Here is a 57,671-nt window from a genome sequence, read left to right as displayed (position 1 = left end):
TGAGCGACTAGTATAGAACGGTTCAATGTTTCCTCTATGTTATTAAAGTGACTATTTTTCTCTTCTAATTCTGAGACTTTGTCCTCTAAAGATTTTTTCTCACGCATAACCTTCTCAAAATCTTTAATAACTTGATCTAAAAATTCATTTACCTCATCTTCATCATAACCACGAAAACCTCTTGTAAATTCCTTATTATGAATATCTAATGGAGTTAATCCCATTATTTTACCCCCTTTATTGTACTCAAACGTCGCTAGATTATTGTTAATATTCGACAACAACTCTTTAAATCCTTCATTTTTTTACTTTAATTTCGCAACACGTATTAAATATTTTTGTTTTTTCGTTTCACCCAAAATGTCGATAACTTTACTACGACCTTTCTTTCTTAATGATATTAAATCACCAGGTTCAACAACAAAAGAAGGATCACTAACAACTCTATAATTGACCTTAACTGCTTCTTTCTTTATAAACTCTTGAGCTTTTTGTCGCCCCATTTGGTAAATCTCTTTTATGACGACATCAAGTCTTGTCGAAGAAACCGTTGTATCTTTCTCTTCCCAATCATGCTCAGTTTTTCTTATTGATGTAAACGGTTCTTCCTTTAGTTGTATACTTGTATTTTTTATTTTAGTTAACTGCATCTGAACAAATACTGAAATCTCTTTAGCTAAAATAATTTGAAATATACCATCTTTTAAAATTAAATCTCCAATTTTCTTTCTTTGAATCCCTAATGACATTAAGGTTCCTAGAACATCACGGTGACTTAATGAGACAAATTTTTGATGATAAGCCCCTTCTAAAACTGTCATATTATAAGAATCTTCATCAACTTGCTCATAAAAAGGAGCTAGGATTGCTTGTTTACGTTCTGCTTGATCATATCCACCAAAAAAGTGCAACTGTAAGTCACTCTGTTTTCCTATAATTGACTGAAAAATTGTTTGCTCACGTGGATTTAAGAAGTCCGTTACAACCATTTTATAATGTGTTTCAACTTGCTCTTTCCAGTCAAGTGCTTGATCAATAAATGCTTGCTCTTCTGCCCTAAAATGCTGATATATACTCATATATTTCCTTTCCTTAGCCTAATTACTGACCATTAGAGTAAAAAGTTATAGAATAATACTCTTGCACCATTTGATGCTAGGTGTAAAACGATTATGGCTACGATTGGAGAAATATCAATCATACCTAATGGTGGAATGATTTTTCTAAATGGTTCTAAAAACGGTTCACAGATTTTTGCAAGAAATTGTCCAATCGATGAGTCACGTGCACCTGGAAACCAAGACATTAATATATAAGCAATTAATGCAAATGAATAAATCTCTAAACCTAAAATAACAATATTAGCTAAAAACAACATACCCTTTTACCCTACTTTCTATTAAATTGTTCATCTTCACCAAATAATTCACTAATACTTCCAGAGATATTGACATGCTCAGGTGTACACAGAAATGTCTGTTGACCCAGTCTTTGAATATTCCCATTCAAAGCGTACACAGTACCGCTTAAAAAATCAACGACTCTACGGGCTGTCTGTTGGTCTAGTCGTTGTAAATTCACGACAATCGATTGACGTTTTTTTAAGTAATCGGCCAATTCTTGCGTTTCATCATAGTCCTTAGGTTCACATAAAACCATCTTTGCATCCTGTTGAATTGATGTCAGACTTACAATGTTATCTCTGGATTTAGAAGAAGCTTGTTGTTCATTGTCCTGTTGTTCTGAATGTTGTTTACGAACAGGTTCGTCCACCTCTTCATATTCTTCAAATTCAAAGAAAGACTTTATTTTGTCTTTGAAACTCATGGTTGAACCTCCTCTATTTTCTCTCGTTGCCTACTAAACTAGAACCAACTCTTATATGAGTAGCACCTTCTTCAATTGCAATTTCAAAATCATTGCTCATCCCCATGGATAAATATGTACATGGTGCGTGGTCAAATTTCAAATCACTTATTTGATCTCTTAAAACTCGTAATTGTTTAAAGCAAGACCTTATAAAGTCTTCATTATCTGTCAGTGGCGCCATAGTCATTAGGCCAACAACCTTAATATTTTCATATTGTTTTACCTGTTCTATAAAAGAATCTAATTCATCGGGTTCTAGACCATGTTTTGACTCTTCTCCACTAGTATTAACTTGTACAAAACATGGTACTACTCGATCACTACGTTTGTTAATTTCTTTCGCTAATGACAACCGATCTAATGAATGGATATAATCAACATCATTGATAATGTTTTTTACTTTTCTTGATTGCAATGTGCCGATAAAATGCCAATTAACAGTCTCTCCAATAGCTTGATGTTTTTCATGAAATCCTTCTAGTCGGTTTTCACCCAAATGTTTAACTCCAGCGTCTACAGCTTCTTGAGCTGTTTCAATAGAGACATATTTGGTTACAGCTATAACATTTATGTCAGATTGAGATCTTCCTGACCGTTCACAGGCATGTGATATACGTTTCTTTATTTGTTCGTAATTAGCTTGAATCGACATTGACATCCCCTCTTGTACATCTTTTAGTCTATTCTTTATAAATATAAGCCATCATACGTCCGGTTTTACCTTGATCACGTCTATGTGAAAATAACAGTTCCTCATCATCATACGTACAGTAAGTGGTAGTATAAATGTTTTCTTCACTAACACCATTGTCGACTAAATATTGAGAATTTAGTCGTTTTAAATCTAATAAATAATGACCTTTAGTTGTTGGTGTTAATACTTCTTCGTGATATTTAGATGGAATATTGTCAATTACACGTTGATCTACTTCATAATTCTTCTTGGAAATACAAGGTCCAATTACCACTTCAACTTCTTGTGGCTTTATGCCTTTATCTTTAAATAATTCAATCATATTTGGACCAATTTTTTGTACTGTACCTTTCCAACCCGCGTGTGCAATTCCAATCCAGTTGGCTTCTTTTGACATAAATAAAAGTGGAACACAATCAGCATAAAATGCCGTTAACACATGGTCTTTTTGATTAGTTATAAGACCATCCGCTTCCATCCTTGGATGATGATGATTAAACTTTTCTTGATCAGTATAGTCGGTTAAATCAATAATAACGTTACTATGTACTTGATTTAAAGATTTCCATGTTGTTAGATCAGTGCCAATTTGCTCACTAAACATTTTTCTATTCTTTAGAACATGTTCTTCATGATCATTGACATGAATGCCTAAATTCATAGAGTCATAGGGCTTTTCACTGACTCCATCTTTTCTAGTTGAGAAACCAGCACGTACACCTCGATCGTTCCAAGGTGCAACTTCTAATACATTGCTTTCATTTAGTTTTAGTATTTCCATAGAATATCGCTCCTTGTGATATCCCCATTCTACCATAGATTATAGCAATTTTCTTCTATCTTTTAAGACTCAATTTGACGATTTCCGCTTGGTAATCGAACGAGAATGACATCTTCTCCGATGGTATCAATATTTGACCAACGAATGAGTAATTCTTCATCTTGCCCAAACAAGCCGAACATTTTGCTGCGCGTCGTCACAACTAAAGCCAATACAACACCTACCGTCACATCTATTTCTAAATCATTGATAAAGCCGATTTTCTGACCGTTCTCGACATTAATGATGTCTTTAGTTTGTAAATCGGATAACAACATCATAATCACCCCTTTGTCATACTTATATGAGATGACGAGTAAAAATAGCCCCGAAATTCAAATGAGAGTTCTATTGTATATCGCACAATAGACCAATAGTCCATAAATACACAAAAACACACGCGAACTTTTTAAAAATTCGCGTGTGTTAAATACTTTTAATTTTCTAAAACATTTTTGTTCATTTCTTTTATCGCAGACTTCTCTAACCTTGAAACTTGTGCTTGAGAGATTCCAATTTCCTCTGCGACTTCCATTTGCGTTTTGCCTTCAAAGAATCTTTGGTTAATAATTAATTTCTCTCGATCATTTAAACCTTTAATTCCTTCGCGGATTGCTAAATCGTTAATCCAAGATGAATCTTTTTGTTTTTCATCTTTAAGCTGATCCAACACAAATATCGGATCACTTCCATCGTTGTAAATTGGTTCGAATAAAGAAACTGGATCTTGAATTGCATCTAATGCGAACACAACATCCTCTTGAGGCACGTCCATTTCCCGCGCAATTTCTTGTGTCGTTGGCTCGGTAGATGTTTTACTCATTAACTGTTCTTTTACTTGTAAAGCTTTGTATGCTATATCTCTTAATGACCTTGACACTCTAATCGGGTTATTATCTCTTAAGTATCTTCTTATCTCTCCAATAATCATCGGAACTGCATAAGTTGAAAATTTTACGTTTTGTCCTAGATCAAAGTTATCAATGGATTTCATTAAACCGATACAACCCACTTGGAACAAATCGTCTACATTTTCGCCTCTGTGGTTAAATCGCTTAATAACGCTTAATACTAATCTTAAGTTTCCATTCACTAGTTCTTCTCGTGCTTCCACTTCTCCTGACTGCATTCTCCTAAATAATTCTCGCATTTCTTCATTCGTTAAGACTGGTAGCTTCGATGTATCAACACCGCATATTTCCACTTTATGTCTCGACATATATGCCCCTCCCGCATGGAGATGATGTTCAGTTTAAAGTTTCTCCATATCGGAAGTTTTTATGCGGTAGGAATTATTTTCATAATATTATATGAGATGTGTACAATTTCAAAAGTAAGGATATTACTAACACTTCAGCTAATAGTGTTATATAAATTTCTTATATTGCTTATCATACGTATAATAAATGAATTCATACAAAATATAGTTCACAACTGATCTAATTAAAAGAAGCCAAATATTAAATGTAAAATTACACTTAATATTTGACTTCTCCTTTTTTGTTGCGTCAAGAAAAATTCGTTTTTTAATCGGACTATGTTGTCACAACATCTTATAACCACATTAAACCATTTTATTAAACTCTTTTTTCAGACGACGAATGATTTTCTTCTCTAACCTTGAAATATAAGATTGAGAAATTCCTAACTGCTCGGCAACGTCTTTTTGAGTTTGTTCTTGGTGACCACTTAACCCGAAACGCATTTCCATGATTTGTTTTTCTCGCCCGTTTAACTTTGATAAGGCATTTTTCAATAAATTTTTATCAACAGATAAGTCCAAATCCTTCGTAATAATGTTCTCATCTGTTCCGAGAACATCAGATAATAATAACTCATTGCCATCCCAATCTACATTTAATGGTTCATCGAAAGAGATCTCGGTCTTACGCTTGTTATTTCTTCGTAGGTACATAAGTATTTCGTTCTCTATACACCTAGATGCATACGTTGCTAATTTAATATTTTTCTCAGGGTTAAATGTATTAACGGCTTTGATTAATCCAATGGAACCAATACTAATCAAATCTTCAATATGAATGCCTGTGTTCTCGAATTTCTTAGCAATATAAACAACAAGTCGTAAATTATGCTCAATCAATTTAGACTTAGCCTCATTATCACCATTAGAAACACGATCAAGCATTTCTCTTTCTTCTTCTTTTGATAATGGTGGCGGCAATGCCTCGCTACCACCTATATAATATACCTCATCTGGCTTACGTTTAATTTTTAATATAATCGATAAGAAGAATAATTTAATTCGATACCATACTCGTTTCATTAGATTACTCCTTTCACATGTTGAACCTTAGTATTTTTCGATTGAAATAGTAATGGATGTAACAAACAGTTATATGTCATGCTATTTGAAAACTCACCAAAATGTATACCAATATAAACTCGATTTGATGAGTGTAAGTAGTCATTCACTTTAATGGATATTTGACGAACTTGAAAGACAGGGATGTATCCAACATCACCACCAGCCTTCTTTAAAGGAATATATTCAAATGGTGTTTCAAAGTCAGGCTGGTCAAATGGTTTTGACTTCAACTGAAGAACCTTCTTTTCCCCAAACAAAGTATGAGCAGTTGATTCATCTATTAGCATAATAGGTTTGTTCATCAATGGATGGGTTAGTTGGTTGCCTGTATCATAGAAACCTTTAAGGTAAAACTTACGATGTTGGTCAATATGTACAATAACATCGTAAATTTGCTCATGTTGCAATTTAACTATGGCTAACTTCTGTAATCGATCTTTCGTAAAATAAACAAATACAGGAAAAAAGATTAAAACGAATACCCAGCTCACCATATTTCCATAAGCTACGTGACCTAACCAGGGCAAATCAATTTGTTGGGACTGCAAGACGTAATGTAATGCAAATAATCCACCTCCTATTGAAAAATTTATAAAGTAAAAGCTGAAAATATAAATGACAAAACGGCGAATCGAGTGGAACGGAAAAGCAATTAAGATGATTCCAATCGAATATATTAACTTTACTAGTGGCCAATTAAGCCAGTCCAAGTTTGAGATAAATGACAGTGGAACTATTAATGAAGCGTAAAAGCTAGCTAAAAATAAACGCAAATGAGAAAACGGCTGCCGCACAGCCCATGCAACAACTAGTAAAACTAACCAATCAAATATGAGATTGAGCATCCAAATTAAATCCAAGTAGATTTGCACAGTCATTCATCCTAGTTAATTTAGTGAAGGTCTATTTATATAAAAGTATAAAAAAGAGAGCCGAAAAATCATGTCAATTTTTCGGCTCTTTTATCATCTAATTTTGAAAGCTTTTGTCTATATAAGTTTTATTGTAAATATATCCATAAACAACCTTACAATTAATACGGTTCTATTTCAAATGTGGTGGTGTAAAATTTACACCATCCACTTTTTATCCTTTTAATGATTATATTTAACATCGCTCCATCAAAATGCTTCGCTTTCCGCGGGCACGGCTCGAGCCTCGTGCTGTTCCCGCAGGAGTCTACGCATTTTGATTCCGCTTAGTGCTTACGTTCATGTAATACGAGCCAAGTTGAAATCGTTGTAATAGATTTATCAAAAGCATTTAATTATCGCAGACCGTTTTCATTATATGCGACATGTGTATTGGGCACTTGATGACATAAGCATGATGTAGATAATAACACGCGTAAGAAGATGAAGCGTGGTAAGAAGTTGTTAGAATGTGACGAGCGATAGGCGGCGACGCCAGTGGGAACAGCACGAGCTGAAGATCCACTGGGGAAAGCGTATTTCTTTCCCCAGTTAGCTGAAGCCGTGCCCACGGCAAGCGTCCGCCGATAGTGAGTCACAAACCAACGGTTCAATCATCAATCTCTCAACATAATTGTTGTGACAATAGACACCACCACATTTGGTATAGAGCCAGAAAAACCTTTACCCCAACAAATATTAGAGCCTAAAAAACGAACACTACTCATTGATGAATAGTGTTCGTTAATATATGTTATCGATCGCGATTGCGATTTCTTAGGAATGTAGGGATGTCTAGTGTATCCTCTTCAAAAGATGGCCTACGACTAGTAGACTCTTGTCTTGAAGTTTGTTGTTGTGGCTGTCCACCTATTGAAGGTGAGCTTTGAACTGGCTTTTGTTGATAACTTGGACCTTGACTAGGTTCCTCTTGTTTCGTCTCATCAAAACCAGTTGCAATAACAGTTACAACAATTTCATCTTTAAGATTTTCATTAATGACTGAACCAAAAATCACATTAACTTCTTGGTCTGCAGCTGATGTAACGATCTCAGCGGCTTCTTGTACTTCAAAAAGACTTAGATTAGCTCCACCAGAAATATTCATAAGAACTCCGTGAGCACCATCAATGGATGTCTCTAGTAAAGGAGAAGAAATAGCTTTTTTAGCTGCTTCCGTCGCACGATTTTCACCAGTTGCAACTCCAATACCCATTAAAGCTGATCCCTTGTCTGCCATAATTGTTTTAACGTCAGCAAAGTCCACGTTGATTAGACCAGGTACTGCAATTAAATCTGAAATACCTTGAACGCCTTGACGTAATACATTATCCGCCTCTCGGAATGCTTCTAACATCGGTGTGTTTTTATCAACAATTTCTAATAAGCGATCATTTGGAATAACGATTAATGTATCCACATTTGCTTTAAGTGAATCGACACCTGTTGTAGCTTGAGTTGAACGTTTACGTCCTTCAAATAAGAACGGGCGAGTTACAACTCCTACTGTTAGAGCTCCTAGTTCTTTTGCAATTTGTGCTATTACTGGTGCAGCACCTGTACCGGTGCCGCCACCCATACCTGCTGTGACGAATACCATATCAGCACCTGCTAAAGCTTCTTCAATTAATTCTTTGCTTTCTTCAGCAGCCTTCTTACCAACTTCTGGATTCGCACCTGCTCCAAGTCCTCGTGTTAATTTCTCACCAATTTGTAGTTTAGTTTCTGCTTTTGATAGATTAAGAGCTTGGGCATCCGTATTAACGGCAATAAACTCTACGCCTTGTACACCATGTTCGATCATACGGTTTACAGCGTTACTTCCACCACCACCGCAACCGATTACTTTTATTTTTGCTAATTGGTCAACATTTGATTCAAAATCCAACATCACTTGTTCCTCCTATTGTTTCAATATTCCAATCAGTGACTTTATGAAGGAATCACTAGTATTAATCAAAGAAGTAGTTTTGTAGTTTTTTCACAAGACTTTCTTTGTTTTCTTTATCTTTATTTTTACTTCTAACTTTTTCGGGATCGTGCTTTTCTTTCTTTTCAGCTTTTGGTTTAGAAGATTGATTAGACTCATTTCCCTCTAACCTTACACCTGAAACATAATCTTTACCTTGTATTTTCGCATTACGGTAAGCAAATTGCAAGGTTCCTAAGCCAACGGTAAAATGTGGTTCTCGTACACCAATATGAGTTGGTACTGAAATTCTGACATTGGTTTGGAAAATATCTCTTGCTAGTAAATCTGCACCCGGAAGACTCATGACTCCACCAGTTAATACATACCCACCAGGAAGGTCACGATAACCCATTCTTCTGTATTCTTGCATGATAAAATGGAAAATCTCTCCCAACCTTGCCTCAATAATTTCAGTGATTTGGACCTGACTGAAGGTCTGCTTTTCATTACTTCCAATAGTTGTCACATTAAAAGTATTATCTTCCAAAGCTTCTTTCAGATAAGCATGTCCATATTCTTGTTTAATAATTTCTGCTTCTTCAGTAGTGGTCTTTAACCCTATTGAAAGGTCTTTAGTAATGTTGTCTCCTCCAAGTGGCATAACAAACGTTTGCACTAGGTTTCCGTCAGCGAAAACAGAAACTGTTGTGCTACCTGCACCAATGTTGACAAGGCCTACTCCTAGACTCTTCTCATCTCTTGAAAGAGCAACTTCACCTGAAGCTAATGGCTGCAAGCAAATATCCTGTACTTCTAAACCTGCTCTTTCAACACATTTTAAAATGTTATGTAAATTTGTTCGACCACAAGTAACTAAAGTCCCTTGCATCTCAAGACGTACACCAATCATTCCTCTTGGATCAGTAATTTCGTCTTGGCCATCAACTATGAATTGTTTAGGGTAGACATCAACAATCTCTCTCTCTGGAGGAATCGACATGACTTGTGAAGCTTCAATTACACGTTCGATATCTTCATCAGATATTTCTCGTGTTTCACTAGATACTGCAACTACTCCATGACAATCTTGAAGGTCAATATGGCTACCATTGATGCTTACAATAACACGTTGGATTTCCATATCCACCATGCGTTCTGCTTGATCTACTGCATTTTGTATTGAATGAACAGTTTGATCGATATCTACAATCGCACCTTTTTTCATTCCTTTTGATTCAGCTACTCCAACTCCAATTACATTCATCGTATCTTTAGAAACTTCACCGATAATGACTTTGACTTTGGAAGTACCGATATCTAGACTGACTAAAATTTCACTACGATTCAACGTTCGCACCTCCGACTACGGCTCATATCATGTTCTATTCCTTATTCTTTTAATTCAATGTTTTAAAGCTAATACCTTCTAGATTCTTCAAAAAAATAACAAATACATAAATGACATTAATTTTCCTGGGACTCTGCTTCTATTTCTACTTCATCACTAGTATCATATGGTTTAAAGTAAGCACCAACATCTATGTATAATACACCTTCCAAATCAGGTGCCACTTGAGATGCTATTGAAGGATATAAACTCATCTTTTCTTCAAAATTATGAATAGAGGCAATCACTTCTTGTCCATCCGTTGTGTATAGCCTAATGCGGTCCTGATTTGTTTCTGTTGGATCCGAATATACTTCAGAGATGAGTGATACAACTGCCGAATCTAAATTAGCTAGTTGTTGTGTTAAACGAGTTAAAAGTTTATCCTCATTCGAAAACCCATGTAATACTGGGGCATCCCCTTTTGGAACTTTTAATTCTGTATCTTTTAACACTTGACCATTCTCCAAAATCGGATTAAATAGATTGCTAGTTTTAACATAACCAACACGAGTAAATTCATTTACTTGTAAAGTAACTTTATTGTACCAGCTACGTTTCATGGTAACGTCACTTATTTCTTGGTGTGATTCTACACTACTGATTACTTCATCTCGATTAATAGACCAAAAAGATTGATTAGTTGATAAACCACTTAGTTCAACAACTTCATCATCAGATATGACTCTGTTATTTTGGACTTCAATATTGCTTATATGGCTTAATGGTGATTGCAAATAAACAATAACTAGAATTAAAAGTATAATCAACGTTAAATAAGTAAAGAACCGTCGATTAGCTTTTCTTTTTCTAAGTTGTTTGAGTTGAGGAATTCGATCTTCAATCGAAACGACTTTTTTCTCTGCCATTCAAAAAGCTTCCCCTTAATAAAAATAGATTCTATTTCATTATTATAGCATAATTCAACGGTATAATAATAAGGTATTTTTGCTTAATTTACAATATTTCAACTTCTGTAACCATTTCTATATTATATTTTTCTTTAACTTGGTCTTTAATTAACTGAATAAGAGCCATGACATCATGATAAGATGCATCTTCTTCATTAACTATAAAGTTCCCGTGCATTTCAGAGATTTTAGCTCCACCAATTTGATGTCCTTTTAAGCCCAATTCCTCCACTAATTGTCCAGCGTGTCGTGGAAGTGGATTTCTAAAAATACTTCCTGCACACGGGTGATCCCAAGGTTGAGTATCTCTTCGATAATCTTTATGTTTTTTCAATTCAGCTAATATATCTTGTTTATTACTTTTTTCAAGTTGGAATACAGCTTCAATACAAAAACCTTTCTTCTCATCTTGTAAAACTGATTTACGATAATCAAACTTCATTTCTTCATTCGTAAGCCATTCAGTTGTACCATCTTCATAAAGAACATGTGCTTTTACTAGAATTTTAGAAATATCCGAACCATGAGCACCGGCATTCATAAAGACTGCTCCACCAATACTACCAGGTATTCCACCAGCAAATTCAAACCCACTCAATTCATCACGGCTAATAATGGCTGCCAACCTAACTAATGGATAACCGCCTCCAACTAAAATCTGGTCACCGTCCACTTCGAGATGATCAAGACCTTTTCCAAATTGAATGACTGCACCACGAATTCCTTCATCAGGAATTAATAAGTTAGAACCACGACCTATGACACTAATTGGAATATTGTTTTCCTTTAGTACGTTAAGTGCTTCTTTTAATCCATCGATTGATTTTGGTTGAATAAATAGATCAGCTGGGCCACCAATCTTAATTGTTGTATGTTTTTTTAAAGGTTCGTTAAGAAGAACCTTTCCAACTTCTTTTTCGTTTAATTTATCTACAATTTGTTGCATAATTAATCCATCCTTTAAAATCTTCTACTTTAAGGGTGTATACTACTTTATTGTCGCATAACGACTGATATTTAACAATATACCAATTGACACCAATGTTAAGGTCAATGATGAGCCTCCATAACTTAATAAAGGTAATGTAATCCCTGTAACCGGAATCAGTCCAATAACAACGCTAATATTAATCATAACTTGAATCATAATCATTGAAGTAATCCCAAAAGCTACAAGAGAAGCTGACATATCCTGTGAATGAACTGCAATTAGAATTCCTCGCCAAACCACAATAAAGAACAAGAACAAGATAAATGCGCCCCCAATTAGGCCGAGTTCTTCTGCCATCACAGCAAATATAAAATCTGTTTGTGGTTCTGGTAAATAGAAATACTTCTGCATACTATTCCCAAATCCCAATCCCATTAAACCACCTGGGCCAATCGCATATAATGACTGGATAATTTGAAATCCATCACCTAATGGATCTTCCCATGGATTTAGGAAAGCTTGGATCCGACTAATACGATAAGGTGCAGAAATAATTAATCCTGCAAGACCTACTAATCCCATTACGGCTAATCCAACGAAATGACTTATTTTTGCACCTGAAATAAAAAGCATTAGCATGCCTGTTAGAACTAATACTAATCCGGTTCCTAAATCCGGTTGTAGCATAATCAATCCAAATGGGAGTAAGATTAAACCTAGCATTGGGAAAAAACCTTTAAATAAAAATGGAAGGTCATGTTGCTTTTTGGGTAAAAGCTTTGCAAATAATAGAATCAATCCTAGCTTCATAAATTCACTAGGCTGTATACTGAATGCACCGACACCAATCCAACTGTTTGCACCACCTCGTACCATTCCTATTCCTGGAATGAACAAAGCAATTAATAACAAAATACATGCAATATAAATCGTAATGGCCCAATTAATATACTTAAAATATGGAATTTTAATTACAATCCAAATTCCAACTAATCCAATCACAGCAAATAGCAATTGTCGTTTTAAATAAAAAAAGGAGTCACCAAATTTATAATCAGACCATACTGAAGATGAACTATAAACCATTAACACACCAATTAGCAATAGAATTAATACAGCTGTTAATAAAACGTAATCAATATGTGATTCTACTTTTTTGTTCACAAAAAAACACCCCTACTCCTTTGTTGAAGTTGGGGCTATTGGTAGACAAGCCCCTAATAAAGCTTATGCACCAATTGAATAAACATGTCTCCACGTTCTTCAAATGATTTGAATTGATCCCAACTAGCACAAGCAGGAGAAAATAATAGAATATCCCCTTTTTCACTAGCTTCATAAGCTTTAAAAGTTGCTTCTTGTAAATTGTCTACCGTTATTATTGATTGATAATGGTTGCGCTCGGCAGCTTCTCTTATCTTACTCGCAGATTGGCCATAGGCAACACAATACTTTACATATTCAAAAGATTGTATTAATTGGTCGAATTCCACTCCACGATCTAGACCACCAACAATTAATACGATAGGTTTGTTAAATGCTTGAATGGCCATAAGAGTTGCAGAAATGTTTGTTGCTTTAGAATCGTTAAATACTTGTCTTCCATTAACCGATTCAACAAATTGCAAACGATGCTTAACACCTGTGAATGTTTTTAACACAGATTTAATATCCTCATTAGCTACATTAAACAGTTTTGCTACCGCAATACCAACTAAGACGTTCTCTAAATTATGATCGCCAGGTAAGGCAATCTCTTTTCTATTTATAATAGGTTCATGTTGAAAGAAAACAATATCATCATCTACATACAACCCTTTACGTTCAAGTCCTGAGACAGAGAAAGGAATAATCTTAGCTTTTGGATTTGCAATACCATTTCTCAAATATTGATCATCTGCATTATAAATTAGTGTATCCTCTTCATTTTGATTCTTCGTAATGTTTAATTTTGAACCTACATAATCTTCCATAGTCTTATGATAGTCTAAGTGTGCTTCCGTGATATTAATCAGAACACTAATATCTGGTTTGAAATTTTCAATCGCCTTCAATTGAAAAGATGATAATTCCATTACAACAGGTTGATTTGATTTTTGTTGTCTTGCGACAGTGGTAGCTACCTTACCTATATTACCTGCTATTAATGGATCTAACCCACCTGCTTTTAATAGCTCGTAAGTTAAAGAAGTTGTGGTTGTTTTCCCATTTGAACCTGTAATCGCAATTATTGGACCATCAATCAAGTAGTAAGATAATTCAACTTCTGTAATCACAGGAACATCTCTATCAATAGCTTCTTTAACGATTTCATGATGATAAGGTATTCCAGGGTTTTTTACGACTAAGTCAATACCATCTAGAACGGATATTGGATGCTCTCCTGTTATAACTTCTACACCTAGCTTGTCAAACCGTTGAGCAATATCATTTTCATCCAACTTTGTTAAATCATTAATTCTAAATGGAATTTGACTATCATATAATAACTGTGCTGCAGCCTCGCCACTCTTCGCTAGACCTAGCACTAAAACATTTTGATAAGGAAAATCTGTCAAAGTCTTCACTACATCCACACCTCAATAACTAAGCCTAAACCTGCACATATTAAACCAACGAACCAGAACGTCACAACTACTCGCCACTCCGACCAACCTGTTAGCTCAAAGTGATGGTGTAATGGACTCATTTTAAAGATTCGTTTTCCACCTGTTAGTTTAAAATAAGTAACTTGAATCATAACTGATAACGTCTCTACTACAAAGACACCACCTATAATAACTAGTAACAATTCAAGTTTCATTAGAATTGCAATTGTAGCTAAAATCGCACCAATTGATAATGAACCTGTATCTCCCATAAACACTTTTGCTGGGTGACTATTAAAAACTAAAAACCCTAGTAATGCACCAACTACTGAAAGAGAGAATATGGTAATCTCAGGTTCTACATGATGATAAGTTCCTATAATTGCAAAAGCTGCAAAAGCAATTGACGCCGTACCTGCTACTAGACCATCTAATCCGTCTGTTAGATTAACAGCGTTAGATGCACCGACTAACATGATTAATAGAAACACGCTGTAGAACCAACCAAAGTCAACCGAAAAGTCGGTTCCTGGTACAGAAACAGCCGTATTATATCCGTGATTATGTAACACGATATAAACGACAACAGCAATAAATATTTGTGCTAACATTTTTTGTTTAGAGGTTAAACCAAGGTTTCGTTTCTTTAAAATTTTAATAAAATCATCTAAAAATCCTATTAATCCATAACCAATTAAAACAAATAATAGAATAAAAAATTCACTTGAGAACTGAGTGCCTTCATATCTCCAAATCATGAATAATGATGTGAAAATAACTGAAAAGATAATTAGAACACCGCCCATTGTTGGTGTTCCTGATTTAGCTTGGTGGGATTGCGGACCTTCTTCTCTAATACTTTGACCAAACTTTAATCGCTTTAAGAAAGGGATTAAAACTGGGGATATTAGTACAGAGAACAGAAACGCAATACCAATTGTAATAAGTAATACTGATTGTGGTAACATGTTTTCCCTTCCCTTCAAAACCCATTAAATTAACTGATTAACGACCTCTTCTAACTTGATTCCTCTTGATGCTTTAAATAACACAACTGTATCTGAATCTAACTGTGCTTTAAGATCATGAGCCAAATCGTCAGGGTTGTTATAATGTTGACTTTGACCTTTAATTTCATCACTCAAGCCCTCTAATATATAGCGACTTTCGCTACCATACGTTAGAACTAAGTCTATTGATGAATCAATTGAATCGCCAACCCTCATGTGATCATCTTTAGAGTATTCACCTAATTCAAGAATATCTCCTAGAACTACAATTTTCTTATTATAATTCATGTTCTTTAACACATCAATAGAAGCAACCATAGATGTAGCTGATGCATTGTAGGCGTCATTAATAATTGTTGCACCGTTAATCGCTTCTACTTTCTCAAAACGCATCGATGGCAATTCAAGCTGATAAAGTTGATTCTTTACTTTTGAAAGGTCCACATCTAGTTCATCACATAATGCATATGCAAACGAAACATTTTTTGCCTGATGTTTCCCTAATAATGGAATGCTCAACTCCTGACCATTAATTGAGAAGCTAGTAAAGTCATTATGTTGCTTAACATGATCTATTACATAATTGAGATCTTCTGAAAAGCCACACGTTAACTCTTTAAAAGACCTTGGAGTCTTTGGTTCTAGTAAAGGTTCATCGCCATCATAAATAAATACACTTTCTTGTTTAAAACCTGATGTAATTTCTAACTTCGCTTTAGCAATCCCCTCACGACTTCCTAAATGCTCAATATGGGATTCTCCGATATTAGTTATAATCCCAAAATCTGGCTCCACAATATGTGACAGTAGCTCAATTTCGCCAAAACCACTCATCCCCATTTCAGCTACCAGCACTTCTGTATTAGGTTCCATATCTAAAACAGTCAAAGGAAGACCAATATGATTGTTTAAGTTCCCTTTGGTCTTCCAAACTTTATATTTCGAAGCTAAACAACTAGCGACGATCTCTTTAGTTGTCGTTTTACCATTTGAACCTGTTACACCTACAACAATAGGCTTAATAAGATGACGATAACTATTTGCTAAGGTTTGCAGTGCTTTCACAGTATCATCAACATAGAAGATTGTGATGTCATCAGGTACATCTTTTAGGTTCTTTTGGCTTGATAATATAGCCGTAGCACCATTTTGAATGGCTTGCGGGATAAATTCATGCCCGTCAAAACGCTCACCAACAATCGGTACAAATAAACTATTACTTAATTGCTCGCGACTATCACGAAAAACATAATATATGTCTTTATTTTCATACTCAGTATGGTTTGGAAAGATGTTTGCTAAAAAGTCTAAGTCAAATTTCTTCATAGTAATCTAGGACTCCTTATTCCGTTCTTCGATAAATTGCATTGCAACCTCACGGTCATCGAAATGTTGTTTTTTTCCGTTGATTTCTTGGTATGCTTCATGTCCTTTACCTGCAATAAGTATAATATCACCTTTCTTAGCTGTCCAAATCGCTTCTTTAATAGCCTCTTTGCGATCAATAATGACTTTAAATTCATCACCTGATAAGTGCCCTGTCATATCTTTTAAGATATGTTTAGGGTCTTCAGTTCTTGGGTTATCGGAAGTAAATAATGACACTTGACTATATTTAATTGACGCATCAGCCATTTTAGGGCGCTTCGTTCGATCACGATCCCCACCGCATCCTATTACCGTAATAATTCTATTCTCTTTAATTTCATTAAGAGTTTGTAAAACATTTTCTAAAGAGTCTGGTGTGTGCGCAAAATCAACTATGACAGTATAATCTTGGCCGCAATCAACTTTCTCTAAACGTCCCGGAACTCCACCAATACCCATTAAAGCTCTTTTGATTTGTTCAACTGGTATTTTATATTGATAGGCAACTGAAATGGCTGCCAATATGTTATAAATATTAAATTTACCAGTTAATGTGGTTTGAACTTCAAAATCATCTTTTGGCGTCTCAACTACGAAAGTCATCGAATCTGCTTGTAAATGAATGTTTTTAGCCCTAATAAACGCATTCTCAGACAGACCATAAGGAATATACGGAAAAGGTGTTGCTTGCGTCATTACCTCTGAATAGTGATCATCAGCATTAATGACTGCTGTTTTATTTTGAGTATAATCATTACCTAGTTGTGAAAAGAGTAACGATTTTGCATAGGCATAATCATTCATATTTAGGTGATAATCTAAATGATCTTGAGTAAGGTTAGTAAATACAACTGAATCAAACTGCACTCCATGCACACGTCCTTGATGTAAAGCATGAGAAGATGCTTCCATAATGACTGTGTCCACATCACGCTCTTTCATTAAGCGCAAATGTTTGTGCAAGAACAAACTATCTGGTGTCGTATTATTTAATGGGTAGGTTTCTTCTCCTATTTTCATGTCAATGGTTCCAATAATTGCTGTCTTATGACCATTTTCTTTAAAAATTTCATCCAATAAATAAGACGTCGTTGTTTTTCCATTCGTACCTGTAATCCCGATAATATTTAAATCTTTACTTGGAGTACCGTAAAAATAATTAGCTAGTATGGATAATGCTTTTACAGTACTAGGAACTAAAATTACTGGTAACTTAGTTTCTACATGCCTTTCAGCTACAATAGCACAAGCACCGTTGGCTTCTGCGTCCTTCACAAACTCATGTCCATCCACTTGTGAGCCTTTTATACAAACAAACAATGTATTAGTATCTACTTTTCGAGAGTCCATTTCAACTTTCGAGACTTCTATATCAATTAGATTATGTTCATCAGTTTTATAAATTTTGAGATTTTCTAATAGTTCATTTAATTGCATAGGATCTCCTGCCTTTAGTGTTAATAAATTACAACATTATTATAGCAAACTTGAGCTCGTATAACGATAAAAGGTTAGAGAATTAATTAGAGTCACCTAGAAAAACACGTATTGTTGACCCTGATTCAACTTTTTCTCCAGGGCTAGGTGATTGTGAAATAACTGTATTCCCTTCACCATGAACATCTAACCTTAAGTCGTATAAGAAATTTCTAATGTCTTTTACTTCTTCTCCTACTAAGCCAGGAACTTCAACTTTTGGTGCATCTGGCCATTGGTACTCTTTATCAAGTCCACCTTCTCGTTTTTCAATACCCTTAACATTTAAGATGTCTTCTAACACTCTTCCTCCAATTGGACTTGATACAACGCCACCAAACTGAATGGTGTTTTTCGGGTTATCTACAGCAATATAAACTAAATACTTAGGATCATCCGCAGGGGCAAACCCAATAAAAGATACGATATGGTTATTCTCTAAATAACGACCATTAGGACCAACTTTTTGTGCAGTACCAGTTTTCCCACCGACGCGATATCCATCTAAGTAAGCGCCTCGACCAGTACCTTTAGCAACGACCGTTTCTAATGCTCTACGTACCTCTTGTGAAGTTTGTTCACTAATGACTCGTTTTTTCATCGTAGGCTCTCTTGCTTCTACCTCTTCTCCAGTCGTTGGGTCAACTAATCCCTTCACCACATAAGGTTCGTACAGATAACCTCCGTTTATGGCCGCTGCTACAGCTGTTACTTGTTGAATTGGGGTCACAGATACACCCTGACCAAATGCAGAAGTTGCAACTTCTACAGGACCAATCTGTTCTTCCTTAAATAAGATACCCGTACTTTCTCCTTCTAAATCAATTCCTGTCTTTTCACCAAATCCAAATTCACGAATATAGGTGAAAAGCTTCTCTTCACCTAACATTTGTCCTAAGTTAACAAACCCAGGGTTACAAGAATTTTGCACTACTTCCAAATAGCTCTGACTTCCATGTCCTCCACTATGCCAACAACGGATTCTAGCACCCGCCACTTTCACATGCCCTGAGTCATAGTAAGTATCTTTATCTAAATCAATTAAACTCTCTTCTAATGCTGATGCTAGAGTTACAATCTTAAAGGTAGAACCAGGCTCATATGTGCTAAAAACAGGTAGGTTTCGATTGTAAACTTCTGGAGCAACTGATTGATATTCTGATGGGTGAAAGTTAGGTCTACTCGACATAGCCAGAACCTCACCATTATTCGGGTCCATAACGATCGCCAAAGCGCCATCTGGATCATACTTAGCCTCAGCAATATCTAACTCTCTTTCGATAATTGTTTGGATTTCAGCATCAATTGTAAGTGACAGATGGTGACCATCTTCTGGGGGACTGTAACGGTTTGAAAGTTGATTCAACCTTCTTCCCTTAGCGTCCGAAAAGAAGGATAATGCTCCGGAATCCCCTTTTAATTTGTCATCATAACTCGCTTCAAGACCTGCTAAGCCTTGATTATCAATCCCAGTAAAGCCAAGGACATGTGATAATTGCTCATCAAATGGATAAGATCGTTTTGAATCTTGAGCCAAATACACTCCAGGCTCATTAAGCATTCTAATTTCTGTAGCTTGTTCATCAGTTAGCTTTCGGCCTTCTGGATGAATAATTTCAACTGAAGCGACTTTGGTTAAGTGTTCAAGGGCTTTTTCTTCAGAAATTGAGATAATCTCAGAAAGCTTCTTCGCTACCGATTCTGGATCTTCAATTTGTCTTGGTACCACAACCAAAGTTGGTGCCAACTGGTTGTCCACTAACACTTCACCATTTCGATCAAGAATCTTCCCACGCTCTGCATACAATGGGATATCTCGACTCCATAACTCTTCAGCTTTTTCTAGAATCTCAGCACTAGATACCAGTTGTACATATGCTAAGCGCCCAACCATTATTAGAAAATAAACAGCAATCAATAAAAAAACAGCGATCAAACGTTTTTTCACAGTAATAGCAGCAATTCGTCTCAATGTGTCATTCTCCTTTACACCTATGCTTGTATTAAAACTATGAAAAAACGTCTACAATTAGACCACTGTTTATATAATTACTATTTTATTGTGATTGATCTTCATCAGTTTCTGATTCTTCGTCCAATTCTTCCTCCAAGTCGGTTTCGTCTTCTTCTCTTGGATTTAATTGAGATTTTAACTCAACAACCAATCTACTTTCTTCAGAAATATTGGCACCAACAGCCAAGTTCTGCTGAGTAACAAACCCCTCCCCTAAATAGTCAAATTCCATGCCAACTAATTCAACTAATGAAAGCACATCACGCAGAGTCCATCCAGTTACATCTGGCATGCTTAAATCGCCATTAGTTTTTAGTATTATACGTTTATTTGGATAAGCAGATTCTTGTTCTTTAGGTAATGAATCAACCACTTCGTCACCATTACCAATAACCGAGACGTTAAAACCTTTTTCTTTCAAGTCAGACACAACTTGATCTGTCTTTCGATTATACATATTGGTTAGTTTTACTGGTTTCTTGATGTTCTCAGTTGTCTGATCTGGTTCAATCTCTAAATAGTTTAAGCTATTTTGCATAACTGTTTTGTATATATAAGACGTTGTTTCCGAGCCCATATAACTATAATCAACTTCTGGCTCTTCTACTGCCACATACATTAAGAGCTTAGGATTATCTTTTGGAGCCATACCTATATATGAATAGACATATTTACCAACACCTGTTTTATACCCACCACTATCAGAAATTTGTGCTGTACCTGTTTTACCAAATGATGTGTAATCATCTAACTTGAAAGGTTGTCCCGTTCCGTCCTCTGATGTCACAACTGTCTCTAAGATGTTTTTGACCTCGTCAGCTGTTTCTTTTGAAATTGGTTCACCGACTACTTCTGGTTCAGCTTCATATAATACATTCTCACCATTAGGACTTATGATTCTCTCAGTAACAAAAGGCTTAACCATTTTACCATCATTTGCAAGGGCTGTGGCACCTTTCATTATTTGTATAGGGGTAAAAGTCGAACCTTGACCAATCGCCGTATTAATTTGGTCACGATCATATCTATATGCTAACTGGCCTACCTCTTCTCCATCTAAATCAATTTCCGTTGCCTGATCTAATTGAAATTTAGAGATGTATTCTAAATAGGTTTGAGGCCCTAACTGTTCCCAAAGTATCTTTGCAAAACCAACATTAGAGGAGCGTTGTACACCTTTGTTATAAGTGATTGTCCCCCAACCTTCACCATTATTGTGATCACGAATATATCTGTGGTTTTCACTTACTCTCCATCTTCCAGAATCAAAAGTTGCCTCCCCATTATAAACACCTTCCTCTATTGCTGAGGCGAGAGTAAAAATCTTCATTGTTGAACCGGGTTCAAATGGAGTTGAGATAACGTCGTTATACCAGTTTTCAATATTGTCTCTCGTGTTTGGATCAAATGAAGGCCGATTGCTCATGGCTAACACTTCACCTGTTTGTGGGTTCATCACAGCAGCCACCATACGTTTAGGGTTATATTCTTCTTGAACTGTTGTCATGGCATCTTCAAGAAAGGTTTGCACTTTTTGATCAATAGTTAAATAAACATGATTACCATGTTCTGGTGGCTGGACGTGTTCATCAGCATTAAGTAATTTAAAACCATACTTATCCCTTTGTGATTTTATAAAACCGTCCTTACCTTTTAATTCTTCATTGTATTTCCTTTCAACACCATATGTACCCACAGTTTCATATCTAGTTTCTTCATCGTTTAACAACTCTTCTGTAAACCCAATAACATGCGAGGCAAATCCACCATTAGGGTAATATCTTTCTGTATCCTGTTTAAAATATATTCCAGGTAATTCTAAAGCTTCGATTTCCTCTTTTTCTTCTTTGGAAAGTCCGTTGCCAAATCGGCCAAATTCAACTTGAAATGCTTCTTCAGGTGCACTTCGAAAAACTTCTAACATACGGCTTTCTTCCATCCCGATTATGGGAGCTAATTTGTTGACCGTTCCCTCATAATCACTTACGTGTAGGTCTACAGATGAATTCGTAGAAAATTCCTCGTCTAAAACGGCATACATATTATAAACAGTTTTATTTCCAGCTAGCACCATACCTGTTTGGTCATAAATATCTCCGCGTTCAGCTTCCATAACACGACTCGTATTACGGAATTTATCTGCATAATCTAATAAATCGACCGATTGTACCTCACCAGTAATCTGGATGTAAGTAAAACGGCCGATTAATAGAAGAAAAATTAAAGTAAACAATGCTATGACCAAAAATGACATAACATTTTTATAGTTTAAATTTTTCATAGTTCTAACACCCTTAGTTTGTTTGAGACGCTTGTTTTACATTAGAGTTTTTAATGCTAAGTCCGTGCTTTTCAGCTTCAGCTAAAATACGGCTAGGCTTGCTTAACTCTTTAACCTCTGCTTGTAACGCATTGTTATCTGTTTTTACTTGTTCTATGTTTGAGTTCACTCTTTGAATATCACGATTAACTGTGTCGAGTGAAGATGAATACTGCACGACAAAAATCATGGAAATGGCAATAATCACTAAACCAGTCGTATAAAGAAACTTTTCACCTTTGGTAAACCATGCTTTTTTTACAAAGCGTTGTTTTTTCGGGCTTGGTCTTTGTTGGTCTTGTCTTTCAGGTATCATTGAGGAATACTTTCTTATCTGTTCAGCAGCCATAACTTATTGCCTCCTTCGATTCATTGAATATTGTTCTTCCCACTCTTTAACCTTCTCTACAATCCTGAGCTTTGCTGATCTCGATCTTCGATTTTCTTCTAACTCAGATTCACTTGGTATTATTGGTTTACGTGTAATTAACTTAAAAGGTGGTTCCACCTCATCTGGCATAACAGGAATATCCTTTGGAATTGGTGGGCTGGAACTCCACTTTTTCATGGATTGTTTACATATCCGATCTTCTAATGAATGGAAAGTAATAACAGCTATACGTCCACCAATTTTCACTTTTTTAGCAGCTTGTTCTAACGCCTTTTCAAATACACTTAACTCATCATTAACTGCAATTCGAATTGCTTGAAATACTCTTTTAGCAGGGTGTCCGCCTTTACGTCTTGCAAAAGCGGGAATTCCATCCTTAATCAAATCCACTAACTCATAAGTTGTTTTAATAGGTTGGTTTTCTCTAGCTTTTTCAATTTTTCTGGCGATTTGTTTTGAAAACTTCTCTTCCCCATACCTTGAGAAGATTCTTACTAAGTCCTCAAATGCCCATTCATTTACAACCTCATAAGCACTTAATGAACTATCTTGATTCATTCGCATATCTAACGGAGCATCGTGCTGGTAACTAAAGCCTCTTTCAGCTTCGTCTAATTGTGGCGATGACACTCCCAAATCAAATATTATTCCATCAACTTGTTTAATTCCTAATTCATCTAGTTCTTCTTCTAATTGTTCGAAGTTTTCATGAACTAATGTAATACGATCTTTATAATCGGACAGTATTTCTTTTGCATATTGGATTGCTTTAAGATCTTGATCAAATGCAATTAACCTTCCTTCTGAAGATAATTGCTCAACGATTTTCAATGAGTGACCTGCTCCTCCAAGTGTACAATCCACGTATATTCCATTTTCTTTGATGTTTAAACCCTTGATTGCTTCTTTGTTGAGTACACTATAGTGCTCGAACATGTAGGCACCTCTTTTTCTAAATATCAAAATCCATTAAGTTCTCTGCAAGATCGGCAAATGATTCTTCCGATTCCTCTACATAGTCTGTCCATTTTTCTTTAGCCCATAATTCGATTCTGTTAGAAACACCAATAACAATACATTCCTTCTCTAAATCCGCAAATTTCCGTAAAGATGCAGGAATGTTAATTCTGCCTTGTTTATCGATTTCGCACTCAATCGCTCCTGAGAAAAAGAAACGAGTAAATGCGCGGGCATCTTTCTTAGTTAATGGCAATTTCTTAAGTTTCTCTTCTAAGACACGCCATTCTTCTTGTGGGTATGCAAATAAACAATTGTCTAGGCCACGTGTTAACACAAATGATTCGCCAAGTCCTTCTCTGAACTTGGCAGGTACGATAATACGCCCTTTTGTATCTATATTATGTTGAAATTCACCCATGAACATAGACTTCGCCCCACTTTTAATTTAGTTTACCACATTCCCCCACTTTCTACCACTTGATTTTTGAAATTTTTATAAAAAAATAAAAAGGCATTTCTAGCTATACGCTAAAAACGCCTTTTTAACAGGGTTTTTATATAAAAAATTAAGGTGGGGGATGGTGGTGACTGAGTGGTTAAATTTCTAAAACTAGATGATCTTGCTCCCACCTTGGTGGAACATTCAATATTTGTAGTGGTAATTCCAGTCCATATTCATTCATAAAGTATATAATATTCCACGTTCTCTCCTGTAACCCACGATACGGGTAATAGTAATCATTTAATTCATTAAATTGGTCGATTGAATGTTGGTGTTTCTTTTTAACCTCACTTAACATCCGTTTTTCTACTTTTCTCAACTCTGATTGAATGATTCGAAGGTTAGACTCAGCATAAGCTCCTAAGTCGTCTTGTATTTCAGCTGCCAGCTTTCGAATAGGCTGATGTATTGATTCAATTTCTTTGTTAACTTGATCAATCAAAGACTCTACTGGTGAAGAAGTTTGCCTTTTCAGCCAATTTAACTTGTATTGAGTTGTACCCTCGTTAATAACCTTCTCTAATTCCATGCCATATCGCTCTAATAACGGCTTATGTTTTGGCTGAAATAGTGTCATCGTCAATCTAGGTGTGATAATCGGAAGTTGTAACCTACAAGCCTCAAACGCTGACTTCAAAGTTGCCCAATAAGCAATCTCCCCAGGTCCCCCGATGAATGATAACACCGGAAATACCATCTCTTGCATCATTGGTCGTGTCACAACATTATTACTAAAACGGTCAGGGTGTCGATTAACTTCATCTAATATTTCATCCTGTGTTAAAGTGATCTGCTCATCTTTTGATACCCACTGTCCATTAATAACTTCTAATAATAATCTTTCTCCATTTAAATGATAAAATAAATGTCCATCTTCAGTTGAAGCATCCAAATTAACGGTATATCCTTGACCCTCAAGACTCTCCAGTTGATTTACAACCGATTCTGCAATCAACGGTTGATGATTAATCATTTCTTTAAAGTAATCTTTTTCTAACTGACGAAGGTCAGGGTGATCCGAATCTACTAATACTAACCCTTCAGATGCATAAAATTTTTGAATTAACTTAGCGAAGAAGTCCACATAAGAATCCTTATCTTGGTAAGTACTTTTAATTAACTTGTATAACTCTTTAGTATATTGTGTTTCCTTTAATGTTGAAAAGGTCTGTTCCAACCATTCATCCATTTCTTCTGAATCTATAGGTCTTTTTGATACAGGAGTTTTATTTAATGCGTCAGTATCAACTTTATGCTTTTTCAGCTGATCGTGTTGATACGTGTGTATATGGTTAATCTCTTCAAAATCATGGTCTTCACCAGCAATCCAAAATACAGGTATAACGGGTTGACCTAAATACTCACTCTGTTCTTTTGCCTGAACGATAATTGAAACAATTTTGTTTACAGTATATAGCGGACCTGTCAATAAACCCGCCTGTTGTCCTCCGATTACAACAACTGTTTCTGGCTGCTTTAATAACTCAATATGATGTCTAACTTGATCGGTAAGTCCCCACTTTTCATTTTGCTTTAATAAAACTTCAGCCAATTGCTCTCTCTTATAAGTTTGTTCCATTAAATACTCGTAACGCTTTTTAAAGTTCTTTAAATGATAAGGATCATAATGAAAATGTTTATAAATGCTTTCTTCACGATTACGATAATCTTTAATTAAAGATGACTGTTTCACTAGTTCGATTGAATGACACTTCATATATTAATACCTTCCTTTTACGAGCTCACATGTTTATTCCGTATGTAATTGTAACGAATAACGAAAAGAATTTCACATTATTTGTTTTGAGCTAATAAGTAATGAATATCCCAAAAGGAATTAGGGCCGTATAACTTATAGCAAATACAATGAATGCTAACCTCCAAACAACCCGAAAAGCTCTTCGAATATTAACCTCTTCTTCTTTTTTCCATTGAATACATATGACTATAATAACCCCTATCAACAATAGTAAAAAGAAATACACTAGAAAAGAGTGATTAAAAATAATAAACAAAATCGCATTTACAGCTAATAGAAAGAACACATTAGATAAATCAGCTGCTAGTTTAGTCGATCTCGTTGCTTGGTTGGTCAACTTCCTATACACGAAAAATATAATAAAAAATGTTATGTATGGCATAGTTGCTAGTAAGGCAATTAGTGTTGCTAATAGCTCCATAGCTAACTCCTTTTATAATAATTTTCTTTAGCTTTAATAAGGTCATACATACATTCTTGAGTTGGTAATAACTCTATGGAGTGTTTAATTATATAGCCGTTAATATAATCAATCTCTGTAGGTCGTTTTGCTTGAATATCAACTAACATCGAAGAAAAATTATTCTTAGTATTTTGGGCTACGCGTTGAACTTGATTCCAGCACGTATCTTGATTGAAACCAAAAAATTGAGCAGCTTCATTACTCAATTTGCAAGCTATCTTCTTTAATGATGGGTTGCTTAATATTTCACCGTTTTTCACTTCAATTAATGCAGTAATAGGATTAATAACGCTATTTACAACTAACTTTTCCTGAATGGTATGTAATATATTTTCATCATATATAACAGGGAATGAAGATTCATTTATTTGTTTTTGAATTTGTTGTGCTAATTTTGAGTTTAGCTTTGACCCTATTCTAATTTGCCCTAAACCGTTTAAATTGACTTGATTAGTGCTAACCTTTTTAACACCGTGTTCACAAACACCCAAAACCACATCATGATTCAATTGATCAACACGCTCAACATGCCCTAACCCATTTTGAAGAAATAATATGCGAGTATGATTGATTGTTTTAAATAGAGGCAAAAGGTCTTTTAAATGCGTTTGTTTCACACAAACTATAATTAAATCATGACGTTTGAATTTTGTTGAATGTTCAATATTTATATTAAATTGTTCATTACCAATTAATATACCGTGATCATTAATCTGTTTAATTTGCTCATTATTCCGTGCGTAACCTGTAACTTGATGTCGATTGGATAATTTTGAAGCCATGAATAATCCAACTGCACCTAATCCAATAATACCAATGTCCATACCTTCACCTATTTCAACAAATAATAAGTTATTAATTATATTTTATCAGAAAATAGTCCTAAATCGTCCAAAAAATGATTGTATTCAAAATAAAGGGCTTCCATTTTCAATAGAGAGTATTTATATTATAATGGGAATTAGCAAGAATAAGGGGGCTTATAGATATGTCAGGCGAAGTAGAACGTTTACTAATTAATTTCAAAACATTAGAGGAATTTAAAAAGTTCAAAGAATATGGTATACAAGAATTATCTATGCTAGAAGATTTGCAACACAACATGATTGAAAATAACAGTGAATCCCCGTTCTTTGGCATTTATTACGGTAATTCATTAGTAGCACGTATGAGCTTATACCAAGTTAATCAAAAATACGATTATTACTTTGACCCAAAACAAGACTACTTAGAATTATGGAAGTTAGAAGTATTAGAAAACTATCGTCATAGAGGCTTCGGTGAAAAATTAGTTAACTTTGCTAAAAGCTTCGGTTTACCAATTAAAACAAATGCGAGAATTAATTCACAAGGCTTTTGGGAAAAGATGGGCTTCCAGCCAGCGACTTACGAAATGGAACGTGACCTAGGGCAAAACCCATTCATTTGGATGCCACAAGGTGTGGACGAAAAGAACGTAGAATCCGAATAAACACAAAACACTCTTCCATCTATCTGAAAGATGGAAGAGTGTTTTTAATTTCGTTGTTTATTTTTAACTTCACTAATCTTTTCATAAATATCATCTATAATACTTTCGTACTGTTCTATTTGTTGCTTTAACTGAAGATGTTCAGAGTCACTCCTACCTGCTTCTCCTTGCGTATAATATACACCTTTCAGTTGCTCTAGTTGAGTAATGACCTCATCAAATGCTTTTAAACGTGGGTACTGAGGAGTAGAACCTGTTGAGTCACTTAATTTTTTACGACTTTGTTTCGCCAAGTCTATAGCTTGTCGATATTGTTTTCTAAGATTAGCATTCCATCTAAACCCACACGCCTGTGGAGTTCTCGATAGTCGTTCACCGACCTCTTCAAATGCTTTCATTTGAGTTTTACCTTCTCGTATATAACGTAATACGGTCTCAGCTAGCAGTAAATCTTCATCTTTCGTCCATGCATCCTGCCTCGTTGACATCACTATACACCCCTTAACTCTATTAACTTTAATATTACTCTATGCAACACGTAAAGGGGTTAGAAGGAATTAGAGATTATTTTTTAGATAAAAATTGCTTCACAGCCTTCTTATGGTCATCCGAAACCCATAGTTTACTGCAAGCTTTAACTTCTTCATCCATTTTTATATTAAGTTGATCTAATGGCATTTTTATTAATCTCTGATTCTTCCAATGAACCATTTGTTCACAACTTCTATTAAAAAACGCTTCTAGAACTGGGTTTTCTTTAGAAATCTCTAAATTAGTAATGATTTTCTGTATAAACCCTATGCTGAGCAGTTCGTCAGTACTTTTTACATCAGCTTCAATCATCCATTGAAAAGCAAGTTGAGGGTTGATTCTTTCATAAAGTAAGGTGCCGCCACCCCAACCTGTTGATATACCCAACTTACCTTGAATAAAACCGAAGCTTTGATTAGGTGAAGCAAAGCGGAAGTCACAAGCAGATGCGATTTCTAAGCCCCCACCTCTTGCTAAACCGTTCATCCAGGCAATCGTCGGAATATGTATTGAGGCAATTTTATATAAAACTTCCTTCATCGGTTGAAGTAATTGATAGGCTTCCTCTTCTGTCATCTCACCATGAAAATCATTTAAATCTCCACCCGAACAAAATGCCTTTTGACCACTCCCTGTAATTATTAAAAATTTAAGGTCGTTGCGTTTACTTATTTCTTCTAGATATTGATTAAGCTCTCCAATCATTTTTTTGGATACAGAATTTAGCTTTTCAGGTCGATTCAAGGTTATGACAGCGCATTCATTTGGATGTATAGTTAATTGACTATCTCCCATCGTCTTCTCTCCTCTAATCAAATAATCAATGACGACTTTAAATAATATTAAAAAAGATGCCTCATTTGATGAGACATCTCTTTATTACTTCTCTACTACCTCTTTACCATCATAGTGACCACATGATTTACAAACGTGGTGAGGTTTTGTATATTCACCGCAATTTGAACATTCTACCATTCCAGGTAAATGTAATTTCTTGTGCGTACGACGCTGGCGCTTTACTTTTTTAGAAGTTCTTCTCTTTGGTACTGCCATGTGTTACACCTCCCTTAAAGTAATCCCGGATTATGTGAATCAGGAATTATTAAACATTAATCATCTTTTTCATCAAAGAATTTTTTTAATGAAGATAAACGTGGGTCTACCTTCTTCTTTTCTTCTTCATGTTTAGCTTTTAAATCTAAATGTTCATCTTCTTGAAGAAGATCCCAACCGCTTCCTTCAGAAACGATATTATCGATCGTTGCCTCATCACTATAAACTCTTAAAGGAACTTCCAATAAAATATTTTCCTTGATATAAGGCAGTAAGTCAAGCATTTCTTGATCAATAAAATGAATATCTTCATCATTTTGTGCAGTATACTCACTAGTTGTAAACTGATCGACAGCTTGAACTTCAAAATCATAAGGAACATCAACTAAAGTTCTAGCACAAGGTAACGTCATTGTCCCTTTAACAGTGTAACGAAATGTATACGTTTCACCTTGGACAGTAGTTTCACCTTTTACCTTTACATCGGTAATGCTCCTAATATCGTTTTCCATACGTTCTAATTCATCTACGTTTACCGTATCTTCAAAATCATATGGAGCTTCTCTTTTAATTTTTTGTAAGGAAAATTTCATACATATCACCTCAAGGCAACAAGAGTTATTGTAAAAGGAAATGGACCTTTTGTCAATATTTTTTCTTAACACCATTTATTTTAATCAAGTTCAACTTGATTTTATAGCTATTTCCTTCTAAATTAGAATTATCAAACAAATTAGGCGGTGTTTAACATGAAAGCATGTGGACTAATCGTTGAATATAATCCATTCCATAATGGACACTTATATCACGTTGAACGATCCAAAGAAAAAACGAATGCAGATATCATGATTGCCGTTATGAGTAGTTCATTTCTTCAGCGAGGTGAACCTGCCATTATAGATAAGTTCCATCGTGCAAAAGCTGCATTACTAAGTGGTGTAGACTTAGTGGTAGAACTGCCATTCGTTTATGCTGTTCAATATGCTGACCTATTTGCTAGAGGAGCTATTTTAACATTATCCGAACTAGATGTCGACTATGTTTGTTTTGGAAGTGAAGCTGGTAAGATAGAGCCTTTCATTAAAGGCTATGAGCATTATCAAGAGCAAGAAGCGAACTTCAAACAACAACTACATAAACACTTAAACGAAGGTCTATCTTTTCCTCAAGCAAGTAAGAAAGCTTATCAAACCATTGATTTAGCATCAGGTGATATTGATTTAGGACAACCTAATAATATATTAGGCTTTAGCTATGTGAAGGCCATTAAAGAACTTCATTCATCAATACAACCTGAAACAATCAAACGAACGAAAAGTGGTTACCATGATGAGCAAATCGAGCATGAAATAGCTAGTGCCACAAGTATTCGCAAAGAAATTGTTAACAAAAGAGAAATGACAGCTCTTGCTATTAAAGCATTACCAGAATCAACAGTGAATCAGTTACACCATTATTTAAACCTCACTTCTAATTGGCACGATTGGGAATTATACTTCCCATATTTACAACTTTTAGTCCAAACCAAATCGCACGAAGAACTTCAAAGTATTCAAGGTGTTATTGAAGGTTTAGAATATCGTTTAAAACAAACTGTACAAGAAGCCACTTCCTTTCAACATTGGATGACAATCCTAAAAACGAAACGATACACTTGGACAAGGCTTCAAAGAGTGTTTGTTCACCTTTTAACTAATACAACTAAAGAAGACCTTGAACCTTATAAAGAGCTTACTCAGCCACCATACGTTAGAATTTTAGGTATGAATCAACATGGCCGTGAGTATGTCCAAACTATTAAGAAAGATATGGGTGTCCCTCTTGTTTCAAACATGCAAGAAACGAAGCACCCAATGATGAAGTTAGAAGAAAAAGCAACCGATGCTTACTATATTCCTCACTCGCCAAAGATTAAACAACAACTCAAAAAACAAGAATTAAAAGGGCCAATTATTATTAAATAAGAAGTAGCAAAATATAAACCCGTACAGCGATTAAAAATAATCATTGTACGGGTTTTATGTAAATTTATCCAATATAGTTCTTATTTCGTTTCAAGACTTTCTAGATAATCAATCGCATCTTGAAATGTATCAACTGGTACAACTTCCATATCAGTTCCGATTTTTTCTGCAGTTTGTTTCGCTACCTCGTAGTTAGACCCATCTTTCCCTTTTTCGTTTGGAGCAAAAAAGACATCCGCACCGTCACGATCTGCTGCTACTATCTTTTTATCTATGCCACCAATACGGTAAACATTACCTTCATAGTCAATTTCACCAGTACCTGCTATCAAATATCCTTTAGTGATATCTTCTGTTGTTAATTGATCGTATATCTCTAATGACATCATTAGGCCGGCACTAGGTCCCCCGATACTTCCACTATCAAAGTTAACTTTAGGATCCACTGTAACGTCACGATCTGTCACTAAAGAAACACCCATTCCAACACGATCAGGTTCATTAGGAAACGTACCCAACGCAAACGATACATTCATCTCTTCATCTTCTCTAATTACCTTCGCTTCAATATCTTCGCCTTTTGAATAATTTGAGATTATCTCAAGAACCTCTTGTGATGAGTTAACAGCTTTTCCATCAATCTCTACAATTTGATCACCAGGTTGCAAGTTACCATCTGCAGGCATACCGTCCACAACACCCATTACATAAACACCTTTATATTCGATATCGATTTCACGATCTGATGCCTTAAATGCAACAACTGTGGCCGCTTCTTGAGATGACTCCATAATATGTAATTGAGTGTTCATATACTCTTCTTGGCTAATCCCCTCAGGTCTAATATCGTCTAAATCATAGATTTCATAATATGGTCTAATTTTCGCCCATAAGTAATAAATTGGGGTAGCCTGCCCACCACGAACAGTTACTAAATGCATTTCACCTTCACTCTCAAACCTTTGGTCCACATTAACAACTTCATCTAAAGCATATATGCCACCAGGTTGATAAATGTAATAATCTAATTTAAAGCTAGATAAGAAAATTACTAATACTAATATTATTGAGTATAAAATAAACTGCTTACGATTAATTTGCATTAAGACCCTTCCAATCTTCTATTGCTTTTTTTATTGATTCAACTTGCTTTTCTGCTTCCTTTTCACCTTTTTCGATAATTTCTGCGATTTGTGTGTAATTTCGTGAACTATAAGAATATACTTCAGGTCGCATGACGACATCAGCATCCACCATACGATAGTTTGTAATCTCGTTTTGCATAATGTCAATACTTTGCATAATGATATCGTAAATTGAATACACTTCTGTATTTTGTTCGAATTTTGAACAATCCACAGCAATCACAATATCTGCACCCATGTCCTTCACAACAGATATCGGAATGCGGTCAATAACACCACCATCGACTAGCAATCGACCATCAATATTCTCCGGAACGAAAATGCCTGGGATCGAAATACTAGCCCTTACAGCTGATGCGGCATCTCCTTCATTAAATACTACTTTTTCTCCACTATAAATGTCTGTTGTCACAATAGAAACTGGGATATCAAAGTCCTCAAGCCTTTTATTATATGTAAACATCTTAATATAGGATTTAATCCTCTCCCCTTGGATCAATCCCATTTTCGGCACCATAATATCCATAAAATATTTTCGTTTAAACGTTAGAGCCAATTGATACATTTGTTCAATTGATTGTCCAGCACCATAAAAAGCTCCGACTAATGCTCCCATACTACTGCCAGCAATATAATCTACAGGAATATCATGTTTTTCTAAGATTTTTATAACACCTAAATGTGAAAATCCACGGGCACCACCTGACCCTAATGCTAACCCGATTTTTGGCCGGCTCATATGCTGCCTCCTGTCCAAATTTAATAATCAACTATGCATATATACTCGACCATTTCGCGTATAGTGTATAAGACAAATTCCTTTTCTTTATTCATTATATTTAACTATGCGATGGTCTATTCGTACAGCTAGGAATGCCATAGGAGGAATACATGTGTTAAATAAGATTAGAACTTTATTTTATACTATTAGCACTATTTTTTTAGCAATTGCAATCATTACATTCCCAGACGAATCTTTTGAAGCCTCTATTAGAGGTTTAAAGCTATGGTTTGAAATCGTATTCCCTTCCTTGCTTCCTTTCTTTATTATAGCAGAATTATTGCTTGCCTTTGGAGTGGTAAAAGTCATTGGAATGATTTTGGAGCCTTTAATGAGACCCTTATTTAATATACCAGGGGCCGGTGGTGTAGTGCTTGGAATGGGACTAGCTAGTGGTTATCCATCAGGGGCGAAAATAACCGCTAGACTTAGACAGGAGAAAGTCCTTACACAAACTGAAGCTGAACGCTTAGTATCATTCACGAACGCCTCAAATCCATTATTTATATTTGGTGCAATATCAATTGGCTTTTTCCACGATCCAAAAACCGGATTACTATTAGCCATTAGCCATTATGTAGGTGCTATATTAGTTGGTTTATGTATGAAATTCTATAAATATCGCGAGGAACGAACGATTAAAAAAATAGATCAAAATCAAGAATCATTTGTTAAACGAGCCTGGCAAACGTTACACCATGAACGTCTTAAGAAGAATGAGCCCTTAGGTCAAGTTCTCGGACAAGCTGTCTCCTCATCAATACAAACACTAGTAGTCGTAGGTGGTTTTATCATCCTTTTTTCAGTCATAAATAAATTACTGTTCTTAACAGGGATCACCAATCACCTTGGAATACTTATTGGACATATTTTTGAATGGTTCTCTGTCCCGGATTCATTATCCTTACCATTTATAGCAGGATTATTTGAAATAACATTAGGCGCACAAATGATTTCGCAAATTGATAACCTATCTTTATTAATACAATTAGTTTTTGTTAGTGCAATATTAGCTTTTAATGGATTTTCAATTCAAGCTCAAGTTGCAAGCATACTATCCACCACAGATATCAAATTTGCACCTTATTTCTTTGCACGATTATTGCATATTGTATTTTCAGTATGGTTAACGATCATTCTATATAAACCACTTTATTTAAACCGAAATGCATACTCTCCAAAAGATATTACGGTAGGTTCAGAAGGTAAGATTTCTCATGATTATTTTTGGTTCGATTTATGGAATTGGCTAGAGAATTATGGTCACTTAATTTCCATTAGTGCCTTGACCATTGGATGTTTATTCCTTATTTCAAGGATTAGAACACAAAAATAGTACCCATACAATGACGTGGGTACTATTTTTGATTAGTTTGTAGAATATTTTTCTTTTAAAGCTTGTGCTACATTTTCAGGGACTAAGTCTGAAACATCTGATTCATATTTAGCCGCTTCTTTAACAATGCTTGAACTCAAGAAAGAGTACTGATTATTTGTCATCATGAAAAACGTTTCAATATCTTTATTCAACTTACGGTTCATAGATGTAATTTGCATTTCATATTCAAAGTCACTAACTGCTCGAAGTCCTCTCAAGATAACATCAACATGCTTTTTCTTAGCATAGTCAACTAATAAACCTTGACTAACGTCACAAGAAACATTCGGAAGGTCTTTAGTCGCTTCTTCAATCAATGCTAGTCGTTCTTCAACAGAAAATAACGGTGATTTAGATTGGTTATTAAAAACCGCTACAATAACATGGTCAAAGATCTTAGCCCCTCTTCTAATAATATCTAAGTGACCATATGTAATTGGGTCAAAACTCCCTGGGCAAATAGCTGTTTTAGGCATCTGTATCCCCCTCATCATATCGATATATCGTAATCTGCGTTAATGAACCATAATCGTCTCGCCTTAACATTGTATATCTTTCAAAAGAATCTGGCAATTCTTCCTCTTGAGTATGCTCACAAATAATTAAACAACCGTCTTCAAGTAATTCGTGCTCAGTCAATTCCTTTAACAGCTTATCAAAAGAGACTTTACCATAAGGTGGATCTAAAAAGACATAATGATATGTTTTTCCTCTTTTACCTGCTGCCTTCATTGCTCTAAAAGCGTCATTACGATAAACTTCACATTGCTGAGTTAAATTCAGTTGTTTAATGTTCTGTTTAATCGTCTGTATAGCATGGAACTGTTGATCAACGAATGTTACATGCTCCAGCCCTCTACTAATACCTTCGATTCCCAGATTCCCACTTCCAGCAAATAAATCCAAAGCCCTTCCACCATCAAAAAAAGGTCCAATAATTTGAAACAAAGCTTCCTTAACCTTGTCTGTCGTCGGCCTCGTTTTTTGATTAGAAACAGCAACAATAGGATGCCCTTTTAGTGACCCAGCTATCACTCTCATTTTCTCACCAACTTTTAATTTTTTGATGTATATATTTTTCTCTATTGGTAATAATAGCTTCTAGAACGGAATTTAAGAGGAATCCGTTCGACTCGGAGAAAGTCTTATCATTCCCCATAAGACCTTCTTCCGGTTTCTCCTCTCCCTTTTTGTACTCTCTCTGTTATGTAACGGAGAGTTGTGGCTTTTCTTTAATCTATAGATTTAAGAAAGGCCACTTTTTTTATACATTTATTTAAAATCAACTTTGTTATCTTACTGTAAATTACACAATTCGACTATTATTTTAACAAAACGACAGTTAAGTGACTATGTTATTTCACAAAATAAATGAAACATGCTACATTATAAAGGGAATTGAGGAGGTATTGTCATGACACAAAGGTTTATCAAACTTGGAGAAGGTTATGGAGATATATATGAACTATTTACTTTAATAGAGTCTATGCCTGAAAGAGTTGAAAGTTTATTAGCATTTCATACAATAAAGAATGACGAAGAGCGTACATCAATTGCTGCTGTCTTTAAACCGACAACTCAAGGGAATTTCCAACCCATATACATATGTCTGGAAGGAATTCCAAAACCGCAAGAGGGTGAGTCGAATGTACGTTATGAAGCTTTTAAAACGGTTAGTGATCAAATTAATAAGCCTATTATCGAATTGGTGGTCCCTCCAGCGGAAACGTATCATGAAATTGATTTATATTATCAACAATTAATTGCGATATTAAGGTTAAACCATATTATAAGGTCATAAAAAAGGGTCTATTTCAAATGTGGTGGTGTAAAATTTACACCATCCACTTTTTATCCTTTTAATGATTATATTTAACATCGCTCCATCAAAATGCTTCGCTTTCCGCGGGCACGGCAAGCGTCCGCCGATAGCGAGTCACAAACCAACGGTTCAATCATCAATCTCTCAACATAATTGATGTGACATTGGACACCACCACAATTAGTATAGAGCACAAAAAAACTGAAGCAGTTATAGCTTCAGTTTTTTAATAAACACTTTTAATTTCATATTCTTTTTCTTCTTTAATAGGTGATTTCTTTTGATAAACAGTGTCTACAAAAGGTTTATAAGAGAAATCAACTTTTCTTACAAAATTTAATTGTTTGATTTGCTCCATAGTCCCTTCTATCTCTTCTTGATTGACATAGAGTAAGACATATTTTTGCCTTCTAGATGCGTAAATCATATGTCCATATCTTCTTAGACGTTTAACGTATTTAGGATGCTTTACCCATACTACAATACCTTGGCGTTTAGTTATCATATTTATTACCTCATTCCCTAATAAATTAAGAGGCTTGGCAACCACATGCGCCACCAGATCCACAACCACATCCAGAGCCTGTATCTTTAAGTGCAATTCCATCTCTTGGTGCTTTTATGTTTGGACTGATTGATTGAGCAATAATTTCTGAAACATCATCTAATAATCCTTGGAGTTGTGTTTCTGATTGCTTATAGATGGCTACAGTATCATGCATGTCTAGTTCTCGTTTCTGTTCTCGGATTTCTTTCATGATTTTACTATAATCAGGGTGATAACGCCCAAAACGCTGAACATCTTCATAATGCTCTTTCATTTTTGAAAAATCATTCATAAGTTTTGTTGCTTCAGAATCTTGATATAAATCCTTTTTTCTCTTGCTGTATATATGAAAGTCTTCTGACTCAGTAATCATTTTGCCTAATTTTTCTGCATGCTCTAATACCTCAATTACTTCTAAATTAGCGAGCATTTACTCACCTCCACATTATTATCTTATCAAAATGAAGGCGAGATTACCAATATACAATTTACATGTTAAAAGAATCGTTTTCTTTGGTTATACTGTTTATAAGACTTTTTATGGCCTTGTTTACTCAGAAAACCTTGAACTTGATCAATTGTTTTTGACAAATTATTTACTTGTTTTTCAAATTGGTCGAAATCAACCTTAGATACCATATCAATTAGATTTGAGAACTTACCAGTCAAAGGAGATGAGCTCTCATTTATTGATTCAATACGCTCATATTCATCCCACAACGGGTCTTGTTCTCCATTTTCACGCCAGCGATCGTATAATTCTTGCCAGCTATATTTGCCACGACGAACATCCTTTACAAGACCATGCCTACTTTCTACAAATTTCTTAAATTCTCGTACTTCTTCTGGTAAATCTAAGTGATACATATTTATCACCCCTTCATACATAAAATGGCCAGTTACTATTATTATAATTAGGAGTGATAAAATGTGTTCATGGTTCAAAGCCCATAATATTTGAATAAAATGTTACACATTATCAATATTTACTTTTAAATAATTGATTAATTAACGGTTTCATAATATGATGAATTTAATGAAACTTAATGTAGAGGTGAATGAAATGAAATTAGAAAACAATGAGATTAAAGACACTGTATTAGACCTACAACCATTAACATATATTATGGAAAGAAATGGTTTTGTATTAGCAGGTCAATGGGATTATGAGCGTGTTACTTATGACTTAAAAATGAATTCTCCAGAAAAGAATATTACTTATTATCTTCGTGTAAGTGGTTATGCGATTGAAGGAGAAGTAGACTCAGGAAAAGCGGTAATCAAACTACTTACTCCACTATTAGGTAAGCACTACTATCCTCACGGTGTAGAATATGGTGAGGAAGAAGGGTTCCCACAAAATATTATTGATAAATCAGAACGTATTTTATCTACCATCAATGACCAATTAAAACAATTCATCGAAGAAGAAGCTAAATAAGTTACTTATAAAGGGTGCAGTATAACTGTACCCTTTATGTAAACATTTTCGTACGAAAGGGGACTAGGTCTAATTGTTCAAAAATATAACAAAACGACAATGGACAATCGCGCTTTATATTTTACTACTTTTGGTACTAGCCTACTTTATCTTACCAATTTCAGTCCCGCTCATCTTAGCTTTTTTAACGGCCTTATTTTTAAACCCGTTAGTTCATTTTAATACTAGACGGTTTGGCATCTCTAGAAAACTTTCAGTCACGATTGTATTTTTAGTTTTTATACTGATTCTTGCAACTATTGGGACATACACCACGACTAAAGTAGTCGCTCAGGTTATTAAACTGACTGAAAACATCCCTACATACATAAATGATGTTGAATCTGAGCTAATGGACTTCAGAACAAAGTTTGATGCGTTTACAGAAGAATGGCCAGATGAATTTATCAACTCAGTGGAAAAGCGAGTGACAGAAAATTTAACGTCATATGGGGAAACACTTCAAGATTATAATTATATAGAAAGTATCACACAACTTTTTATGAAAATACCAGATTTTCTCATAAGTTTACTAGTTTATTTAATCGCTCTATTCTTATTTATGCTGGATTTACCGAATCTGAGAAATAAATTCTATGGTATGATGACCGAACAAACTCAAGAGAAATTCAAATTCATGAATGCAAGAATGTCTTATGTGTTATTAGGCTTCCTAAAAGCACAATTTTTAGTAAGTATCATCATTTTCACAGTATCATTAATTGGACTATTATTAATCATGCCTGAGGTTGCTCTAATCATGTCTATTATTATATGGTTGGTAGACTTGATTCCAATCATAGGTTCTATTATCATACTTGGGCCATGGTCATTATATATGTTCATTACAGGAGATATTGTATTAGGTACTAAATTAGCCATTCTAGCAATCGTATTACTTGCTATAAGACGTACGATTGAACCTAAAGTTATGGGACATCATATTGGTTTATCACCGTTACCAACGTTAATAGCCATGTTCTTAGGATTACAGTTAATCGGGTTCTTAGGTTTCTTCTTAGGACCGTTAGTTGTTATTCTTTTTAATTCAGCAAAAGAAGCAGGCATTATTAAATTTAATATGAAAATATAAAAAAAGCGATCTGACAATGTCAGATCGCTTTTTTATACCCCAAATATTGCTTGGAATAAATTTTGTCCATGTTCACCTTCATATAACACGTATAGAAGTAAATAGACGGCAACACCTGTTATCGCTGTAAAGAACCAAATAATACTTGTGATAGGTCCAATTTTTCGATGTTTTTTAATGTTACGCTTAAAGGCAAGTGTTAATGTTACTAATCCAAACACAGCACCAGTTGTCGCCAAGAAAATATGAAAAATTAAAAAGACTGTGTAATAAATTTTCATATCTTCTGGTCCACCAAAGCTTGTATTACCTACAAAAATGGTTCTAGACATATAAATAATGAAAAACGCTAAAGCAAAAGCGGCACCCGTAATCATAACTATTCTATGCTCTTTGCGTTTATTCTTAGCAATTAAGATCCATCCAATTGCAATAAAAATAGCACTGATAACAATAAACGATGTACTAATCGTTGGTAGAAGTGGCAAATTCATTCTCCTCAACCTCTTTCATAATTAGGCGTTAAATTTTGCTGCGATGGTAGTGGGTCGATTCCTCTATTTTCTTTGTTGTACCAATTGTAAAAAATTCTAGCTAAAACGGCACCATAGATAACTTCTTGTAATACTTTCATAATAATCCCAGCTGCTTGCTGATCATAAACTAGTGGCATATTTAAGAATAATTGTGGCCCACCTAAAGTCATATTTTGCAATACCTCTGGCGGAACACACAATGCCATCGCCTTGGCAAATGCATCTGGCTCTGAATATGTTGCGTATAATGGATCACTAGCAAAAATGATTAGAGCACAAGCAGGTGTGATTAGCATACCGCTACCGAATATATAAAAGATTTTATATAAAGGCTTTAGATATTCTTGTTCGTCTAATGGTGTAACTAACGGCCACCAGAAACAGAAAGCCGCAAAAAGTATAAATAACGTTACGGACCAATGGACAAAATTGCTTGTTTTAGAAAAATCCAAGATTACAGGTATATGGTATAAAGAGAATGTCGTATTAAAGAATAATACAGCAATTAACGGCTTTGTAAGAATGTTCAATATGTTTTTAATAACAGGTACGTTAAATAACTTTCTCCACCATTCTTTTGGTAATCCTTTAATTAAAAGAAGTGGCACCATTAAATAAAACACAGCCATTTGAACCATATGAGCCATCAACACGATGTGTGATAACAGATATAATGGAGAACCTTTAACGACATAAAACAAAATTAACGCAGTGTAAACATTAATTTTCTGTTTTGTTGTAGGTTCCTCCGTAAGGCCAGCTTTATGTTTTAAAGGACCAGTAAAAAGAAAGTATAACAGTCCTAATAAAAACGTAATCAATATTATCTCAGGACTCCATAGTGCCCTAAAACCAAAAATTTGTATTTTATCCCACATGACTTATCACCTCGAAGGTACTCATCTCAACCATAAGTATACAACAAACAAACTCATATCTCGACTAAATTAAGGTTCGTTAATAAAATTGTTGAAATTACAAACAAAAAAGAGCTTGGGAAAAATATTTAATAAACTTAAAAGAAGCCGAATGTTAGGCATAATTAATACCTAAACATACAGCTTCTTTTAGCTGTGTCAAAATGTTTCGCGAATAACAGTTAATATTTCTTATCCTCTGTCTCAAAATCATTTTGTAATATAGATTATTAACTTTTCATTTTTGGATCTAATGCATCTCTTAAACCATCACCGATTAAGTTAAAGCCTAAAACAACTAGCATAATTGAGATACCTGGGAATATTAGTGTCCAAGGTGCAAGTTGTATAAAGCCTCGAGCATTTTGTAACATGTAGCCCCATTCAGGTGTTGGTGGTTGTGCACCTAACCCTAAGAACCCTAGCGCTGCAGCTTCTAGGATAGCAGTACCAAAACCTAATGTTGCTTGAACGATGATCGGTGCTAAACTATTAGGAAGTATATGATGAAATATGATTCTTCCATTTTTTAATCCTTGAGCTTTTGCTGCCATCACGAATTCTTCCTCACGTAAGCTAAGTACTCTTGAACGAACTAAACGTCCAAATATCGGAATGTTAATAATCGAAATGGCGATAAGAGCATTTTGAAGAGATGGCCCTAAAATTGCAACGATTGCAATAGCCAATAAAATGCTTGGAAAAGCTAACATAATATCAAAAATTCTAGAAATAATCATATCTACCCATTTACCAAAATAACCAGCAATAATACCAAGTAATGATCCAAATATCATGGCACCAGTTACGGCAACAAATCCAACCATTAGTGATATACGTGCACCGTAGGCAATCCTAGTAAAAATATCTCTACCTCGATCATCCGTGCCAAACCAATAATCACTTGAAGGCGGTTGTAGACGGTTTACTAAGTTTTGGTCATCAATCCCGTGTGATGTTAATATAGGTGCAAAAATGCCTACTAATATAAAGAAAATGATAATGAATAAACCAGCCATTGATAATCGATTTTTTCTTAAACGCTTAAGTGCATCTTTCCAAGGAGAGATAGCTGCAATCTCATCTGAATCATAACTATAACCTTCTTTATTAGGGTGCATATCCACTTTATCTTGGTCCTTCTTTTCAGTTACCATCTATATCCCCCCTAATATTTAATTCTTGGATCTATGAATGCATACAATAGATCGACAATTAGATTGATAATGACAAATAGAAATGCTACGACTAATATTCCAGATTGAATAACAGGATAATCACGATAACTGATCGCTTCATAGATATATCGTCCAATTCCAGGCCAACTGAAAATAGTTTCAGTCAAAATTGCGCCACCAAGTAAGACCCCTGTCTGTAAACCAATAATCGTTAAAACGGGAATTGTGGCGTTTTTTAACGCGTGTTTATAAATTACTAAGAATTGGCCTGAACCTTTTGCGCGAATGGTACGAATATAATCTGAGCTCATAACTTCTAACATACTGGAGCGTGTCATTCTCGCGATGATTGCCATAGGGATGGTACCTAAAGCAATACTCGGCAACACTAAATGTTTTAATGATGTGACTAAATGTTTCATATCCATATGTAATATGGAATCAATAACATAAAAATGTGTAATTGGTTCTATTGGATTACGGCTATCTTGCCTTCCATGTGCCGGTAACCAACCAAGCTCTTGTGCAAAAATCCACTGTTCCATAAGAGCTAACCAGAAAACAGGCATTGATACACCGACTAAAGCAAATAACATTGCAAAGAAGTCAAACCAGGAATTATGTTTCCAAGCACTGATAATACCAGCATTTACACCAATTACGATCGCGAATATCATGGCAAAAAATGTCAATTCAAATGTGGCTGCCAATTTTGGAACAATTTCTTTATTAATGCTTGCTTTCGTTTTTAATGATGTTCCTAAATCACCTTGTAATAACTCCGACATATAAACCCCAAACTGAACAATATAAGGCTCATTCAATCCCATTGATTCTTCTAAGTCTTTAATTGATTGTTCAGTTGCTGATTCCCCTAAAATAACTTGTGCTGGGTTACCTGGAATTAAATGTACGATGGAGAAAGTGATAATTGCCATTCCAAGTAATACTGGTATCAACATTAATAATCTTCTAATTGTATAGGAAAGCATTCTTTCACCTCACATTGTTAGACCTATGGTGCAATTCTTAATCTATGTAAAAGAGGATAGCAGAGGCGTCTCCACTACCCTCTCATTATGATTATTCGCTTAATTCAACTTCTGCTAGAGATTCGCTTGTCGATGGATGCGGTACATAGTTCTGAACTCGGCTGCTAGCAGCTAATACTGGTTCAGAGTGTACTAATACAACCATTGGCGCTTCTTCATGAATAATCGCTTGTGCTTCTTTATATAACTCAGCACGAGTATCTTGATCAGTTTCAACTTTCGCTTGATCAATTAGTTCATCTACCTCTTCATTACTAAAGCGAGTATAGTTACTACCACCAATACCATCAGAATGTAACAAGCTACCTAAGAAGTAATCAGGGTCACCATTTGTGCCAGACCAACCTAACATGAACAATTGTTGTTCACCGTCAGCTGTCTTCTGTAAATACGGAGCCCACTCTTCTCTTACGATCTCTGCTGTAATACCCACCTGTTCAAGGTTGTTACGGATTATATCAGCTACAGTTTCTGGGTCTGGCATATATGGTCTTGCAACAGGCATTGTCCATAACTCAATTTCAACACCGTCACCATAACCAGCTTCCTCTAATAATTCCATAGCTTTATCTGGGTCATACTCATAACCTTCTAATTCATCATTGTATCCTAAATATCCAGGTGGTAATGGGTTCACACCAGGAGTTGCATACCCTGCATATAACGCCTCTGCAATTGCCTCACGGTCAACCGCATAGTTAATAGCTTGTCGTACTAACTTGTCATCAAGTGGAGCTTTTTCCACGTTCATACCTAAATACCCAAAGTTGTTAGCTGCACGAGTGTAAAGGTCAATTTCCGGATCAGATTCTACACCAGCAGCATCATCAGGATTTAAACCATCCATGATATCAATGTCACCTGAACGTAAAGCCATTAAACGAGATGAGTTCTCAGGAATTACTTCAAAAATGACACGATCTAATTTAGGTAAACCTTCTTTCCAATATTCTTCGTTCTTCTCTAATACGATTGATTGATCACGGTCCCAACTTACAAATTTAAATGGACCTGTACCTACAGGGTTTTCATTAATCTCAGCACCATGCTCTTCTAATGCAGCTGGAGATGTAATCGCAAAATAGCTCATCGCCATATTCTGTAAGAAATAACCTAATGGACGTTTTAAATGGAATGTCACTGTATGGTCATCCACTACTTCAATATCTTCAATTACATGGCTTTCGTCACCTTTTTTACCACCGAACATGATGCCATACATTGCATATACATAATCAGCATCAGCAAAAGCAAACTCATGCTCAGGGTCAGCCCAACGCTCGAAGTTTGTCTTTACAGCATCTGCGTTAAAGTCTGTTCCATCATGGAACTTAACGCCTTCTTCTAAATAGAAAGTGTATTCTGTACCTTCATCGTTTACGTCCCAATCATGAGCTAGACCTGGAACAATATCAAAACTTTCTTTATCAAAGTCTAATAAACTTTCATAAATTTGTTTTGTTACACGTGAAGATTCACCGTCTGTTGTACTTGCGAAGTCTAAACTCTCAGAGTCACCTCCGCGGGCGAATACAAGAACTTGATCTTCCCCTTCACCTTCACTTGCTTCTTCATCTTCTTCCTCAGAACCTTCATTGTTCTCCTGTTCAGTTTCTTCACCAGGATCTTCTTCAGGTTCTTCAGAGCTGTCTCCACTACACGCAGCAAGCATTAACACAAGTGCAAGTAGCAAAGTCATTAGAAAAGAGAATTTCTTCATTTCCTTACCCCCTAATGTTTTAATTATATAGATAACATTTTGTGACTAGTCGTATAAGTGACAAGCAACAAAATGTTGATCCCTAGCTTCTCTAAACTCAGGTTTTACTTCTTTACAAACATCCATTGCCATTGGACAACGAGTATGAAATGGGCATCCAGATGGTGGATCAGAAGGACTTGGCACATCCCCTTCTAATATAACGCGATCCGGACGATTATCAGGATCAGCAACTGGTACAGCAGATAGTAATGCTTGAGTATATGGATGCATTGGATTCTCATACAATTCATCTTTATTCGCTAATTCCACCATTCCACCTAAATACATTACGCCAACACGATCACTAATATGTTTCACAACACTTAAATCGTGGGCAATAAAAATATATGTCAGGTTAAACTCATCTCTCAGACTCTCCATAAGATTTAAGATTTGTGATTGAACTGATACATCTAGAGCTGATACTGGTTCATCACAAATTATTAATTTAGGATTATTAGCTAGCGCTCGAGCAATTCCAATTCTTTGACGTTGTCCACCACTAAATTGGTGTGGGTACCTTGAAGCGTGCTCAGCTCTTAAACCAACAACTTCTAATAACTCTTTGATTCGTTCTTTCCTCTCTTTACTTGTCAAATCACTATGTACAAGTAATGGCTCACTAATGATTTTTTCAATCGTATGTCTAGGATTTAAAGATGCATAAGGATCTTGGAAAATAATTTGCATATCCTTTCTCAACCTTCGCACCTGTTCCCCACTAAGTTTAGCTATGTTTTGATCTTCAAATTTAATTTCACCTTCTGTAGGCTCAATAAGTCTTAATATAGTTTTACCAGTTGTTGATTTACCACAACCTGACTCGCCAACAATACCTAAAATCTCCCCTTGATTGACGGTAAATGAAACGTCATCAACTGCTTTGACAACTCCAACCTGTCGGCCAAACACTCCACCTTTAACAGGAAAGTATTTTTTTAAGTTATTGACTTCTAATATTGGTGTCTGCAAATTCTTCTACCCCTTTCCCTTCATCATGTAAGAAACACCTGCTATGTCTAAAGTTATCTAAGGAATATAACTCAGGGCTTTCTTGAAAACAACGGTCAAATGCAAATTCACACCTAGGAGCAAATCGACAACCTACAAAATCTTTCTTTGGCTTCATTACCGTACCTGGAATCGAATATAATTTTTGTTCCTTCTTATGTAGGTTTGGCAATGATTTTATTAATCCTTTTGTATAAGGATGCTGAGGATCCTTTATAATTTCTCTTACTGTTCCTTCTTCAACAACTTGACCTGAGTACATCACAACGACTCGATCACACATTTCAGAAACAACACCTAAGTCATGGGTAATAAGTAAAATTGACGTTTCTTTCTCTTTATTGAGTAATCTCATTAAATCTAAAATTTGAGCTTGGATGGTAACATCTAGTGCAGTTGTAGGCTCATCTGCGATTAAAACTTCAGGGTTAAGAGCCATAGCCATTGCAATCATTACCCTCTGTCTCATACCACCTGAAAGTTGGTGAGGAAACTCATCAACTACTTCACCAGCTCTAGGAATTCCTACTAGCTCAAGCATGTTTACTGCCCGTTTCTTAGCATCTTGTTTACTGATTTTTTCATGAAGCCTTATTCCTTCAACTATCTGATTTCCAATAGTAAAAAGTGGGTCTAAGGATGTCATAGGCTCCTGAAAAATCATAGCAATCTCATTGCCACGAATTTTTCTCATTTGTTTTTCACTATAATTTGTTAAATCCTTACCTTTAAATAAAATATCACCACTGACTATTTTCCCAGGAGGTTTTGGAATTAATTGCATAACTGATAGAGAGGTTACACTCTTACCAGACCCCGACTCACCTACAATTCCAACCACTTCACCTTTATGTAATTTCAAACTCACACCATCTACAGCGGGGACTTCACCGTTATCTGTGAAGAAATGTGTATGTAAATCTTTTAATTCTAGTACGACATCTTCCATATGTTCTCCCCCTAAATTATGTAATAAGTATTAATTTTCAAAACTATGTGTAACTTAATATACTGAAAATTCTACTAATAATCAAGTATATATGATAAATATACAAAGATTAGAACAATTATAATTTAATAAATTAGGTAAAAAGTCCTTCATGAACATAAAAAAAGCAAGCACAAAGTTGTGCTTGCTTTTAATTCTTAAGCTTAGCCCCACCAAACAATAGTAGTTAAAGCTAATACAGTTAGTACAGCTGCAAAGATCCCAGAGTAAATCATTAGTGCAGGGAACTCATGACCTTCTTGGTTCATGTGCATGAAGTAGTACAGTTGGAATAATACTTGCACTGCAGCTAATACAAGAATAATTGGAATAGTGAACATTGCACTAACTCCTGCGATTACTAAGCCAAATGCAATTAATGTGAATGCAATCATCATCGCAAATGTTAGAACATGATGTTTCATTTCCTCTTTATGCTTTTTACGATAAAACTCTTGTTTTTCATTTGTGGAATTGGTGTTACCTGCCATCATTTAGCCCACCTTTCCCATTAGATATACAACTGTGAAAATGAATACCCATACAACGTCAATGAAGTGCCAATATAAGCTGGCAATATAAAACTTCGGTGCATTGTAAAGGTTAATTCCACGTTTAGCGTTACGAACCATTAATGAGATGATCCAACCTAAACCAAAGGCAACGTGTGCTCCGTGGAAACCAACTAATGTATAGAAGGCTGAGGAGAACGCTGATGTTGTATATCCAAAATCATATCCATGAACGTAATGGTAGAACTCATAAATTTCCAATCCTAAGAATGCTAAACCTAAAGCAACAGTAATACCTAACCAAAGTTGCATTTTCTTAGGGTCATTATTTTTCATATGGTACATTGCATAAACACTTGTCAATGAACTAGTTAATAAGATAATGGTCATGAGGAACACAAGTTCTAGACCAAAAATTTCATTTGCTGCTGGTCCATCGACCGTCGAATTCTTTAAAGCAAGATACGTACCGAATAAACTTGCGAATAGTACAGTTTCTCCTCCAAGGAAAAACCAAAAACCCATAAATTTATTTCGACCTTCAAGGGTGGCTCTTTCTGGGTTTTGAGGCAAGTTTGTTGATTTTAGCATATCATCAGCCATTAGAACCATCCCCCTTTTCATCTTCTAAATCCTCTTTGTGAACATGATATCCAAGATCATCTTTGAAAGAGCGGTAAAGCATACTACCTGCTGTAATGGCAAAACCGATAACAGCTAAAATCCAGTAAGAACCTTGGAACATCACACCGAAACCGGCTATGAATAAACCAAGTGACATCATAAATGGAACGAATGAATTATTCGGCATGTGTATGTCACCTAAAGGTTCTGCAGGCTTAATTTTACCGTCACCTTCAGTTTTCTCAATCCATAATGGATCTAAACCACGAACTAGAGGTTCTTGTTTAAAGTTATAGAAAGGAGGTGGTGATGGAATAGCCCACTCAAGTGTACGAGCATCCCAAGGATCTCCTGAAACTTTTACACCTTTAGCTTGTGTTACAACCACGTTGTATAGGAATAAAATCGTACCTGCTGCCATAAAGAAGGCACCAATTGTACTAATTAAGTTAAAGAAATCTAAGCCTTGGTCTTCTAAGAAGATCCAATAACGTCTAGGCATACCCATTAATCCTAGGAAATGCTGTACAAAGAACGTTAAATGGAAACCGATAAAGAATAACCAGAAGAACCAGTGGTTAAGCTTCTCATTTAGCATTGTACCAAACATTTTCGGCCACCAGTAAATGATTCCGGCAAATAGTCCTAATACAACACCACCAACAATTACATAGTGGAAGTGTGCTACTACGAAATAAGAATCATGATACTGGAAGTCTGCAGCTGCAGATGCAAGCATTACACCTGTCATACCACCAATTGTGAATGTTGGGATGAAACCTAATGCAAATACCATTGGAGACGTTAATCGAATGCTACCGCCCCACAATGTAAATAGCCAGTTAAAAATCTTAATCCCTGTAGGTACGGCAATGGCCATAGTTGCAACTGCGAAAATTGAGTTCGCAATCGGACCTAAACCAACTGTAAACATGTGGTGAGCCCATACCATGAAACCTAAGAATGCGATTAATACTGTAGCGAATACCATTGATGAATACCCGAATAGACGCTTCTTAGAGAATGTTGATATAACTTCACTAAACACACCAAATGCTGGCAGGATTAAAATATAAACCTCTGGGTGTCCAAAGATCCAGAATAGGTGTTCCCAGATAATAACGTTACCACCCATTGCTGGGTCAAAGAAGTTTGCTCCAAATAATCGGTCAAACGTTAATAGGAATAAACCTACCGTTAACGCTGGGAACGCAAATAAGATAAGTACACTAGCAATAAATGCCGTCCAAGTAAATAGTGGCATTCTCATGTATGTCATACCAGGCGCTCTCATATTAACAACTGTAACAATGAAGTTAATACCACCCATTAGTGTACCAAAACCTGATATCTGAAGACCTATGGCGTAAAAGTCGACCCCATGCCCTTCAGAGAATATTGATAGTGGTGCGTACGCAGTCCAACCTACATCAGGTGCACCCGTAACAAACCATGATACGTTTAGCATGACACCACCAAAGAAAAATAACCAAAAACCTAAAGAGTTAACAAATGGGAACGCGACGTCACGAGCACCAATTTGTAGTGGTACTACAGCGTTCATTAATGCAAAGATTAATGGCATCGCTGCAAGGAAAATCATCGTGGTTCCGTGCATTGTTAAAACTTCATTATAAAATTGAGCTGATACGAAATCATTATTAGGCTCAATGAGCTGTATACGAATTATCATTGCTTCGAGTCCACCGAGAATAAAGAAGAACATACCAGCGACTAAATATAAGATCGCAATCTTCTTATGGTCAACGGTAGTTAAGTAATCCCATAATGTAGCCCCGAAGCCAGCTTTCTTAGCTGTTGTGCTCACGCTATTAACCTCCCTCTAAAAAGTGATATCTGATTCACTATTCATCATTGTTTTCTTCATCTGAATCTTCTTCATCTGCTCCGTCTTCACTAGAGTCTTCCCCATCAGACTCTTCTTCACTTTCACCGTCTTGAGATTGCTCTCCTTCACCTTCAGCTTCTTCTTCAGGGAATAACGATGATAAGTCAGAGTCTTTATACACGCTGTCTTCTGCACTTTCAGAAGTAATGTCACTTGGGCTTAACCCCATTAAGTATTCAGCAATTTTTTCTGCTTCTTCGTCTTCTAAGTCATAACCAGCATCTAACATGTGGTTACCTGGCTTCATGTCTTCACCTTTTGTTTGAATCCACTCAACCAAGTTTTCTTTATTGTATTCAACAACACCTGCTAACTTAGTACGGTCACCAAAGTTTGTAAGGTTAGGACCGATTTTGTTAGGGCTTGAACCAACTGCGTGACATGACATACAGTTATTAGCAAATAACTCTTGTCCTTCTTGAGCTGTAGCTGAATCAGGTGTTTCTTCACCTGTTACTGATTGCATATCTTGTACCCACTCTTCGAATTCTCCAGGGCTTACTGCAACTACTTTAAAGTCCATAATGGAGTGAGAAGGACCACAAAGCTCAGCACATTTACCCCAATAAACGCCCTCTTCTTTTGCTAAAAGGGTCATTTCATTCGTGTTACCTGTTGGGTTAACATCCATCTTACCATCTATTGACGGTACCCAGAATGAGTGAATGACGTCTTGAGAAGTCATTGATAGGTATACTCTTCTGTCTGTTGGAATATATAATTCCTGACTTGTTGAAACTTCTAAGCCATCGTATTCAAAGTGCCACCAATATTGAGCACCCGTAACGTTGACCCAAATAGAATCTTGCTCTTCTCCTTCTTCATTAACTTCTGGAGAAGTATCAGCTAGTGCAAAAGTATACTGCACAGTTGGAACTGCTAAAATTAAAAGTAAAATAATCGGGATAACAGTCCATAATGTTTCTAGTGCGTGATTCCCTTCAGTTTGTTTAGGCATAAAATCAGGATCGTCTTTTTTCTGACGATACTTAATAATAACAAACGTATAAATCACCATTACTACAACAAATACAAATAACATGATGACAATACTTAGAATCATCAAGTCGTAAATCATTTCTGCACCTTCACCTTTTGGCTGAAGCGCACTTAGAAATGGTTCACCACAACCTGATAAAACAAGTGCAAGCACGATCAAAGCAAATATAGCCTTGAATTTACTCATCCACCCTTTCATCATCAATACCTCTCTTTCTCTTATTAATCTTAAGTTGTTGAGTACATTATATAATTTGAATTAAGAAAAAGAAAATTTTTCTTAATTACATACTAGAAAATAGGTAAGGTTGCTACTACTAACCCCACAAAGAAAAATGTTAAATAGTTTAAGGAATAAACAAACATCCACTTAGCCCAACGGTCATCATCTTTCATTCTAAATCCATATACTGCAATTGCTAACCAACCTAAATTTAATAGTGTAGCAAATATTAAAAAGATTGATCCTAGAGAAAAGAAATAAAATGGTAATGGTAATAGACAGATTGTATAAATCAGAATTTGTCTTTTAGTAATATTATTACCATAAACAACTGGCAACATTGGTATACCAGCTTTACTGTATTCTTCTCTCTTTCTTATAGCTAAAGATAAAAAATGTGGTGTTTGCCATATGAACATCACTAAGAATAATACAAAAGCCACAGGGTGTAATGTGGAGTCCACTGCTGCCCAACCAATTAATGGTGGAGCTGCTCCTGAAAAGCTCCCTACCACTGTGTTAATTGTATACTTTCTTTTCGACCACATCGTGTAAAGAACAACATAGACAAACCAACCTATGAAACCAAATAATGCTGCCATAGGAGTTGTTAAATACAAGAGAATAAAGCCTATTAAACTGAAGCTAACTCCCATACTTAGCACAACATTTAATGGAATGGTTCCTGTAATAGTTGGCCTATTTTTTGTTCTAGACATGACGTGATCAATATCTCGATCAAACCAATTATTAATGACACAGCCACCAGCTATGACAAATGCGGTTCCCGCCATTAATAATGAGAAAGTTACCCATGAGAATGAGTAATTTGTAAAGTATAACGCTAACCAATATCCGGTAAACGTAGTGATTAGATTAGAATTAATAATCCCAACTTTTATTAATGATAAAAAGTCAGTCCACAAGGCTTTAATACTTGTATCTTGACTTTCTATTTGAGAAATTGTTGATTGAATTGAACGAGGTTCACTCATAGTCATTCGCCGTCCCCTCAAGATAATGCAATTGGTTTTCATAAGAAGTACCAGATGTTCCTTATGTAACCAATATCATTGTATCATGTAATATTCTTTACTTCTATTTAACCACATAAAAACTTTTTTAGATGTGAAAAATGTGTGAAAAAATAATGCCTAGACAATAAATTAGCATATTTTATCGAGAAATGTCAGTCCTAAATCTAATTTATTTAAATTTTTCACAGTTTGTTTAAAATTAAAGTGCTAACCCTTCCAAAAAGTATTTGTTAATTGTAAGTGTTATAATTTTGTAAAGAAATTAGTTTCCAACTACCGCTAAATTATATTACGATATGTACTAGGTGTTCTTCAACGAAAGAAGGTGTCATAAATGAACAAGTGGATTAAGCACAAACCTCTTGCTCTAGTATCAGTATTTGTAATGCTATTTGTTCTAATTGGCGGAGCATTAGTAACTAAAACTGGTTCAGGGCTAGGTTGTGGCAGAAGTTGGCCTTTATGCGAAGGGCAACTGATTCCTAAAAATATAACTCCAGAACTTATAATAGAATTTAGTCACAGACTTGTTACAGGCGTTGCGATTATTTTCGTTGGACTTTTATCATTTATTGCTTGGCGTCATTACCAGCATGTTCGTGAAACTAAATTTTTAGTTGTCATGACTATTGTATTCTTCATTCTACAATCTCTATTAGGTGCAGGTGCTGTATTATTCGAACAGACAAGTCTCATTAAAGCATTACATTTCGGTATTTCTCTTGTTTCATTTGCTACAGTCTTTTTGTTAGCTTTAATTATTTTTAACTTTGATGAGAAATTCCATACAAACCAGTTTACAATCCCTAAAAAATTAAGAATTCAGTTATACGGAATATTTGTATACACATTAATTGTTGTATACTCTGGAGCATTAGTTAGACATAAGGAATCTAGCTTAGCTTGTATCGATTGGCCGTTCTGCTATAACCAAGAGCCATTTAATTTTAATAGTTTGGGCCTTGAGCAATGGATTCAAATGGGTCATAGATTTTTAGCAGGACTATTATTTCTATGGGTTGTTGGTCTTCTCATATATATTTTCAGAAACTATAAGCAATATTCGTTTATTAAAAATGGATGGTTACTTGCTACGATTCTAATTATTTTACAAGTTGTTTTAGGTGCATTAGTGATCATTACACTAAAAAACACAACAATTGCTCTCATGCACGCTCTATTTATTTCTTTATTCTTTGCTCTATTGAGTTATTTTATTTTGCTTTGTTATAGAAGTGCTAAAAAAGATTAAGTGCTATTAAAATAGCCCTTAATCTTTTTTTAGTTTTATTCTACTTCTATTAATAAGTCTCCACTTTCAATTGATTCGCCATCTTTAACATGTACTTTCTTTACAATACCTTCAAATGGTGCTTGAATTGTTGTTTCCATCTTCATTGATTCTGTAATCATTAGATGATCATTCTTGCCAACCTTCTCACCTTCTTTTACAAGCACATTAATAACAGTTCCTGGCATAGAAGCTCCAATGTGATTCGGATTACTCTTATCTGCTTTCACACGCTGTTCAAGGACATTTTCTACATTTTCATCTCGAACAACAACTTCACGAGGTTGACCATTTAACTCAAAATAGACCACCCTGTTTCCATCTTTTTGTGCTTCACCAATTGAGACAAGCTTAACTATCAATGTTTTACCTTGCTCAATTTCAACAGCAACTTCTTCGCCTAACCTTAGTCCATATAAGAATGATGGCGTATCAAGTACCGAAACATCTCCATAAGTTTCTACAAACTTCTGATACTCGTCAAATACCTTAGGATATAAAGCAGAAGATATAATCTCAAGATCTGTTACTTGTCGTTCTAATTGATCATATAGTTTTTCCCTTAATGCTTCGAAATTAACTGGTTTCAGGTGTTCACCAGGTCGACGTTCAATTGCTTCTCGACCTTTTAGTACAATTCGTTGTAACTCTTTAGGGAACCCTTTATAAGGCTGACCAATATACCCTTGGAAAAACTCCACGACTGAATCAGGAAAATCTAATGAATCACCTTTTTCATATACATCATCAACTGTTAATTCATTTTGAACCATGAACAATGCCATATCTCCTACAATCTTAGACGATGGTGTTACTTTAATGATATCACCGAACATATCATTAACTTTACGGTACATTGCTTTGACTTCATCCCATCGCTCATCTAAACCTACTGCTCTTGCCTGTTGTTGTAGGTTACTATACTGTCCTCCTGGCATCTCATGGAAATAAATTTCAGAGTGTGGAGCCTTTAAGCCATTTTCATAAGGTGCATAATATTCACGAACATCTTCCCAATATCTTGCTAATTGATCATATGCATTAATATTAAGCTTTGGTTGACGTTCATGATGTTCTAATGCATAATACAAGCTATTTGCACTTGGTTGTGACGTGCTTCCAGCCATAGTACTTACTGCCACATCAACTGCATCTATGCCTGCTTCAATTGCTTTAGAATACATCATGACACCGTTTCCACTAGTGTCGTGTGTGTGTAAATGAATAGGTATTGAGATTTCTTCTTTTAGTGCTTTAATTAATTGATAAGCCGCTTCTGGTTTTAATAACCCTGCCATATCCTTAATCCCGAGAATATGTGCACCTGCTTGTTCTAACTCCTTAGCCAAGTTTAAGTAATAGTCTAAGTCATACTTAGGACGTTCAGGATCTAATATATCACCCGTATAACACATCGTAGCTTCGGCAATTTTACCTTGCTTTCTAACTGCTTCAATAGCAGGTTTCATTCCTTCTAACCAGTTTAAGCTATCAAAAATTCTAAAGACATCAATACCCATATGGGCACTGTGCTCAACAAACTTTTCGATTACATTATCTGGGTAGTTTTTGTACCCAACTGCATTACTCGCTCTTAGAAGCATTTGGAACAATACATTTGGCATCTTCTCTCTTAATTTACTTAAACGCTCCCATGGGTTTTCACGTAAGAAACGATATGAAACATCAAATGTCGCTCCTCCCCACATTTCAACTGAGAATAGGTTTGGCTGTAGCTTTGCAGTTGGTTCTGCAATATCTAATAAATCCTTTGTTCTGACTCGTGTTGCTAATAATGACTGGTGAGCATCACGGAATGTTGTATCCGTTAATTGAACCTCTTTTTGTTTTAATAACCAGTCTGCCACTGCTTCTGGTCCTTCTTCATCTAAGATTTGTTTTGTACCTCTAGGATAGTCTTGATTCAAGTCCACATCTGGCACTCTAGGCTTAGAGAAAAGTGGTTTCTTTGTATGACCTTGATTGGCAGGACCATTAATTGTCGTATGCCCTAAATAAGTTAATAATTTTGTACCTCGATCTTTTTTCTTTGGGAATACAAATAATTCCGGCGATTGGTCTATAAATGTCGTATCATAACTACCGTTTATAAACTTCTGATGTAAAATAACATTCTCTAAAAATGGAATATTCGTTTTGATTCCACGAATTCTAAACTCTTTTAAGTTACGAACCATCTTCTTTGCGGCTTGTTCAAAAGTAAGCGCCCACGTAGATACTTTGACCAATAACGAGTCATAATGTGGTGAAATAACAGCACCTTGGAAACCGTTTCCTGCATCTAAACGGACTCCAAAACCACCACCAGTACGATAAGCCATAATTTTACCTGTATCAGGCATAAAATTGTTAAGCGGATCTTCTGTAGTTACACGAGATTGAATTGCAAATCCGTGAGTTGAGATTTCCTCTTGTTTTGGAATATCAATTGGTGAATCATGTAGATTCTCACCCATTGCAATATGAATTTGAGTCTGTACAATATCAACACCCGTTATCATCTCAGTAATGGTATGTTCAACTTGTACACGAGGATTTACCTCAATGAAATAAAAATCATCTTCCGTTACTAGAAATTCAACCGTACCTGCGTTGACATAATCAACGCTTTTCATTAACTTAACGGCTGCTTCACAGATTTCCTCACGCTGTTGATCATCTAATGAAACACTTGGAGCGACTTCGACTACTTTCTGATGACGTCTTTGTACTGAACAGTCACGTTCATATAAATGAACAATATTACCATCCTCGTCACCTAAAATCTGAACTTCAATATGTTTTGGATTCTCAATTAATTTTTCTACATATACTTCATCGCTACCAAACGCTGCTTTTGCTTCTGATTTTGCACGTTCATACGCTTCTTTCAAAGCTTCTTGAGTACGGACAATTCTCATGCCACGTCCGCCGCCGCCCAATGCCGCTTTAATCATAATTGGAAAACCATATTTAGTAACAAAATCCTGAACCTCATCTAAAGAAGAAACAGGGCCATCTGTACCAGGAATAACTGGGATTTCAGCTTTTATAGCCTGATATCTAGCTTTTACTTTATCTCCAAATGTGTCTAACAAACCGCTTGATGGGCCAATAAATTTAATTCCTTCTTCCTCACACCTTCTTGCGAAATGTACATTTTCTGATAAAAACCCATAACCAGGGTGAATTGCATCAACACCTACACGTTTTGCAATAGAGATTATACCTTCTATATCTAGATATGCATCAATAGGCTTTTTACCTACCCCTACCAAGTAAGCTTCATCTGCTTTATAACGATGGTAAGAGCCTGTATCCTCTTCGGAATAAATAGCCACTGTACGGATGTTTAATTCAGTACATGCACGAAATACCCTTATGGCAATTTCTCCTCTGTTTGCTACAAGAACCTTGTTAAAAGGCTTAACTTCATTCATGATGAATCCTCCATTCTAAAGTTCTTTTCCTCACATTAACAAACTTCTACATAACTTTACAAAATTCCTTCTTTAAAAATGAATAATCATTCACTTTTGAATAAAAAAAGATATTACTCACTTACGTACACATTTTATTGTTATACATCAATTATTAGTACACATACAGTTTTTTGGTTCTATTTCAAGGGAGTGTCAAAAAGTTTGTGTAAATGACGACGTTCCATCTGTATTAAGTTAGCTGCATTATTTATATGATCGACCTTTAGGTCGTAATGGTGGCTTCTTCTTCAGTTGCCAACCCAGCAGCTTGTT

General features: G+C 35.5%; 58 protein-coding genes and 1 pseudogene (1 of these 59 running past the window's edge). 8 read left to right on the top strand and 51 right to left on the bottom strand.

Annotated elements, in window-relative coordinates; all coding sequences use genetic code 11:
* The 10 genes from ACTWQB_RS08525 to spoIIGA form a co-directional block, all read right to left on the bottom strand.
* Positions 1–224, bottom strand: the 5' end (the start) of a protein-coding gene (locus tag ACTWQB_RS08525; RefSeq protein WP_443138764.1) for a DivIVA domain-containing protein. 292 nt of this gene lie to the left of the window's left edge; the window shows 224 of its 516 coding nt (coding positions 1–224); its start codon is at positions 222–224; the stop codon falls past the left edge of the window.
* Between the two features lie 81 nt (positions 225–305).
* Complete coding sequence (locus tag ACTWQB_RS08520) at positions 306–1,079, bottom strand: YlmH family RNA-binding protein (RefSeq protein ID WP_443138763.1); 774 nt, start codon at positions 1,077–1,079, stop codon at positions 306–308.
* 32 nt (positions 1,080–1,111) lie between these two features.
* Positions 1,112–1,378, bottom strand: a complete 267-nt coding sequence (locus ACTWQB_RS08515) for a YggT family protein (RefSeq protein ID WP_443138762.1) — start codon at positions 1,376–1,378, stop codon at positions 1,112–1,114.
* An 11-nt stretch (positions 1,379–1,389) separates the two neighbouring features.
* Positions 1,390–1,827 (bottom strand): cell division protein SepF, encoded by a 438-nt coding sequence (locus ACTWQB_RS08510; RefSeq protein ID WP_443138761.1) that lies wholly within the window; start codon positions 1,825–1,827, stop codon positions 1,390–1,392.
* 13 nt (positions 1,828–1,840) lie between these two features.
* Positions 1,841–2,521 carry a YggS family pyridoxal phosphate-dependent enzyme gene (locus ACTWQB_RS08505; protein ID WP_443138760.1) on the bottom strand — a complete coding sequence of 227 codons (681 nt, stop codon included), beginning with the start codon at positions 2,519–2,521 and terminating at the stop codon, positions 1,841–1,843.
* Between the two features lie 28 nt (positions 2,522–2,549).
* Positions 2,550–3,344: a peptidoglycan editing factor PgeF gene (gene pgeF, locus ACTWQB_RS08500; protein WP_443138759.1), complete on the bottom strand. Its 795-nt coding sequence runs from the start codon at positions 3,342–3,344 to the stop codon at positions 2,550–2,552.
* A 62-nt stretch (positions 3,345–3,406) separates the two neighbouring features.
* Complete coding sequence (locus tag ACTWQB_RS08495) at positions 3,407–3,664, bottom strand: YlmC/YmxH family sporulation protein (RefSeq protein ID WP_443138758.1); 258 nt, start codon at positions 3,662–3,664, stop codon at positions 3,407–3,409.
* A 155-nt stretch (positions 3,665–3,819) separates the two neighbouring features.
* The gene (gene sigG / locus ACTWQB_RS08490; RefSeq protein ID WP_443138757.1) at positions 3,820–4,602 is read right to left on the bottom strand and encodes an RNA polymerase sporulation sigma factor SigG; all 783 of its coding nucleotides are present in this window, start codon (positions 4,600–4,602) and stop codon (positions 3,820–3,822) included.
* 345 nt (positions 4,603–4,947) lie between these two features.
* Entirely contained in the window at positions 4,948–5,667 is a 720-nt protein-coding gene (gene sigE / locus ACTWQB_RS08485; RefSeq protein ID WP_443138756.1) for an RNA polymerase sporulation sigma factor SigE, read from the bottom strand.
* Positions 5,667–6,581, bottom strand: a complete 915-nt coding sequence (gene spoIIGA, locus ACTWQB_RS08480) for a sigma-E processing peptidase SpoIIGA (protein ID WP_443138755.1) — start codon at positions 6,579–6,581, stop codon at positions 5,667–5,669. The genes sigE and spoIIGA overlap by 1 nt, the downstream gene beginning before the upstream one ends.
* Positions 6,582–6,914: 333 nt before the next feature.
* Between spoIIGA and ACTWQB_RS08475 the strand changes: the two are divergent.
* Positions 6,915–7,088: pseudogene (locus tag ACTWQB_RS08475) on the top strand (transposase); the annotation flags it as partial.
* A 286-nt stretch (positions 7,089–7,374) separates the two neighbouring features.
* On the opposite strand, the gene ftsZ reads toward ACTWQB_RS08475, so the two are convergent.
* The 17 genes from ftsZ to ACTWQB_RS08390 form a co-directional block, all read right to left on the bottom strand.
* The gene (ftsZ, locus tag ACTWQB_RS08470; protein ID WP_443138754.1) at positions 7,375–8,511 is read right to left on the bottom strand and encodes a cell division protein FtsZ; all 1,137 of its coding nucleotides are present in this window, start codon (positions 8,509–8,511) and stop codon (positions 7,375–7,377) included.
* 61 nt (positions 8,512–8,572) lie between these two features.
* A complete protein-coding gene (gene ftsA / locus ACTWQB_RS08465; RefSeq protein WP_443138753.1) occupies positions 8,573–9,880 on the bottom strand; it encodes a cell division protein FtsA in 1,308 nt (435 codons plus the stop codon).
* 116 nt (positions 9,881–9,996) lie between these two features.
* Positions 9,997–10,788 carry a cell division protein FtsQ/DivIB gene (locus tag ACTWQB_RS08460; protein WP_443138752.1) on the bottom strand — a complete coding sequence of 264 codons (792 nt, stop codon included), beginning with the start codon at positions 10,786–10,788 and terminating at the stop codon, positions 9,997–9,999.
* A gap of 88 nt (positions 10,789–10,876) precedes the next feature.
* Complete coding sequence (gene murB, locus ACTWQB_RS08455; RefSeq protein WP_443138751.1) at positions 10,877–11,776, bottom strand: UDP-N-acetylmuramate dehydrogenase; 900 nt, start codon at positions 11,774–11,776, stop codon at positions 10,877–10,879.
* A 42-nt stretch (positions 11,777–11,818) separates the two neighbouring features.
* A complete protein-coding gene (gene spoVE, locus ACTWQB_RS08450; protein ID WP_443138750.1) occupies positions 11,819–12,925 on the bottom strand; it encodes a stage V sporulation protein E in 1,107 nt (368 codons plus the stop codon).
* Positions 12,926–12,978: 53 nt separating this feature from the next.
* Complete coding sequence (murD, locus tag ACTWQB_RS08445) at positions 12,979–14,328, bottom strand: UDP-N-acetylmuramoyl-L-alanine--D-glutamate ligase (RefSeq protein ID WP_443138749.1); 1,350 nt, start codon at positions 14,326–14,328, stop codon at positions 12,979–12,981.
* Positions 14,328–15,317, bottom strand: coding sequence for a phospho-N-acetylmuramoyl-pentapeptide-transferase (mraY, locus tag ACTWQB_RS08440; RefSeq protein WP_443138748.1), 990 nt, complete (start codon positions 15,315–15,317; stop codon positions 14,328–14,330). Before mraY ends, murD begins: the two co-directional genes overlap by 1 nt.
* A gap of 24 nt (positions 15,318–15,341) precedes the next feature.
* Positions 15,342–16,685 (bottom strand): UDP-N-acetylmuramoyl-tripeptide--D-alanyl-D-alanine ligase, encoded by a 1,344-nt coding sequence (locus tag ACTWQB_RS08435; protein WP_443138747.1) that lies wholly within the window; start codon positions 16,683–16,685, stop codon positions 15,342–15,344.
* 6 nt (positions 16,686–16,691) lie between these two features.
* Positions 16,692–18,164, bottom strand: a complete 1,473-nt coding sequence (locus ACTWQB_RS08430; protein WP_443138746.1) for a UDP-N-acetylmuramoyl-L-alanyl-D-glutamate--2,6-diaminopimelate ligase — start codon at positions 18,162–18,164, stop codon at positions 16,692–16,694.
* 82 nt (positions 18,165–18,246) lie between these two features.
* Positions 18,247–20,175 (bottom strand): stage V sporulation protein D, encoded by a 1,929-nt coding sequence (locus tag ACTWQB_RS08425; RefSeq protein ID WP_443138745.1) that lies wholly within the window; start codon positions 20,173–20,175, stop codon positions 18,247–18,249.
* 85 nt (positions 20,176–20,260) lie between these two features.
* A complete protein-coding gene (locus ACTWQB_RS08420; RefSeq protein WP_443138744.1) occupies positions 20,261–22,498 on the bottom strand; it encodes a penicillin-binding protein in 2,238 nt (745 codons plus the stop codon).
* A 13-nt stretch (positions 22,499–22,511) separates the two neighbouring features.
* Positions 22,512–22,886, bottom strand: coding sequence for a cell division protein FtsL (gene ftsL / locus ACTWQB_RS08415; RefSeq protein ID WP_443138743.1), 375 nt, complete (start codon positions 22,884–22,886; stop codon positions 22,512–22,514).
* A 3-nt stretch (positions 22,887–22,889) separates the two neighbouring features.
* A complete protein-coding gene (gene rsmH, locus ACTWQB_RS08410; RefSeq protein WP_443138742.1) occupies positions 22,890–23,864 on the bottom strand; it encodes a 16S rRNA (cytosine(1402)-N(4))-methyltransferase RsmH in 975 nt (324 codons plus the stop codon).
* Positions 23,865–23,880: 16 nt separating this feature from the next.
* A complete protein-coding gene (mraZ, locus tag ACTWQB_RS08405) occupies positions 23,881–24,312 on the bottom strand; it encodes a division/cell wall cluster transcriptional repressor MraZ (RefSeq protein WP_443138741.1) in 432 nt (143 codons plus the stop codon).
* 172 nt (positions 24,313–24,484) lie between these two features.
* The gene (gene bshC / locus ACTWQB_RS08400) at positions 24,485–26,107 is read right to left on the bottom strand and encodes a bacillithiol biosynthesis cysteine-adding enzyme BshC (protein WP_443138740.1); all 1,623 of its coding nucleotides are present in this window, start codon (positions 26,105–26,107) and stop codon (positions 24,485–24,487) included.
* 91 nt (positions 26,108–26,198) lie between these two features.
* Positions 26,199–26,570, bottom strand: coding sequence for a DUF3397 domain-containing protein (locus ACTWQB_RS08395; RefSeq protein ID WP_443138739.1), 372 nt, complete (start codon positions 26,568–26,570; stop codon positions 26,199–26,201).
* 2 nt (positions 26,571–26,572) lie between these two features.
* On the bottom strand, positions 26,573–27,436 hold the full coding sequence (locus ACTWQB_RS08390; RefSeq protein ID WP_443138738.1) for a 2-dehydropantoate 2-reductase: 864 nt from the start codon (positions 27,434–27,436) through the stop codon (positions 26,573–26,575).
* A 164-nt stretch (positions 27,437–27,600) separates the two neighbouring features.
* Here ACTWQB_RS08390 and ACTWQB_RS08385 point away from each other — a divergent pair, with 164 nt between their 5' ends.
* The gene (locus ACTWQB_RS08385) at positions 27,601–28,083 is read left to right on the top strand and encodes an N-acetyltransferase (RefSeq protein WP_443138737.1); all 483 of its coding nucleotides are present in this window, start codon (positions 27,601–27,603) and stop codon (positions 28,081–28,083) included.
* A gap of 44 nt (positions 28,084–28,127) precedes the next feature.
* On the opposite strand, the gene ACTWQB_RS08380 is transcribed toward ACTWQB_RS08385, so the two are convergent.
* The 4 genes from ACTWQB_RS08380 to ACTWQB_RS08365 all read right to left on the bottom strand — a co-directional run bounded on the left by ACTWQB_RS08380 (position 28,128) and on the right by ACTWQB_RS08365 (position 30,260).
* Entirely contained in the window at positions 28,128–28,574 is a 447-nt protein-coding gene (locus tag ACTWQB_RS08380) for an RsfA family transcriptional regulator (RefSeq protein ID WP_443138736.1), read from the bottom strand.
* 73 nt (positions 28,575–28,647) lie between these two features.
* Positions 28,648–29,409 (bottom strand): enoyl-CoA hydratase/isomerase family protein, encoded by a 762-nt coding sequence (locus ACTWQB_RS08375; RefSeq protein ID WP_443138735.1) that lies wholly within the window; start codon positions 29,407–29,409, stop codon positions 28,648–28,650.
* An 84-nt stretch (positions 29,410–29,493) separates the two neighbouring features.
* Positions 29,494–29,667 (bottom strand): 50S ribosomal protein L32, encoded by a 174-nt coding sequence (rpmF, locus tag ACTWQB_RS08370; RefSeq protein ID WP_443138734.1) that lies wholly within the window; start codon positions 29,665–29,667, stop codon positions 29,494–29,496.
* Between the two features lie 56 nt (positions 29,668–29,723).
* Positions 29,724–30,260: a YceD family protein gene (locus ACTWQB_RS08365; RefSeq protein WP_443138733.1), complete on the bottom strand. Its 537-nt coding sequence runs from the start codon at positions 30,258–30,260 to the stop codon at positions 29,724–29,726.
* A 156-nt stretch (positions 30,261–30,416) separates the two neighbouring features.
* On the opposite strand from ACTWQB_RS08365, the gene ACTWQB_RS08360 reads away from it, so the two are divergent.
* Positions 30,417–31,631 carry a nucleotidyltransferase gene (locus ACTWQB_RS08360; RefSeq protein WP_443138732.1) on the top strand — a complete coding sequence of 405 codons (1,215 nt, stop codon included), beginning with the start codon at positions 30,417–30,419 and terminating at the stop codon, positions 31,629–31,631.
* Between the two features lie 80 nt (positions 31,632–31,711).
* On the opposite strand, the gene ACTWQB_RS08355 is transcribed toward ACTWQB_RS08360, so the two are convergent.
* The gene (locus tag ACTWQB_RS08355) at positions 31,712–32,734 is read right to left on the bottom strand and encodes a SepM family pheromone-processing serine protease (protein WP_443138731.1); all 1,023 of its coding nucleotides are present in this window, start codon (positions 32,732–32,734) and stop codon (positions 31,712–31,714) included.
* Entirely contained in the window at positions 32,724–33,515 is a 792-nt protein-coding gene (locus ACTWQB_RS08350) for a patatin-like phospholipase family protein (protein ID WP_443138730.1), read from the bottom strand. Before ACTWQB_RS08350 ends, ACTWQB_RS08355 begins: the two co-directional genes overlap by 11 nt.
* Before the next feature lie 154 nt (positions 33,516–33,669).
* On the opposite strand from ACTWQB_RS08350, the gene ylbJ reads away from it, so the two are divergent.
* Positions 33,670–34,893, top strand: coding sequence for a sporulation integral membrane protein YlbJ (ylbJ, locus tag ACTWQB_RS08345; RefSeq protein ID WP_443138729.1), 1,224 nt, complete (start codon positions 33,670–33,672; stop codon positions 34,891–34,893).
* Positions 34,894–34,925: 32 nt separating this feature from the next.
* On the opposite strand, the gene coaD is transcribed toward ylbJ, so the two are convergent.
* Both coaD and rsmD read right to left on the bottom strand, forming a co-directional pair.
* Positions 34,926–35,411 carry a pantetheine-phosphate adenylyltransferase gene (coaD, locus tag ACTWQB_RS08340; protein WP_443138728.1) on the bottom strand — a complete coding sequence of 162 codons (486 nt, stop codon included), beginning with the start codon at positions 35,409–35,411 and terminating at the stop codon, positions 34,926–34,928.
* Complete coding sequence (rsmD, locus tag ACTWQB_RS08335; protein ID WP_443138727.1) at positions 35,404–35,976, bottom strand: 16S rRNA (guanine(966)-N(2))-methyltransferase RsmD; 573 nt, start codon at positions 35,974–35,976, stop codon at positions 35,404–35,406. Before rsmD ends, coaD begins: the two co-directional genes overlap by 8 nt.
* A gap of 373 nt (positions 35,977–36,349) precedes the next feature.
* On the opposite strand from rsmD, the gene ACTWQB_RS08330 reads away from it, so the two are divergent.
* Positions 36,350–36,736 carry a DUF7147 family protein gene (locus ACTWQB_RS08330; protein ID WP_443138726.1) on the top strand — a complete coding sequence of 129 codons (387 nt, stop codon included), beginning with the start codon at positions 36,350–36,352 and terminating at the stop codon, positions 36,734–36,736.
* Positions 36,737–36,983: 247 nt separating this feature from the next.
* Here the strand turns inward: ACTWQB_RS08330 and ACTWQB_RS08325 are convergent, their stop codons facing one another.
* The 3 genes from ACTWQB_RS08325 to ylbD form a co-directional block, all read right to left on the bottom strand.
* A complete protein-coding gene (locus ACTWQB_RS08325) occupies positions 36,984–37,262 on the bottom strand; it encodes a YlbG family protein (protein WP_443138725.1) in 279 nt (92 codons plus the stop codon).
* 25 nt (positions 37,263–37,287) lie between these two features.
* Positions 37,288–37,734 carry a YlbF family regulator gene (locus ACTWQB_RS08320; RefSeq protein ID WP_443138724.1) on the bottom strand — a complete coding sequence of 149 codons (447 nt, stop codon included), beginning with the start codon at positions 37,732–37,734 and terminating at the stop codon, positions 37,288–37,290.
* Between the two features lie 65 nt (positions 37,735–37,799).
* Positions 37,800–38,171, bottom strand: a complete 372-nt coding sequence (gene ylbD, locus ACTWQB_RS08315; RefSeq protein ID WP_443138723.1) for a spore coat protein YlbD — start codon at positions 38,169–38,171, stop codon at positions 37,800–37,802.
* Between the two features lie 196 nt (positions 38,172–38,367).
* On the opposite strand from ylbD, the gene ACTWQB_RS08310 reads away from it, so the two are divergent.
* Both ACTWQB_RS08310 and ytvI read left to right on the top strand, forming a co-directional pair.
* Positions 38,368–38,745, top strand: coding sequence for a YugN family protein (locus ACTWQB_RS08310; protein ID WP_443138823.1), 378 nt, complete (start codon positions 38,368–38,370; stop codon positions 38,743–38,745).
* Positions 38,746–38,818: 73 nt separating this feature from the next.
* Positions 38,819–39,877 (top strand): sporulation integral membrane protein YtvI, encoded by a 1,059-nt coding sequence (gene ytvI / locus ACTWQB_RS08305; RefSeq protein WP_443138722.1) that lies wholly within the window; start codon positions 38,819–38,821, stop codon positions 39,875–39,877.
* 32 nt (positions 39,878–39,909) lie between these two features.
* On the opposite strand, the gene ACTWQB_RS08300 is transcribed toward ytvI, so the two are convergent.
* The 12 genes from ACTWQB_RS08300 to cyoE all read right to left on the bottom strand — a co-directional run bounded on the left by ACTWQB_RS08300 (position 39,910) and on the right by cyoE (position 52,583).
* Complete coding sequence (locus ACTWQB_RS08300; RefSeq protein WP_443138822.1) at positions 39,910–40,365, bottom strand: DUF420 domain-containing protein; 456 nt, start codon at positions 40,363–40,365, stop codon at positions 39,910–39,912.
* A gap of 11 nt (positions 40,366–40,376) precedes the next feature.
* Positions 40,377–41,291, bottom strand: a complete 915-nt coding sequence (gene ctaG, locus ACTWQB_RS08295) for a cytochrome c oxidase assembly factor CtaG (protein WP_443138721.1) — start codon at positions 41,289–41,291, stop codon at positions 40,377–40,379.
* A 269-nt stretch (positions 41,292–41,560) separates the two neighbouring features.
* Entirely contained in the window at positions 41,561–42,451 is an 891-nt protein-coding gene (locus ACTWQB_RS08290; protein WP_443138821.1) for an ABC transporter permease, read from the bottom strand.
* Positions 42,452–42,498: 47 nt separating this feature from the next.
* Positions 42,499–43,500, bottom strand: coding sequence for an ABC transporter permease (locus tag ACTWQB_RS08285; protein WP_443138720.1), 1,002 nt, complete (start codon positions 43,498–43,500; stop codon positions 42,499–42,501).
* 91 nt (positions 43,501–43,591) lie between these two features.
* Positions 43,592–45,280, bottom strand: coding sequence for an ABC transporter substrate-binding protein (locus ACTWQB_RS08280; protein WP_443138719.1), 1,689 nt, complete (start codon positions 45,278–45,280; stop codon positions 43,592–43,594).
* A 45-nt stretch (positions 45,281–45,325) separates the two neighbouring features.
* The gene (locus ACTWQB_RS08275; RefSeq protein ID WP_443138718.1) at positions 45,326–46,294 is read right to left on the bottom strand and encodes an ABC transporter ATP-binding protein; all 969 of its coding nucleotides are present in this window, start codon (positions 46,292–46,294) and stop codon (positions 45,326–45,328) included.
* Entirely contained in the window at positions 46,266–47,282 is a 1,017-nt protein-coding gene (locus ACTWQB_RS08270) for an ABC transporter ATP-binding protein (RefSeq protein WP_443138717.1), read from the bottom strand. The genes ACTWQB_RS08275 and ACTWQB_RS08270 overlap by 29 nt, the downstream gene beginning before the upstream one ends.
* A 203-nt stretch (positions 47,283–47,485) precedes the next feature.
* Positions 47,486–47,812 carry a cytochrome c oxidase subunit IVB gene (gene ctaF / locus ACTWQB_RS08265; protein ID WP_443138716.1) on the bottom strand — a complete coding sequence of 109 codons (327 nt, stop codon included), beginning with the start codon at positions 47,810–47,812 and terminating at the stop codon, positions 47,486–47,488.
* 3 nt (positions 47,813–47,815) lie between these two features.
* Positions 47,816–48,436 (bottom strand): cytochrome (ubi)quinol oxidase subunit III, encoded by a 621-nt coding sequence (locus ACTWQB_RS08260; protein ID WP_277674225.1) that lies wholly within the window; start codon positions 48,434–48,436, stop codon positions 47,816–47,818.
* Positions 48,429–50,285, bottom strand: coding sequence for a cytochrome c oxidase subunit I (gene ctaD / locus ACTWQB_RS08255; protein ID WP_443138715.1), 1,857 nt, complete (start codon positions 50,283–50,285; stop codon positions 48,429–48,431). Before ctaD ends, ACTWQB_RS08260 begins: the two co-directional genes overlap by 8 nt.
* Before the next feature lie 37 nt (positions 50,286–50,322).
* Positions 50,323–51,567, bottom strand: a complete 1,245-nt coding sequence (gene coxB / locus ACTWQB_RS08250) for a cytochrome c oxidase subunit II (RefSeq protein WP_443138714.1) — start codon at positions 51,565–51,567, stop codon at positions 50,323–50,325.
* Positions 51,568–51,656: 89 nt separating this feature from the next.
* Complete coding sequence (gene cyoE / locus ACTWQB_RS08245) at positions 51,657–52,583, bottom strand: heme o synthase (RefSeq protein WP_443138713.1); 927 nt, start codon at positions 52,581–52,583, stop codon at positions 51,657–51,659.
* A gap of 376 nt (positions 52,584–52,959) precedes the next feature.
* On the opposite strand from cyoE, the gene ACTWQB_RS08240 reads away from it, so the two are divergent.
* Positions 52,960–53,877 carry a COX15/CtaA family protein gene (locus tag ACTWQB_RS08240; protein WP_443138712.1) on the top strand — a complete coding sequence of 306 codons (918 nt, stop codon included), beginning with the start codon at positions 52,960–52,962 and terminating at the stop codon, positions 53,875–53,877.
* Between the two features lie 35 nt (positions 53,878–53,912).
* Here the strand turns inward: ACTWQB_RS08240 and pyc are convergent, their stop codons facing one another.
* Positions 53,913–57,356 carry a pyruvate carboxylase gene (gene pyc / locus ACTWQB_RS08235; protein WP_443138711.1) on the bottom strand — a complete coding sequence of 1,148 codons (3,444 nt, stop codon included), beginning with the start codon at positions 57,354–57,356 and terminating at the stop codon, positions 53,913–53,915.
* Positions 57,357–57,671 lie beyond the last annotated feature (315 nt).

It is taken from the genome of Piscibacillus sp. B03 (genome assembly GCF_052246295.1).
In the GTDB taxonomy this organism is placed as follows: domain Bacteria; phylum Bacillota; class Bacilli; order Bacillales; family Alkalibacillaceae; genus Piscibacillus.
This window is presented reverse-complemented; position numbering and strand designations above follow the sequence as displayed.

Coding starts and splice junctions, on each gene's coding strand:
- pgeF (WP_443138759.1), bottom strand. CDS start 3,344: ATGGAAATACTAAAACTAAATGAAAGCAATGTATTAGAAGTTGCACCT.
- ftsZ (WP_443138754.1), bottom strand. CDS start 8,511: ATGTTGGATTTTGAATCAAATGTTGACCAATTAGCAAAAATAAAAGTA.
- ACTWQB_RS08495 (WP_443138758.1), bottom strand. CDS start 3,664: ATGATGTTGTTATCCGATTTACAAACTAAAGACATCATTAATGTCGAG.
- rsmH (WP_443138742.1), bottom strand. CDS start 23,864: ATGTTCGAGCACTATAGTGTACTCAACAAAGAAGCAATCAAGGGTTTA.
- cyoE (WP_443138713.1), bottom strand. CDS start 52,583: ATGAGTGAACCTCGTTCAATTCAATCAACAATTTCTCAAATAGAAAGT.
- rpmF (WP_443138734.1), bottom strand. CDS start 29,667: ATGGCAGTACCAAAGAGAAGAACTTCTAAAAAAGTAAAGCGCCAGCGT.
- ACTWQB_RS08325 (WP_443138725.1), bottom strand. CDS start 37,262: ATGATAACTAAACGCCAAGGTATTGTAGTATGGGTAAAGCATCCTAAA.
- ACTWQB_RS08420 (WP_443138744.1), bottom strand. CDS start 22,498: ATGAAAAATTTAAACTATAAAAATGTTATGTCATTTTTGGTCATAGCA.
- sigG (WP_443138757.1), bottom strand. CDS start 4,602: ATGTCGAGACATAAAGTGGAAATATGCGGTGTTGATACATCGAAGCTA.
- ACTWQB_RS08280 (WP_443138719.1), bottom strand. CDS start 45,280: ATGAAGAAATTCTCTTTTCTAATGACTTTGCTACTTGCACTTGTGTTA.
- ACTWQB_RS08510 (WP_443138761.1), bottom strand. CDS start 1,827: ATGAGTTTCAAAGACAAAATAAAGTCTTTCTTTGAATTTGAAGAATAT.
- ctaF (WP_443138716.1), bottom strand. CDS start 47,812: ATGGCAGGTAACACCAATTCCACAAATGAAAAACAAGAGTTTTATCGT.
- bshC (WP_443138740.1), bottom strand. CDS start 26,107: ATGAAGTGTCATTCAATCGAACTAGTGAAACAGTCATCTTTAATTAAA.
- ACTWQB_RS08355 (WP_443138731.1), bottom strand. CDS start 32,734: ATGCAAATTAATCGTAAGCAGTTTATTTTATACTCAATAATATTAGTA.
- ACTWQB_RS08285 (WP_443138720.1), bottom strand. CDS start 43,500: ATGCTTTCCTATACAATTAGAAGATTATTAATGTTGATACCAGTATTA.
- ACTWQB_RS08270 (WP_443138717.1), bottom strand. CDS start 47,282: ATGGAAGATGTCGTACTAGAATTAAAAGATTTACATACACATTTCTTC.
- ACTWQB_RS08375 (WP_443138735.1), bottom strand. CDS start 29,409: ATGGGAGATAGTCAATTAACTATACATCCAAATGAATGCGCTGTCATA.
- coxB (WP_443138714.1), bottom strand. CDS start 51,567: ATGATGAAAGGGTGGATGAGTAAATTCAAGGCTATATTTGCTTTGATC.
- rsmD (WP_443138727.1), bottom strand. CDS start 35,976: ATGAGAGTGATAGCTGGGTCACTAAAAGGGCATCCTATTGTTGCTGTT.
- ACTWQB_RS08520 (WP_443138763.1), bottom strand. CDS start 1,079: ATGAGTATATATCAGCATTTTAGGGCAGAAGAGCAAGCATTTATTGAT.
- ACTWQB_RS08350 (WP_443138730.1), bottom strand. CDS start 33,515: ATGAGCCGGCCAAAAATCGGGTTAGCATTAGGGTCAGGTGGTGCCCGT.
- sigE (WP_443138756.1), bottom strand. CDS start 5,667: ATGAAACGAGTATGGTATCGAATTAAATTATTCTTCTTATCGATTATA.
- ACTWQB_RS08320 (WP_443138724.1), bottom strand. CDS start 37,734: ATGCTCGCTAATTTAGAAGTAATTGAGGTATTAGAGCATGCAGAAAAA.
- ACTWQB_RS08290 (WP_443138821.1), bottom strand. CDS start 42,451: ATGCACCCTAATAAAGAAGGTTATAGTTATGATTCAGATGAGATTGCA.
- ACTWQB_RS08430 (WP_443138746.1), bottom strand. CDS start 18,164: ATGCAATTAAATGAACTATTAGAAAATCTCAAAATTTATAAAACTGAT.
- ylbD (WP_443138723.1), bottom strand. CDS start 38,171: ATGTATCACTTAGATTTACCAGAAGAAGTACGAGAATTTAAGAAATTT.
- ACTWQB_RS08515 (WP_443138762.1), bottom strand. CDS start 1,378: ATGTTGTTTTTAGCTAATATTGTTATTTTAGGTTTAGAGATTTATTCA.
- ACTWQB_RS08260 (WP_277674225.1), bottom strand. CDS start 48,436: ATGGCTGATGATATGCTAAAATCAACAAACTTGCCTCAAAACCCAGAA.
- mraZ (WP_443138741.1), bottom strand. CDS start 24,312: ATGTTCATGGGTGAATTTCAACATAATATAGATACAAAAGGGCGTATT.
- pyc (WP_443138711.1), bottom strand. CDS start 57,356: ATGAATGAAGTTAAGCCTTTTAACAAGGTTCTTGTAGCAAACAGAGGA.
- ACTWQB_RS08310 (WP_443138823.1), top strand. CDS start 38,368: ATGAAATTAGAAAACAATGAGATTAAAGACACTGTATTAGACCTACAA.
- ftsL (WP_443138743.1), bottom strand. CDS start 22,886: ATGGCTGCTGAACAGATAAGAAAGTATTCCTCAATGATACCTGAAAGA.
- ACTWQB_RS08330 (WP_443138726.1), top strand. CDS start 36,350: ATGACACAAAGGTTTATCAAACTTGGAGAAGGTTATGGAGATATATAT.
- ACTWQB_RS08240 (WP_443138712.1), top strand. CDS start 52,960: ATGAACAAGTGGATTAAGCACAAACCTCTTGCTCTAGTATCAGTATTT.
- murB (WP_443138751.1), bottom strand. CDS start 11,776: ATGCAACAAATTGTAGATAAATTAAACGAAAAAGAAGTTGGAAAGGTT.
- ACTWQB_RS08390 (WP_443138738.1), bottom strand. CDS start 27,436: ATGGACATTGGTATTATTGGATTAGGTGCAGTTGGATTATTCATGGCT.
- mraY (WP_443138748.1), bottom strand. CDS start 15,317: ATGTTACCACAATCAGTATTACTTATTACAATTGGTATTGCGTTTCTG.
- ACTWQB_RS08360 (WP_443138732.1), top strand. CDS start 30,417: ATGAAAGCATGTGGACTAATCGTTGAATATAATCCATTCCATAATGGA.
- ACTWQB_RS08505 (WP_443138760.1), bottom strand. CDS start 2,521: ATGTCGATTCAAGCTAATTACGAACAAATAAAGAAACGTATATCACAT.
- coaD (WP_443138728.1), bottom strand. CDS start 35,411: ATGCCTAAAACAGCTATTTGCCCAGGGAGTTTTGACCCAATTACATAT.
- ACTWQB_RS08385 (WP_443138737.1), top strand. CDS start 27,601: ATGTCAGGCGAAGTAGAACGTTTACTAATTAATTTCAAAACATTAGAG.
- ACTWQB_RS08460 (WP_443138752.1), bottom strand. CDS start 10,788: ATGGCAGAGAAAAAAGTCGTTTCGATTGAAGATCGAATTCCTCAACTC.
- ACTWQB_RS08395 (WP_443138739.1), bottom strand. CDS start 26,570: ATGGAGCTATTAGCAACACTAATTGCCTTACTAGCAACTATGCCATAC.
- ACTWQB_RS08365 (WP_443138733.1), bottom strand. CDS start 30,260: ATGAAATTTTCCTTACAAAAAATTAAAAGAGAAGCTCCATATGATTTT.
- ctaG (WP_443138721.1), bottom strand. CDS start 41,291: ATGTGGGATAAAATACAAATTTTTGGTTTTAGGGCACTATGGAGTCCT.
- ACTWQB_RS08435 (WP_443138747.1), bottom strand. CDS start 16,685: ATGAAGAAATTTGACTTAGACTTTTTAGCAAACATCTTTCCAAACCAT.